We start from the raw sequence: 55,665 nt of genomic DNA, 5'->3' as shown, positions 1-55,665 counted from the left end.
GCGCCGCCATGGGCTACCTGGCCCACATGGTGGCGATGGAAGAAATCTCGCGCGCCAGCGCCTCGGTGGCCCTGTCCTACGGCGCGCACAGCAACCTGTGCGTGAACCAGATCAACCGCAACGGCAACGATGCGCAAAAAGCCAAATACCTGCCCAAGCTCATCAGCGGCGAGCACGTGGGCGCACTGGCGATGAGCGAGCCCGGTGCGGGTTCCGACGTGATCAGCATGAGGCTCAAGGCCGAGGACAAGGGCGGCTACTACCTGCTCAACGGCAGCAAGATGTGGATCACCAACGGCCCTGATGCAGACACGCTGGTGGTCTATGCCAAGAGCGAGCCAGAACTCGGCGCGCGCGGGGTCACGGCCTTCCTGATCGAAAAGGGCATGAAGGGCTTTTCCATCGCGCAGAAGCTCGACAAGCTGGGCATGCGCGGCAGCCACACGGGCGAGCTGGTGTTCCAGAACGTCGAAGTGCCCCTGGAGAACGTGCTCGGCCAGGTCAACGGCGGCGCCAAGGTGCTGATGAGCGGCCTGGACTACGAACGCGCCGTGCTCACGGGCGGCCCGCTGGGCATCATGCAGTCCGTCATGGACAACGTGATCCCCTACATCCACGACCGCAAGCAGTTCGGCCAGAGCATTGGCGAGTTCCAGCTCATCCAGGGCAAGGTGGCCGACATGTACACCGTGCTGCAGGCGGGCCGCTCGTTCGCCTACACGGTGGCCAAGAACCTCGACATGCTCGGCACCGAGCACGTGCGCCAGGTGCGCAAGGACTGCGCCAGCGTCATCCTGTGGTGCGCCGAAAAGGCCACCTGGATGGCGGGCGAGGGCGTGCAGATCTTTGGCGGCAACGGCTACATCAACGAATACCCGCTGGGCCGCCTGTGGCGCGATGCCAAACTCTACGAGATCGGCGCGGGTACCAGCGAAATCCGCCGCATGCTGATCGGGCGCGAGCTGTTCGCCGAGACCTGCTGATACCTGGACCATTCCCATGACCCAAGCCACGATCGAAGACCTGTTCAAGCACAACCGCGCCTGGGCGGCCCAGATGGAGCGCGAGCGCCCGGGCTTCTTCACCGCCCTCATGGCGCAGCAGAAGCCGCAGTTCATGTGGATCGGCTGCTCCGACAGCCGCGTGCCCGCCAACCAGATCACCGGGCTGGAGCCGGGCGAGGTGTTCGTCCACCGCAACATCGCCAACGTGGTCGTGCCCACCGACCTGAACTGCCTGTCCACCATCCAGTTCGCGGTGGACCAACTGCACGTCTCGCACATCATGGTCGTGGGCCACTACGGCTGCGGCGGCGTACACGCGGCGCTGAACGACGTGCGCGTGGGCCTGGCCGACAACTGGATCCACCACGTGAAGGACGTGCGCGACAAGCACCGCGATCTGATCGCCGCAGCGCCGCACGAAACGCGCCTGGACATGCTGTGCGAGCTGAACGTCATCGAGCAGGTCGTCAACATCGCGCAGACCACCGTCATGCTCGACGCCTGGGGCCGGGGCCAGCAGGTCACCCTGCATGGCTGGTGCTACGGACTGAAAGACGGCCTCATCAACGACCTGCACATGACCATCGCCGGCACCGACGGGCTGGACGCGCTCTACAAGGCCGCCGTCGCCGGAGTCGCGGCGGCTGCCCGGCAATAGCAGGGCCGCGCGCCCAACGTTTCAACCCACAAGGAGACCCCCGCATGAATACCCCGCAAGACCCCATCGTCATCGTCGGCGCCGCACGCACGCCCATGGGCGCGTTCCAGGGCGACTTTGCCGACCTCGCCGCGCACGACCTGGGCGGCGCCGCCATCCGCGCCGCCGTGCAGCGCGCGGGCATCGCCCCCGAGAAGGTGGACGAAGTGCTGTTCGGCAACTGCCTCATGGCGGGCCAGGGCCAGGCGCCCGCGCGCCAGGCGGGCTTCAAGGGCGGGCTGCCGCGCAGCACCGGCGCGGTGACGCTGTCCAAGATGTGCGGCGCGGGCATGGAAGCCACCATCCTCGCGCACGACCAGCTCGTCGCGGGCAGCCGCGACGTGATGGTCTCCGGTGGCATGGAGAGCATGACCAACGCCCCCTACCTGCTCAAGAAGGGCCGCGCGGGCTACCGCATGGGCCACGACAAGGTGTTCGACCACATGATGCTCGACGGCCTGGAGGACGCCTACGAGGCGGGCCGCAGCATGGGCACCTTCGGCGAGGACTGCGCCGCCAAGTACCAGTTCACCCGCGAGGCGCAAGACAACTTCGCCATGGCCAGCGTGCAGCGTGCGCAGGACGCTATCAAATCAGGAGCATTCCAGGCCGAGATCACCCCCGTCACCTTCACCACGCGCAAGGGCGAGGTCACCGTGGCGCAGGACGAAGGCCCGCCCAGGATCCGCGTGGACAAAGTCCCCACGCTCAAGCCCGCGTTCAAGAAGGACGGCACCATCACCGCCGCCGCCAGCTCCAGCATCAACGACGGCGCCGCCGCGCTGGTGCTGATGCGCGCGTCCACCGCCAAGGCCCTGGGCTGCAAGCCGCTGGCAAGGATCGTCGCCCACGCCACGCACGCGCAGGAGCCCGAGTGGTTCACCACCGCCCCCGTCGGCGCGACCGAGAAGGCGCTCAAGAAAGCAGGCTGGAAGGTGGACGACGTGGACCTGTGGGAGATCAACGAAGCCTTCGCCGTCGTCCCCATGGCGCTGATGCACGAGCTGAAGGTGCCGCACGACAAGGTCAACGTCAACGGCGGCGCCTGCGCCCTGGGCCACCCCATCGGCGCCAGCGGCGCGCGCATCCTCGTCACGCTGCTCTACGCCCTGCAGGCGCGCGGCCTGCGGCGCGGCCTGGCAACGCTGTGCATTGGCGGCGGCGAGGCCACGGCGATGGCGGTCGAGTTGGTTTGAATGCTATCAAAAAAAATAGCTGCTTGTGCTTGCTGGATAAGCGCTAGAGGCCAATTTTGCTCATAAATCATGATCTCGCAAGAGGCAAGAAAATGCTGCTCACACCCGACCAGGAAATGATCCGCGACGCCGTGCGCGACTTCGCGCAGACCGAGCTGTGGCCCCACGCCGCGCGCTGGGACAAGGAGCACCACTTCCCCCGGGACGCCCACCAGGGCCTGGCGCAGCTGGGCGCCTACGGCATCTGCGTACCCGAAGACCTGGGCGGCGCGGGCCTGGACTACCTCAGCCTCGCCCTGGTGCTCGAAGAAATCGCGGCGGGCGACGGCGGCACCAGCACGGCCATCAGCGTCACCAACTGCCCCGTCAACGCCATCCTCATGCGCTACGGCAATGCGCGGCAAAAGCAGCAGTGGCTGACCAAGCTGGCGCGCGGCGAGATGCTGGGCGCGTTCTGCCTGACCGAGCCGCACGTGGGCTCCGACGCATCGGCGCTGCGCACTACGGCGGTGAAGGACGGCGACGGGTACGTCATCAACGGCGTCAAGCAGTTCATCACCAGCGGCCAGAACGGCCACGTCGCCATCGTCATCGCCGTCACCGACAAGGGCGCGGGCAAGAAGGGCATGAGCGCCTTCCTCGTGCCGACGAACGCGCCCGGCTACGTGGTGGCGCGGCTCGAAGACAAGCTGGGCCAGCACAGCAGCGACACGGCGCAGATCAACTTCGACGACTGCCGCATCCCCGCCGAGAACCTGATCGGCGCGGAAGGCGAGGGCTACAAGATCGCCCTGGGCGCGCTCGAAGGCGGGCGCATCGGCATCGCGGCGCAGAGCGTGGGCATGGCACGCAGCGCGTTTGAATTCGCCCTGCAGTACGCCAAGGAGCGCGAGAGCTTCGGCACCCCCATCTTCAACCACCAGGCCGTGGGCTTTCGCCTGGCCGACTGCGCCACGCAGATCGAAGCCGCGCGCCAGCTCATCTGGCACGCGGCAGCGTTGCGCGACGCGGGCCGCCCGTGCCTGAAGGAAGCCGCCATGGCCAAGCTGTTCGCCAGCGAAATGGCCGAGCGCGTGTGCAGCGCCGCCATCCAGACCCTGGGCGGCTACGGCGTGGTCAACGACTTTCCGGTGGAGCGCATCTACCGCGACGTGCGCGTGTGCCAGATCTACGAAGGCACGAGCGACGTGCAGAAGATCATCATCCAGCGCGCGCTGGCTTGATTGCTATATAAAGAATAGCTGCTGGTGCATGCTGGATAGACGCTAGAGGCCATTTTGGCTTGATTGCACGCAACCCTACCAAAGCAGGGTGCTGGCCGTGCCGGTGGATGCGAACATCGGCGCATGAAACCCGCCCCCGTTCTCTCCTGGTTGGCGCTGTCGCCCAACGCGCGGCTGGACAACGCTCCAGCCACGGGCTTGCGCAGTGGGGCTGCCGCAGCAGGCGGGCCGTCAGCCGCCCCCGTCGCGCCGCTTGAGCACCACCGTGATCTGCCCGTTGGTCTCGATGGTGGCGCGCTCCACCTCGTGTACGTGCAGGCAGCCGCTGGCGCGCAGCGCCGCTTCCAGGTCGTCGGTGGAGAGCAGTTCCTTGCGCATCAGCGAGCTGTCCACCTGCCCGTTGCGCACCAGCACCTGCGGCGCGCCGTCCACCAGGCGGCCCAGGCGCGCCCAGCGGAAGGTCAGGTACGACAGCGCCATGTGGCAGGCGATGAGCGTGGCGGCGCTGACGAGGCCGCCGATGAGCGAGTTGTCGCCTGCGTTCATCGAGTTCTGCACCGCGTTCGACAGGATCAGCAGCAGCACCAGGTCGAACGGCGCGTACTGGCCGGTCTGGCGCCGGCCCGTCAGGCGCAGGAAGACCAGCAGGAACACATACACCACCACGCCGCGCACGGCGAACTCCCACCACGGCACGCTCATTGCCCACATCGCTGTCTCCCGCTGAAATGTTGCAGGGCACAGTATCTGCAAAAATGGCCTTTCCATTCTTTGGGAAGGACTCACACCATGCCGCGTCGCGGTTTTCATTCAGCGGGCCTGGGCGGCGCCGGTGCGCTGCTGCGGGCCGCGTTCCTGCGATGACGGACAGTGTGCCGTGCCCCTGCGGCCGCGCCGCGCCGCTGTCGGCGTGCTGCGGTCGCGCCATCGACCAGGGCCAGCCCGCGCCCGACGCGGAAAGCCTGATGCGCTCGCGCTACACCGCCTTCGTGCTGCAGCGCGCCGACTACCTGCTGGCCACCTGGCACGCCAGCACGCGCCCAGCGGCGCTGGACTTCGACGCGGGTGCGAAGTGGCTGGGGCTGGAGGTGCGCAGGCACCGCGCCACCGGCGAAGACCGGGCCGAGGTGGAGTTTGTCGCCCGCTACCGCGTGCAGGGCCGCGCCGTGCGCCTGCACGAGCGCAGCCGCTTCGTGCGCGAGGGCGGGCGCTGGTTCTACGTGGATGGCGACGATTTGAATGGGCGGTTTCAACAACGAAGTGCACATTGCAAAAAGGTAGGCCCAGACAAGTAAGCGAAGATTCCTTGTGTGTGACCTGCCAGTCAACCCAAGTGCATCATGAGCTACACCCATCTGAGCCAAAGCGAACGTTACCAAATCCAATGCCTGCATGACATGGGCCTACCCCTGACGCGGATAGCCCACCAATTGGGCCGTCACCGTGGCACCATTGCCCGCGAGATCAAGCGCAGCGGCTGCACCGGCGCCTACCGGGCTGAAGTGGCCCAGCAACAAGCCAACGCGCGCCAGCAAAACAGCAAGCGCAACGCCCAGCGCTTCTTTGAGCAGCACTGGACGCTGGTGCGCTCGTACCTTCAGCTGGAGCTATCGCCCCAACAGGTGTCGGCCCGCTTGGCGCTGGAAAAGCGCTTGCACATCAGCCATGCCTGCATCTACAACCACATCCGCTGCATGGGCGGGGCAATGCCGCCCCTGCGATGCGGCCAACGCCGTCGGCGCAAAGCGCATTCAGGCGCGGGGCAACTGACTGACCGCCTGGGCATTGCGCAGCGCCCGGCCATCGTCGAGCGCCGCTCACGCCTGGGCGATTGGGAGGGTGACACCATCGCATCGGGTTCGGGCGGCCTGGCTGGCCTGGTGACTTTGACCGAGCGGCGCTCGCGCTACACCTTGGCACAGCATGTGCAGCGCCGCCAGGCTCAACCCGTGGCAGAGGCCATCATCGAGATGCTGCGCCCTCATGAGCGCTGTCGTCACACCCTCACGCTGGACAACGGCAAGGAGTTTGCGCAACACGCCTGGGTGTGCAAACGTCTGAACACAAAGGTGTACTTCGCCGACCCGCACAGCCCTTGGCAGCGTGGACTCAACGAGAACCACAACGGCTTGTTGCGCCACTACTTCCCCAAGGGCTCTGACCTGGGCCAAGTCACTGAGCAGCAGGTTCTTGATGCCGTATACCAACTCAACCATAGACCCCGCAAATGCCTGGGGTGGAAAACCCCGCATGAGGTCTTCCATGGCTATCGGATTGCTCCGCTTACATTACCCGGTTGGCGCACTTCGTAGTTGAAACCGCCATGAAATCGGCCTCCAGCGCTTATCTGGCAAGCACAAGCAGCTATGAAATTTGAAGCAATCCTGTTCGACTGCGATGGCGTGCTGGTGGACAGTGAGCCCATCACCAACGGCGTGCTGCGCGACATGCTCGAAGAAGCGGGCTGGGCGTTGACCAGCGACGAGTGCATGCGCCTGTTCATCGGCAAGACGGTGCGCAGCGAGGCCGCGCGCATAGAGGCCCACACGGGTCGCCCGCTCACCGATGCGTGGATGGCCGCCTTCTACGCCCGGCGCAACGCCGAGCTGCAGGCGCGCCTGTTGGCCGTGGAACACGCCGTCGCCACCGTCGAGCGCGTGCATGCGCACCACGGCGGGCGCATCGCCTGCGCCTCGGGGGCCGACCGGCAGAAGGTGGAGATGCAGCTTGCCAAGGTGGGCCTGGCGCCGTATTTCGCGGGCCGCATCTTCAGCGGCCACGAGATGCCCGCCAGCAAGCCCGCGCCCGACGTGTACCTGGCGGCTGCCGCGGCATTGCAGGCCGCGCCCGCGCGCTGCGCGGTGGTGGAGGACACGGTGACGGGCGTCATGGCGGGCGTGGCGGCGGGCGCCACGGTGTTCGCCTATGCGCCGCTGGGCGACGGCGCCCCGCTGCGCGCCGCCGGGGCCGCGCACGTGTTTGGCAGCATGGCGGAGCTGCCCGCGCTGCTGGGCTGCTGAATCAAGGCCGGGTGTCCGGCGCGGGCGTGGTGGGCACGCCCTGCGCCAGCGCCGCCGCGTGCTGCGCCGCCATGGCGCGCTGGTAGGCCGGGCGCTGCTGCAGCCGCTGCCAGTAGGCGGCGGTGGCGGGGCCGAACTGCGGCTCCAGCCCCAGGTGCCGCGCCAGCAGCAGGGCGTAGCCCACGGCCGCGTCGGCGGCGGTGAAGCGGCCCGCGCACAGGTACTCGGCCTGCGCGGCCTGGGCCTCGACGGCGCGCAGGCGGGCCAGGAACCAGCGGCGGTAGTCCTCCACCACCTGGGGCTGCTGGCGCTCGGCGGGCTCGAAGTGGGTGTAGCGCAGCACCAGGGTTTGCGGAAAGGTCAGCGTGGCGTCGCTCATGTGCAGCCAGTTCAGGTAGGCGCCAAAGGCGGCCTCGCCCGGCGGCACGTCCAGGCCCGCCTCGGGGTGCAGCGCCGCGAGGTACTGGCACATGGCGGCGGATTCGGTCATGCGAACGCCGCCATGCACCAGCAGCGGCACGGTGCCCAGCGGGTTCTGCTGCAGGAACTCGCGCGCCAGCGCGCGGGGCGGGAAGGGCAGCATGTGGAGCTGGTAGGGCAGCCCGGTTTCTTCGAGCATCCACAGGGGGCGCAAGGAGCGGGCGCTGACGCAGTGGTACAGGTGGATCATGTCCGCCAGTGTAGGAATCGGCGCGCGCAAAGGGTGCCAGCGGGGTTGCGGATCACGCCATGCGCGCCTGCCGCCGGAACTCGGCGGGCGATTGCCCCGTCCAGCCCCGGAAGGCGCGGATGAAGCTCTTTTCGTTCACGAAGCCCGCCGCCTCGGCCACCTGCTTGATGGGGCGTTCGGTGCGGTGCAGCAGCTCCACGGCGCGGGCATGGCGCACCTCGTCCTTCAGGCCCTGCAGCGTGGCGCCTTCTTCCTTGAGCTGGCGGTGCAGCGTGCGCGGCGACAGGTGCAGCAGCGCGGCCAGCGACTCGGCGCCGTGCTGCGGCAGCGGGCCGGCGCCGGGAGCGCCCCGCAGCAGCTGGCGCACGCGCTGCACCAGCAGGCGGTCGCGGCGGTACTGCAGCACCGTGAGCGGCAGGGCGTGTTGCAGCATCTGGCGCAGCGCGGCCTCGTCGCGCCGCAGGGGCAGGGCGAGGTAGCGCGCATCGAAGTGCAGCGCCGTGCGCGCCGCGCCGAAGGTGACGGGGCCACGGAACAGCACCGCGTAGGCATCGGCGTGCGGCGGCGCGGCGAAGGCGAACTCCGCCGCCGCGAGCGGGATGCGCGAGTCCACCAGCCAGCAGGCCAGCCCGTGCGCGTTGCGCAGCACCGAGACCAGGCAGAACTCGCGCAGCTGGCCCAGGTCGCGCGCCTCGGTGATGGCCAGGGTGGCGGTGCCGCCTTCGGTGGACAGGGCGAGCGCGATGTCGTCCGCCAGCAGCCCGTGGTGCCTGCACCAGCGCGCCAGCGCCACGCCCAGGTGCGGCGAGCTGATGGACGCGCGCGCCAGCATGCCGTAGCTGCCCCAGGGCAGGCGGCGGCTGAACCAGCCCAGGGCCTCGTCGTCCAGCTCCTGCATGGCGCTGCCAGAGACGCGCTCCATCTGCCAGGCGGTGATGCGGGCGCGGTCGTCGTGCAGCAGCTGCGGCGCAATCTGTGCCTGGGCCAGCGCGTGCAGGGGGCTCAGGCCCCGACGCTCGTAGGCCAGCGCAATGGCGCGCACGAAGGCTATGGGGGTGACGGCGGGCGGGCTGGGGTTTCTCACGGTGCGTAGTGTGGCCTGCGCATGGCACGATTTGCAACCATTGTGGCAAGCGCTAACGGGGCGGCGATCCTATGCTTGCCGTTCAACACAGGGGCATTCAGGGGCTATTTGCATGACCATTCTCGACACCCAGCTCAACGCCCGCTCGGCGGACTTTCTGGCCAACGCCACGGCCATGCGCGCGCTGGTGGATGACCTGCGCGCCCAGCTCGACAAGATCGCCCAGGGCGGCGGCGAGGCCGCCCGCGCCAAGCACACCGCGCGCGGCAAGCTGCTGCCGCGCGAGCGCGTGCAGATGCTGCTGGACCCGGGCACGCCGTTCCTGGAGCTGGCGCCGCTGGCCGCGCTCAACATGTACAACAACGACGCGCCCGGCGCGGGCGTCATCGCCGGTATTGGCCGGGTGAGCGGCGTAGACTGCATGATCGTGTGCAACGACGCCACGGTGAAGGGCGGCACCTACTACCCCGTGTCCGTCAAGAAGCACCTGCGCGCGCAGGAGGTGGCGCAGCAGAACCACCTGCCCTGCATCTACCTGGTGGACTCGGGCGGCGCCAACCTGCCCAACCAGGACGAGGTCTTCCCGGACCGCGACCACTTCGGCCGCATCTTCTACAACCAGGCCCACATGAGCGCCATGGGCATCGCGCAGATCGCCGTGGTCATGGGCAGTTGCACGGCGGGCGGCGCCTACGTGCCCGCGATGAGCGACGAGTCCATCATCGTCAAGAACCAGGGCACCATTTTCCTGGGCGGCCCGCCGCTGGTGAAGGCCGCCACGGGCGAGGTCGTCACGGCGGAGGACCTGGGTGGCGGCGACATACACACGCGCCTGTCCGGCGTGGCCGACCACCTGGCGCAGAACGACCTGCACGCGCTGCAGCTGGCGCGCACGGCGGTGGCGAATTTGAATAAAAAAAGGGCTCCAGCGCTTACTGACAAAGCGCCAGTAGCTCCTAATTTTGCAGCACAAGAGCTGTACGGCGTGATCCCCGTGGACACGCGCAAGCCCTTCGACGTGCGCGAGATCATCGCCCGCATCGTGGACGGCAGCGAGTTCGACGAGTTCAAGGCCCGCTACGGCACCACCCTGGTCACGGGCTTTGCGCGCATCGAGGGCATGCAGGTCGGCATCATCGCCAACAACGGCATCCTGTTTTCCGAATCCGCCCTGAAGGGCGCGCACTTCATCGAGCTGTGCTGCCAGCGCAAGGTGCCGCTGGTGTTCCTGCAGAACATCACCGGCTTCATGGTGGGCCGCAAGTACGAGAACGAGGGCATCGCGCGCAACGGCGCCAAGATGGTCACGGCGGTGGCGACAGCCAGCGTGCCCAAGTTCACCATCATCATCGGCGGCAGCTTTGGCGCGGGCAACTACGGCATGTGCGGTCGGGCGTACTCGCCGCGCTTCCTGTGGATGTGGCCCAACGCGCGCATCAGCGTCATGGGCGGCGAGCAGGCCGCCAGCGTGCTCGCCACCGTCAAGCGCGACGGCATCGAGGCCAAGGGAGGCCAATGGAGCGCCGAGGAAGAAGAAGCCTTCAAGGCCCCCATCCGCCGCCAGTACGAGGACCAAGGCCACCCCTACTACGCCACGGCGCGCCTGTGGGACGACGGCGTGATCGACCCCGCCGACACCCGCCGCGTGCTGGCGCTGGGGCTGGCGGCCACGCGCAATGCGCCGATCGAGGAAACGAAATTCGGCGTGTTTCGGATGTAGTTTGGGGAGGCATGGCATGGACGCAGTGGCCCACTTCACCTCGCTCGCGCGCTACAACGCGTGGGCCACGGCACGCCTGCTCAACGCGGTGCATGCCGTGGATGAAGCAGACTACCGCCGCGACGCGGGCCTGTTCTTCCATAGCATCCACGGCACGCTCAACCACCTGCTGGTGGGCGAGCACCACCTTTGGTATGTGCGCTTTGCCGAAGGCACCTCGCCGCGCGTGGCGCTGGATGCCGAGATGGAGGTTGACCGCGAGCGGCTGGCGGCCCGCCTGCGCGAGGGCGCGGCGCGTTGGGAGCCCTTGATCGCCACCATCCCTGCGGAGCGCTGGGCCGGAGCGCTCGACTACACCACCATGCGCGGCACGGCGGCCTCGCTGCCCTTTGCCGCCACGCTGGCCCACGTGTTCAACCACGGCACGCACCATCGCGGCCAGATCACGGCGGCGTTGACCGCGCTGGGCCAGCCCTGCCCGGTGCTGGATTTCGTCTATTACCTGCAAGACCCATCGCAGCCATGACAGCACAAAACCTCTCCATCACCCAGTCCGGCGCGGTGGCGCGCATCACGCTCACCCAGCCCGAGGTGCGCAACGCCTTCAGCGATGAGGTCATCGCCGAAATCACTGCCGCCTTCCAGGACGTGGGCGCGCGCCCTGACGTGCGCGCCGTGGTGCTGGCCGCCGAAGGCCCGGCCTTCTGCGCGGGCGCCAACCTGAACTGGATGCGCCGCATGGCCGACTACACGCGAGACGAGAACGTCGCGGACGCAGGCAAGCTGGCCGAGATGCTGCGCGTGATCTACGAATGCGAGAAGCCCACGATCGCCCGCGTGCAGGGCGACGTGTACGCGGGCGGCATGGGCCTGGTGGCCGCGTGCGACATGGCGGTGGCGGTGGACACGGCGGGCTTCTGCCTGAGCGAAGTGAAGCTGGGCCTGATCCCCGCCACCATCAGCCCCTACGTGATCCGCGCCATGGGCGCGCGTGCGGCGCACCGCTACTTTCTCACCGCAGAGCGCTTTGGCGCGGCAGAGGCGCTGCGCATCGGCTTCGTGCATGACGTGGTGCCGTCCGAGCAACTGGACGCCAAGGTGGACGAATGGCTCAAGGCCCTGACCAGTGCCAGCCCCAATGCCGTGCGCGCCTGCAAGAAGCTGGTGATCGACGTGGCCGAGCGTGAGATCAACGACGCGCTGATTGCCGCCACGGTGCAAGGCATTGCCGACATCCGCGCCAGCGACGAGGGCAAGGAAGGCGTGCAGTCGTTCCTCCACAAGCGCAAGCCCGCGTGGCTGCCCCACTGACCATGGACGCGCTCTGGCTCCAGATCGTGCAGTGGCTCCACACCCTGGGGCTGCACGTTGACGCCGACACCGCCCGCACCGTGGCCCAGGGCGCGGCCCGGGCCACGGCGCAGCTCGACATGCCCGGCCTGCTGGCCCTGGCCGCCGCGCTGGGCTGGGCCAGCGGCTTTCGGCTGTATGCGGTGGTGTTCCTCGTCGGGATGATGGGTGTGGCGGGCTGGATCGCGCTGCCGCCCGGCCTGGCGGTGCTGCAAAACCCTGCCGTGCTCGTCGCCAGCGGCTGCATGCTGCTGGTCGAATTCTTTGCCGACAAGGTGCCGTGGCTGGACAGCGCCTGGGACGCGGTGCATGCCTTCATCCGCGTACCTGCCGGTGCCGTGCTGGCTGCTGGCGTGTTCGGCGCCGACAACGCTGCCATGGCCGTGGTGGCGGGGCTGCTGGGCGGCTCGCTCTCGGCCACCGCGCTGGCCACCAAGATGACCACGCGCGCGGCGGCCAACACATCGCCCGAGCCGTTCTCCAACTGGGGGCTGTCGTTCTTTGAGGACGGCCTCGTCGTGGCCGTGGTCTGGCTGGCCACGCAGCACCCCGTGGCCTTTGGCATCGCCCTGGTGGTCATGCTCATCGTGTCGGCGCTGTTGCTGGTGGTGCTGTTCAAGTTTCTGCGCGCCGTGCTGCGGCGCATTTCCTCTCTCGTTTCCGGCTCTGCCAAGGTGGCTTGAAAAATGTTCAACAAAATCCTCATCGCCAACCGTGGCGAGATCGCTTGCCGCGTTGCCGCCACCGCCCGCCGCCTGGGCGTGAAGACCGTCGCCGTCTATTCCGACGCCGATGCGCAGGCCAGGCACGTGGCCGTCTGCGACGAGGCCGTCCACATCGGCGGCAGCGCGCCCAAGGACAGCTATCTGCGCTGGGAGCGCATCCTCGACGCCGCCAAACAGACGGGCGCAGAGGCTATCCACCCCGGCTACGGCTTCCTGTCCGAGAACGAAGACTTCGCCCAGGCGTGCGCCGATGCGGGCCTGGTCTTCATTGGCCCGCCGCCATCGGCCATCAAGGACATGGGGCTCAAGGCCGAGGCCAAGCAGCTCATGGAAAAGGCGGGCGTGCCCCTGGTGCCCGGCTACCACGGCAGCGACCAGGCCCCGGCCCTGCTGCAACGCGAGGCCGACCGCATCGGCTACCCCGTGCTCATCAAGGCCAGCGCGGGCGGCGGCGGCAAGGGCATGCGCGCGGTGGAGCGCAGCGAGGACTTCGCGGCGGCGCTGGAGTCGTGCAAGCGCGAGGCCATCAACAGCTTTGGCGACGACGCGGTGCTGGTCGAGAAATACGTGCAGCGCCCGCGCCACATCGAAATCCAGGTGTTCGGCGACACGCACGGCAACTGCGTCTATCTGTTCGAGCGCGACTGCTCCGTGCAGCGCCGCCACCAGAAGGTGCTGGAAGAAGCCCCGGCCCCCGGCATGACGCCCGCGCTGCGCCAGCAAATGGGCGAGGCCGCCGTGGCCGCCGCCAAGGCCGTGAACTACGTGGGCGCGGGCACGGTGGAGTTCATCGTGGAGCAGCCGGGCGGCTACGAGCGGCCCGACCAGATGAAGTTCTACTTCATGGAAATGAACACCCGCCTGCAGGTGGAGCACCCCGTGACCGAGGCCATCACCGGCCTGGACCTGGTGGAATGGCAACTGCGCGTGGCCTCGGGCGATCCGCTGCCGCTCAGGCAGGAAGACCTGCGCATTGCGGGCCACGCCATCGAGGCGCGCATCTGCGCCGAGAACCCCGACAACAACTTCCTGCCCGCCACGGGCACGCTGGGCGTGTATGCGCTGCCCGACTGCGTGGCGTTTGAACGTGGCCCCGTGCGTGTGGATTCCGGCGTGCGCCAGGGCGATGCCATCAGCCCCTTCTACGACTCCATGGTCGCCAAGCTCATCGTGCATGGCGACACGCGCGAGCAGGCGCTGGCGCGGCTGGATGATGCCTTGGCGCAGACCCACATCGTGGGCTTGGCCACCAACGTGCAGTTCCTGCGCCTGGTGGCGCGCACGGGCGCTTTCGCGCAAGCGCAACTCGACACCGCCTTGATCCAGCGCGAGCAGGCCGCGCTGTTCCACCAGGAGCGCGTGGGCCTGCCTTTGGCTGCTGCCGCCGCCGTCGCCCGCACGCTGCTGCAGGAGCGCGCCAGCGAGGGCGCAGACCCGTTCAGCCGCCGCGACGGCTTCCACTCGCACGGCGTGGTGCAGCGCCGCTTCGAGTTCGAGTTCGGCGGCGAGCACGCCAAGGCCGTGCTGACCTACGAGCGCGGCGGCAGCCTGCATCTGGCCGTTGGCGACGTGGCGGGCCCGCTGACTTTTGCGCCCGCAGGCCAGGGCATCGAGCTGCAGTTCGCAGGCCAGCGCACCCGCGCCGCCGTGTACACGCAAGGCGAGGTGGACCACGTCTTCACCCCCCAGGGCGCAACGCAGATCACGGCGCTGGACTTGCTCGCCCACGCAGGCGAAACGGCAGCCGAAGGCGGGCGCCTGACCGCGCCCATGCCCGGCAAGGTCGTCTCGTTTGCCGTGAAGGCGGGCGACAAGGTCGCCAAGGGCCAGCCGCTGGCCGTGATGGAAGCCATGAAGATGGAGCACACCATCGCTGCGCCAGCAGACGGCGTGGTGGCCGAGCTGCTCTACGCGCCCGGCGACCAGGTGACCGAAGGGGCCGAACTGCTCAGGCTTTCCGCCGCGTGACAGCGGCCCGGCGCAAGGCGCGGTACGCTCGGGCGTCATGAAAGTCACCTTTTGCTGCACCGGCGTCAAGGCCGATCCTTGGCTGCAAGGGCTGTCCGCCGTCTTGCCCGGCGCTGACGTTGCGCAGTGGCAGCCCGGCGCGCCGCAGGCCGACTACGCCGTGGTCTGGGCGCCGCCCCAGCAGTTCATCGACGAGCAGGCGGGCTTGAAAGCCTTGTTCAACATCGGCGCGGGCGTGGATGGCCTGCTGCGGCTGCGCCTGCCGTCCACGGTCACCGTGGTGCGGCTCGACGATGCGGGCATGGCCGTGCAGATGGCCGAGTACGTGTGCCATGCGGTGATCCGCCACTTCCGCGAGTTCGATGGCTACGAGGCCGACGTGCAGGCCGGGCGCTGGGGCTACCGCAAGCCGCGCCTGCGAAGCGACTACCCCGTGGGCGTCATGGGCCTGGGCGTGCTGGGCCAGCGCGTGGCGCGGGCGCTGGCGCAGTTCGAGTTTCCGGTGAACGGCTGGAGCCGCACGCCCCGCGCGCTGGACGGCGTGCGCGGCTTCAGCGGCAGCGAGGGCTTTCACGATTTTCTGGCCGCGAGCCGCGTGCTGGTCAACCTGCTGCCGCTCACGACGGAGACGCACAACATCATGAACCGCGACACGCTGGCGCGCCTGATGCCCGGCGCTTACGTCATCAACGTGGCGCGGGGCGCGCACCTGGTGGACGAAGACCTGCTCGCACTGATCGCCAGCGGCCACGTGGCGGGCGCCACGCTCGACGTGTTCCGCACCGAGCCGCTGCCCGCGGGCCATCCGTTCTGGAGCCACCCCCAGGTCACCATCACGCCCCACACCTCGGCCCGCACGCTGCGCGAGGAAAGCATTGCGCAGATCGCGGGCAAGATCGCCCGGCTGCATGCGGGCGAGCCGATTGCGAACATTCCCGGCCTGGTCGATCCAGTGCGCGGGTACTAGAAATGGAGACCCCATGAGCCTTCCCACCCAAGTCAAGCTCGTCGATGTAGGCCCGCGCGACGGGCTGCAGAACGAAAAATCCCCCGTACCCGCCGAGGTCAAGATCGGCCTCGTCCACCGCCTGCAGGACGCGGGCCTGAAGGAGATCGAGGTCACCAGCTACGTCAGCCCCAAGTGGGTGCCGCAGATGGCCGACAACCACGAGGTGATGCAGGGCCTGAGCCGCCAAAGCGGCGTGCGCTACTCGGTGCTCACGCCCAACATGAAGGGCTACGAGGCGGCGGTGTTGGACAAGCCCGACGAGATCGTGGTCTTCGGCTCCGCCAGCGAGGCGTTCAGCCAGAAGAACATCAACTGCTCCATCGCGGAGAGCATCGAGCGCTTCGCGCCCGTGGTCGAGGCCGCGCGCGCGGCGGGCATCTATGTGCGCGGGGCCATGAGCTGCACGGTGGGCTGCCCCTACGAGGGCGAGGTCGCACCCGAGCGCGTGGCTTACCTCGCGGGGCTGATGAAGCAGATTGGCGTGCAGCACATCGGCGTGGCCGACACCATCGGCGTGGGCACGCCGCGCAAGGTGCAGTGTGCCGTGGAGGCGACGTTGCAGCACTTCGATTTGAACGACGTTTCGGGCCACTTCCACGACACCTACGGCCAGGCGCTGGCCAATACGCTGGCGTCGCTGGAGCTGGGCGTGTGGCAGTTCGACACCTCGGTGGCGGGCCTGGGCGGCTGCCCTTATGCCAAGGGCGCCACGGGCAACGTGGCGACGGAGGACGTGGTCTATATGCTGCACGGCATGGGCATCGAGACCGGCATCGACCTGGACAAGCTCATCGACGCGGGCCAGTACATCAGCGACTTTCTGGGGCGCAAGCCCAATTCCCGCGCCGCCACGGCGTTGCTGAACAAACGGGCGGGCTGAACCATGTGTGGCGCGGAACTGAAGAACCTGCCCGAGGGCGTGCAGCGCGTGGCCGCCGCCCTGCAGGCCAAGGGCCATCCGCATGCACCCGTGATGCTCGACGACGCGGCGCGCACGGCTAGCCAAGCGGCGGACGTACTGGGCGTGGCCGTGGGGCAGATCGCCAAGAGCATCATCTTCCGCCGCAAGAGCGACGACGCGGCGGTGCTCGTCATCACCTCGGGCGACCGGCGCGTGGATGAGAAGAAGGTCGATGCCATCGTGGGCAAGACGGGCCGGGCCGACGCGGACTTCGTCAAGGCCAGGACGGGCTTCACCATCGGCGGCGTCTCGCCCATCGCGCATGCCACGCCGCCCGTCACGCTGATCGACCGCGAGCTGTTCCGCTTCGACACCATCTGGGCTGCGGCGGGCCACCCGCACGGCGTGTTCCAGCTGCGCCCGCAGGACCTGGAAGCGCTCACACACGCGCCTGTGGCCGACGTGGCACAGGCCCCCACCGCATGAATGCTTCTGAATTGATAGCTGCTCGTGCTTGTCAGATAAGCGCTAGAGGCCATTTTGACCATAAAAACCTGGAGCCCGTGCCCTCGCCCTGCATCTCGGTGTGCCGCATGTCGCCCGACCGCAGCCACTGCGAGGGGTGCTTTCGCACGCTGGACGAAATCCGCCTCTGGTCCCGTGCCGACAGTGCGCTGCGCCGCGCCATCTGGTCGGCGCTGCTGCAGCGCGCGGGTATCGATACACCCCCCTGAGCCGCTTCGCGGCGGCCCTCGCCTGGGCCGCGCCAGTTTTATCCGCGGTGGATAGCCGCGCACTGCCATGGAGAGCTGAAATGAAGCAGATCACCTTCTACCTGGACTTCGTCTCGCCCTACGCCTGGCTGGCCTTCGAGCGCCTGCCCGAGGCGCTGGCGGGCCTGAGCTACCACGTGGCCTACAAGCCCGTGCTGCTGGGCGCGTTGCTGCAGCAGCAGAACAACCCGGGGCCCGCAGGCATTCCGCCAAAGCGGGAATGGACCTACCGCCACGTCACCTGGCTGGGCCATGCCCAGGGCACGCCGCTGCAGATGCCCGCGCGCCACCCCTTCAACCCGCTGCCGCTGCTGCGCCTGGCGCTGGCCTGCAGCGACGATGGCTGCATCAACCGCTTCACGGCAGGCGCCGTGCTGCGCCACGTGTGGGTGGGCGGGCACGACGCGCTGGACGCGGCGCGGCTGGCCGAGCTGTCCGCGCAACTGGCCGAGCAACTGCGCCCGGGGCAGGACGCGAACGCCGAGCACCCCAAGGCCCTGCTGCGCGCCAACACCGAGGCCGCGCAGTCGGCGGGCGTGTTCGGCGTGCCCATGTTCGCGGTGGACGGCAAGCTGTTCTGGGGCCTGGACGGCCTGCCCATGCTGCGCGCCTATCTGGAGGGCGACGCATGGTTCGACGGCGCCGATTGGGACGCCGCGCGTCAGCTTCCGTCGGGCCTGCCGCCCAGACTCTGAGCGTTTTCCGGATATTGAAACCCCCGCTGCGGGTTTCACCCTAAGTTGTCAGGGGCCGGTCAGTTTGGTGCAAGCCTGTGTTGGTTTCGTGTCAGAACGTGGTCAGTGCCATCTCCAAGAATGCGTGCAGCCCGCCATAGCGCGGTGTGCATAAACCCAACAGGAGACATACACCATGGCCACCCATCCCGCACCGCGGCCGATGACCGCCGAAGAAAAGAAGGTCATCTTCGCTTCGTCGCTCGGCACCGTTTTCGAGTGGTACGACTTTTACCTGTACGGCTCGCTCGCAGCCGTTATCGCCAAGCAGTTCTTCAGCGGCCTGGATGCGGGCGCGGCCTTCATCTTCGCGCTGCTGGCCTTTGCGGCGGGCTTCCTGGTGCGGCCCTTCGGCGCCATCGTGTTCGGCCGCCTGGGCGACATGATCGGGCGCAAGTACACCTTCCTGGTCACCATCCTGATCATGGGCCTGTCCACCTTCATCGTGGGCCTGCTGCCCAGCTACGCCACCATCGGCGTGGCGGCGCCCATCATCCTGATCGCGCTGCGCATGCTGCAGGGCCTGGCCCTGGGCGGCGAGTACGGCGGTGCCGCCACCTACGTGGCCGAGCATGCGCCGCACGGCAAGCGCGGCGCCTACACCTCGTGGATCCAGACCACGGCCACGCTGGGCCTGTTCCTGTCGCTGCTGGTGATCCTGGGCGTGCGCGTGGGCTTTGGCGAGGAGGCTTTCGCGGCCTGGGCCTGGCGCATTCCGTTCCTGGTGTCCATCCTGCTGCTGGCCGTCTCGGTGTGGATCCGCCTGTCGCTGTCCGAATCGCCCGCCTTCCAGAAGATGAAGGCCGAGGGCAAGACTTCCAAGGCCCCGCTGTCCGAGTCCTTCGGCGAGTGGAAGAACCTGAAGATCGTCATCCTGGCGCTGCTGGGCCTGACGGCCGGCCAGGCCGTGGTCTGGTACTCGGGCCAGTTCTACGCGCTGTTCTTCCTGACCGCGCAGCTCAAGGTGGACGCCACCACGGCCAACCTGCTGATCGCCGCTGCGCTGCTGATCGGCACGCCCTTCTTCGTGGTGTTCGGCACGCTGTCGGACAAGATCGGCCGCAAGCCCATCATCATGGCGGGCTGCCTGCTGGCCGTGGTGACCTACTTCCCGGTCTTCAAGGCGCTGACCGAAGCCGCCAACCCCGACCTGGCCAAGGCCCAGGCCACCGCCGCCGTCACCGTGACGGCCGACCCGGCCACCTGCTCCTTCCAGGGCAACCCCGTGGCGCGCGAGATCGACTTCAAGAGCTCGTGCGACATCGCCAAGCGCTACCTGGTGCAGAACTCGGTGAGCTATGAGAACGTGGCAGGCCCTGCTGGCAGCCCCGCCATGGTGAAGATCGGCGACAAGAGCGTCTCCGCGCCCACCGGCAACGTGGTCAACCACAAGTTCGACGAGGACTCCGCCAAGGCCATCGCCGCCTTCAAGAAGGAAGTGGCCGAAGACCTGAAGGCCGCGGGCTACCCCGCCAAGGCCGACCCCGCGAAGATGAACAAGGTCATGATGGTCGTCCTGCTGACCTACCTGGTGATCCTGGTGACCATGGTCTATGGCCCCATCGCCGCCATGCTGGTGGAGCTGTTCCCCACGCGCATCCGCTACACCTCCATGTCCCTGCCGTACCACATCGGCAACGGCTGGTTCGGCGGCCTGCTGCCCACCACGGCGTTCGCCATCGTGGCCTCCACCGGCAACATGTACAACGGCCTGTGGTACCCCATCATCATCGCGGGCATGACGCTGGTGATCGGCACGCTGTTCATCCGCGAAACCAAGGACGTGGACATCTACGCCAACGACTGACGGCAACGCCGCCGCGGCCAGTGCCCCTGTTGTTTGCGGGCACTGTGCTCAATCAAGGGGCCTCGCAGCGCGAGGCCCTTTTGTTGAACAAAACGCCATCCTCACTCCCGGGAGAGACAAGTCATGTGGAAAATCGTCGTTGGATTCGTGGTGTTCGCCGCCGTGGCGCTGTTCGTCGTCATGAAGGCGGGCGACAAGGTGGACATGGGCGGTGAGCAGCACAGCGGCGATGCGCTGCACGCGCCCGCCGCGCAAGGCCCAGCGTCCGCCACCAGCGCGCCCTGACCCGGCGCACCCCGGGGCCAGCACGGGGTCGATGTGCGGGCGCAGGCGCGGCTGCGGGGCAGTCCCTAGAATGCTTCGCCTCACATTTGAAAAGACCGCCCCATGCCTCAGGGACTGATCCGTATCCGCGGCGCACGCCAGCACAACCTCAAGAACCTGGATCTGGACATCCGCACCGGCGAATTGACGGTGGTCACCGGCCCCAGCGGCTCGGGCAAGTCCAGCCTGGTGTTCGACACGCTGTACGCCGAGGGCCAGCGCCGCTACGTGGAGACCTTCAGCGCCTACGCGCGCCAGTTCCTCGACCGCATGGACAAGCCCGCCGTGGACCGCGTGGAGGGCGTGCCCCCGGCGATTGCCATCGACCAGACCAACCCCGTGCGCTCCAGCCGCTCCACGGTGGGGACGATGACGGAGCTGAACGACCACCTGAAGCTGCTGTTTGCACGGGCGGGGCGGTTGTTCGACAAGCACACGGCGCAGGCCGTGCGGCATGACTCGCCGGAGACCATCTATGCCGAACTGCAACGCCGGTGCGCAGAAGACGATCCGCGCATCGTGCTGACCTTCCCGGTCGAACTGCCCGCCAACACTTCGCCGGAGCAGGTGGAGCAATGGCTGTCCGCCAGCGGCTTCACCAAGGTGCAGGCCCAGCGCGTGTACGAGGGCAAGAAGCTGCTGGATGTGGTGGCAGACCGTTTCCGCTTGGGGCACGCTGAGAGAGCCCGCGTGATCGAGGCCATCGAAGTGGCCTTGAAACGCGGCAGCGGCAGGCTGAACGTCTATCGCCTGCGCGACGAGGGCGAGCCGGAGTTGTGGAGGTTTTCCACCGGACTGCACTGCCCCGACAGCGATCTGCGCTATGCCGAGCCCATCCCCTCGATGTTCTCGTTCAACTCCGCCGTGGGCGCCTGCGAGACCTGCAGGGGCTTTGGCCGCGTGATCGGCGTGGACTGGGGCCTGGTCATCCCGAACGACAGGCTCACGCTGCGCGCAGGCGCCATCAAGACCATCCAGACCCCTGCCTGGAAAGAGGCGCAGGACGACCTCATGCGGCACGCCGAGACGGCGGGCATCCCGCGCGACACGCCCTGGTACAAGCTCACCGACGACCAGAAGAAGTGGGTCATCGACGGCACGCCCGGCTTCAAGTCCGGCAACTGGAACAAGCAGTGGTACGGCATGCGCCGCTTCTTCGAGTACCTGGAGAGCAAGGCGTACAAGATGCACATCCGCGTGCTGCTGTCCAAGTACCGCAGCTACACGCCGTGTCCCGCGTGCGCGGGCGCAAGGCTCAAGACCGAGAGCCTGCTGTGGCGCATTGGCGGCAAGGACGATGCGGACGCGGTGCTGGAGCCCGGCAAGCGCTTCATGCCCCAGGGTGTGCGCTGGAGCCGCGAGCAGTTGGAGGCGCTGCCCGGCCTGACGCTGCACGATCTGATGCTGCTGCCCATCGCCCGGCTGCGCCAGTTCTTCGACCGGCTCTTGCCCTCACCCCAACCCTCTCCCGCCAGCGGGAGAGGGGGCCATTCACTCCCTCTCCCGCCTGCGGGAGAGGGCGGGGGTGAGGGTGTGGCACTGAAGCTGCTGCACGAGGAAGTCACCACGCGCCTGAAATACCTGTGCGACGTGGGCATCGGCTACCTCACGCTCGACCGGCAAAGCCGCACCCTATCCGGCGGCGAGGTGCAGCGCATCAACCTCACCACCGCCCTGGGCACCAGCCTCGTCAACACCTTGTTCGTGCTGGATGAACCCAGCATCGGCCTGCACCCCCGCGACATGCACCGCATCACCGAGGCCATGCTGCGCCTGCGCGACGCGGGCAATACCCTGGTGGTGGTGGAGCACGACCCGGCGGTCATGCTGGCCGCAGACCGCGTGCTGGACTTCGGCCCCGGCCCCGGCAGCCTGGGTGGGCAGATCGTGTTCGACGGCACGACAGGCGAATTGCGCAAGGCCGACACCCTGACCGGCGCGTATCTCGGCGGGCGCAAGCACGTGGGCTTCGGCTTCAAGCGCATGGTGACGGACGCCACGCCGCGCCTCATCCTCGAAGGCGCGCGCGCGCACAACCTAAGGGACGTGTCGGTCGAGTTCCCCTTGCAGCGCCTCGTCACCGTCACGGGCGTCAGCGGCTCGGGCAAATCGACCTTGATCCAGGACGTGCTCGCCCCCGCGCTCATGCGCCACTTCGGCAAGGCGACCGAATCCCCCGGCGTACACGAACGCCTGCTGGGCGCGGACCATTTGAGCGACGTGGTGTTCGTGGACCAATCCCCCATCGGCAAGACCGCCCGCTCCAACCCCGTGAGCTACGTGGGCGCATGGGACAGCATCCGCGAGCTGTTCGCCGTCGCCCCGCTGGCCAGGCAGCGCAGCTACACCGCCGCCAAGTTCAGCTTCAACAGCGGCGACGGGCGCTGCCCCACCTGCGGCGGCTCGGGCTTCGAGCACGTGGAGATGCAGTTTCTGTCCGATGTCTATCTGCGCTGCCCCGACTGCGACGGCAAGCGCTACCGGCCCGAGATTCTGGAAATCACCATCGAGCGCGGCGGCAAGACGCTGAACGTGGCCGACGTGCTGGCCCTCACCGTCGCCGAGGCCGCAGCCCTGTTCGCCAACGACCGCGACGTGATCCGCGCCCTGCAGCCCATCGTGGACGTGGGCCTGGAATACGTGGCGCTGGGCCAGCCCGTGCCCACGCTGAGCGGCGGCGAGGCGCAGCGCCTGAAATTGGCAGGCTTTCTTGCGGAAGCGGCTCGCGTGCAAAGCAAGTCGCGCCAGCCGGTCGCGCGCAAGGGCACGCTGTTCCTGTTCGACGAACCCACCACCGGCCTGCACTTCGACGACATCGCCAAGCTCATGCGTGCGCTGCGCAAGCTCATCGACGCGGGGCATTCGCTCATCGTCATCGAGCACAACCTGGACGTGATCCGCGCCAGCGACTGGCTCATCGACCTGGGGCCGGAGGGCGGCGATGCAGGCGGCCTCATCGTCGCCGAGGGCACGCCCGAGGACGTGCGCCAGCACGCCACGTCGCACACCGGCCAGGCCCTGCGCGACTACGAACTGGCCCTGGGCGTGGGCGGCCACTCCGTCCACGAAAAGGCTGCGGTGCTACGAAAAGAGAAGCTACTCGCGCTGGATGGGAAAGCGCTGGAGGCCAAAAACGCCATAGAAATCGTTAACGCCAAGGAGCACAACCTCCAGCACCTGAGCGTGGACATTCCACGCGGCCAATTCAACGTGGTCACGGGCGTCAGCGGCTCGGGCAAGTCCACGCTGGCGTTCGACATCTTGTTCAACGAAGGCCAGCGCCGCTACCTCGAAAGCCTCAACGCCTACGCCCGCAGCATCGTGCAGCCCGCGGGGCGGCCCGAGGTGGATGCCGTCTATGGCATCCCGCCCACGGTCGCCATCGAGCAGCGCCTGTCGCGCGGCGGGCGCAAGTCCACCGTGGGCACCACCACCGAGGTGTGGCATTTTCTGCGCCTGCTGTACGTCAAGCTCGGCGTTCAGCACTGCGTGCATGACGGCGCGGCGGTGCAGCCGCAGACGCCCGACAGCATCGCCGCGCAGCTGCTCAAGAACTTTCGCGGCCAGCACATCGGGCTGCTCGCCCCCCTGGTGATGAACCGCAAGGGCGTCTATACCGAACTGGCCGATTGGGCGCGCCCGCGCGGCTACACGCACCTGCGGGTGGACGGCCACTTCTTGCCCACCACGGGCTTCCCGCGCATCGACCGCTTCAAGGAACACACCATCGAACTGCCCGTGCGCTCGCTGGACGTGCTGCCGTCGAACGAGGCCGACCTGCGCGCCGCGCTGGCCGAGGCGCTGACGCACGGCAAGGGCGTCGTCCACGTTTTGAGCGACATCGGGCTGCTCCGCACCGCCATGGAAACGGGCGCGCCCACGGCGGGCATCGGCACGCTGCAGGCGTTCTCCACCAAGCGCGCCTGCCCCGTCTGCGCCACCAGCTATGCCGAGCTGGACCCGCGCCTGTTCAGCTACAACAGCAAGCACGGCTGGTGCCCCGACTGCGTGGGCACGGGCGTGCGGCTCACTTCGGCCCAGCGCAAAGCCTTCGACGACTCCGTGCAGGCGGACGACAACCGGGGCCGCGAACAGACCTTCGCCGAGCCCGAGGTGGACGACGTGCAGGAGGCCGCCTGCCCCACCTGCCAGGGCACGCGCCTGAACCCCGTGGCGCGCGCCGTGCTGTTCGCTGATACGCCCATCACCGAGGTCGCACGTCTGAGCGTTGCCGAGGTGCGGCAGTGGATCCATGGCCTGCAACTGAGTGGGCGCGAGGCGGACATCGCCCGCGACCTGATCCCCGAGATCCAGAGCCGCCTCGAATTCCTGGAAGAAGTGGGCCTCTCGTACCTGACGTTAGACCGTGGCGCGCCCACCCTGAGCGGCGGCGAGGCCCAGCGCATCCGCCTTGCCGCGCAGTTGGGCAGCAACCTGCAGGGCGTGTGCTACGTGCTCGACGAGCCCACCATCGGCCTGCACGCGCGCGACAACCGCATCCTGCTCAACGCCCTGCACAAGCTCGGCGACAAGGGCAACACCCTGGTCGTGGTGGAGCACGACGAGGACACCATCCGCCGCGCCGACCACATCATCGACATAGGCCCCAGCGCGGGCAAGCGCGGCGGCAGGCTCGTCGCGCAGGGCAGCGTGGCTGACGTGACGCGCGCGGAGGACTCGCAAACGGGCCGCTACCTGCTGCACGCCATGAAGCACCCGCTGCAGCCGCGCCGCCCGGTCCTGCCCCCTCTCCCTGCGGGAGAGGGCGGGGGTGAGGGCCAGCGCTGGCTCACCGTGCTCGGCGCGCATCTGCACAACCTGCAGAACGTGACGGCCCGTGTGCCGCTGAACCGCCTGGTCGCCGTCACGGGCGTCAGCGGCTCCGGCAAGTCCACCCTGGCGCGCGACGTGCTGCTGGCCAACGTCCACGCCTGGGTGCAGCAGCGTTCCACCAAGGCCGGGCGCGACGCCATGGACGCGGGCAAGGCCCCGCCGCTAGCGGGCTGCACGGGCCTCGCTGGCTTCGAGACCATCGACCGCGTACTCGAAGTGGACCAGACCCCCATCGGCAAGACGCCGCGCAGTTGCCCCGCCACCTACATCGGCTTCTGGGACACCATCCGCAAGCTGTTTGCCGAAACGCTGGAGGCCAAGGCGCGCGGCTACGCGGCGGGCCGTTTCAGCTTCAACACCGGCGAAGGCCGCTGCCCCGGCTGCGAAGGCGCGGGCGTGCGCACCATCGAGATGAGCTTTCTGCCCGATGTGAAGGTACCGTGCGAAACCTGCCACGGCGCGCGCTTCAACCCCGAGACGCTGGCCGTCACCTGGCGCGGCAAGAGCATCGGCGACGTGCTGCAGATGGAGGTGGACGAAGCGGTGGACTTCTTCGCCAGCATGCCCAGCATCGCCCACCCGCTGCAATTGCTCAAGGACGTGGGCCTGGGCTACCTCACCCTCGGCCAGCCCAGCCCGACACTGAGTGGCGGCGAAGCCCAGCGCATCAAGCTCGTCACCGAACTGACCAAGGTGCGCGACGAGATCGGACGGCGCGGGCAGAAGGCGCCGCACACCCTGTACGTGCTGGACGAGCCCACCGTGGGCCTGCACATGGCCGACGTACACAAGCTCATTCGCGTGCTGCACCGCCTGGTGGACGGCGGCCACAGCGTGGTCGTCATCGAGCACGACCTGGACGTGATCGCCGAGGCCGACTGGATCATCGACCTGGGCCCCGAGGGCGGCAAGGACGGCGGCCGCATCGTGGCGGCGGCCCCGCCCGAGGACGTGGTGCGGCAGGGTACGCACACGGGCGCGGCGCTGGCGGCGGTGCTGGCGCGGGGGGCGCGCGACATGCGCTGCGCGTGAATCAGCGCCCGCGCAGTATGTGCGCGGCCAGCTCGGCAAACCCCGCGCCGCGCTCGCCCTGCGTCACGTAGCGCGGCAGGTGCGCGAGCTGCGGCACGAAGCGCGCGATGTTTGCCACGCCCACGCTGTGCGGGAAGTGCTCGAACATGCGCTGGTCATTGGTCGAATCGCCCACGTACACCCAGCGGTCAATTTCCGCATCCAGATCGCGCCCGAACAGCTCGCGCACGATCCAGCGCGCCCCCTCCAGCTTGTCGTGCGCGCCATACCAGCCGTTGATGTGGATGCTGCTCACCGTCGCATTCATGCCCGCCGCGCGCATGATCGCCACGCATTGGTCGATGGCTGCTTGCGGCAGGTGCGTGAACTCGCTGTGGTCGATGGCGATGTCGCATTCGCGGCCCGGCGAGTCGGTGGCGCGCCGCGCGCCGTGTACGGTGGCTTCGATCTCGGCCAACACCTGCTGCATGCGCGCGAAGTTGGCGGTACGGGTGGGTGCATCCTGTTGATACAGTTTTGATAGCTGCTCGCGCTTGCCTGGCAAGCGCTGGAGGGCTACGGCACCATTTTCCGCGACGATGGCGTCCACGGGCCATGTGGCCGCGAACGGCTCGCTCCAGCCCACGGGGCGGCCGGTGATCGGGATGACGTGCAGGCCCGCCGCCTTCAGGTCGGCCAGTGCCTGCAGCGCATCGGGCGTGATGGCGCCCTCGGTGGTCAGCGTGTCGTCGATGTCGGTCAGCACGCCCGCCAGGGGCGGCGGCTGCCAGTGGGCGAGGGGCTGCATCAGCCCGTGCTCAAGGCCAGCCCCGCGTGCTCGCGCAGCGGGTGGAAGTGGATCTTGGGGAAGCGCTCCTGCGCCAGCCGCACGTCGTAAGGGCTGGTACACAGGTAGGCCAGCGTGTCCGCCGCATCGCGCGCCATGCGCAGCGGGTAGGCGTTCTCGAACTCGCGCAGCTCGGCGGGTGTGTCGGCGGTGATCCAGCGCGCGCCGGTGTACTGGCAGCCCTCCAGGCGCACGTCGCAGTCGTACTCGTTGTTCAGCCGGTGCTGCACCACTTCGAACTGCAGCTGGCCCACGGCGCCCAGCAGCATGTTGCCGCCCGCTTCGGGCTTGAAGACCTGGATGGCGCCTTCCTCGCCGAGCTGCATCAGCCCCTGCTGCAGTTGCTTGGTGCGCAGCGGGTTCTTCAGCACCACGGTCATGAACATCTCGGGCGCGAAGAAGGGCAGGCCGGTGAACTGCAGGTTGGCGCCGTCGGTGATGGTGTCGCCGAGCTGCACGCCGCCGTGCGTGGTGAAGCCGATGATGTCGCCCGCGTAGGCTTCTTCCACCGCCTCGCGGCGCTGGCTCATGAAGGTGACGACGCTGGTGGGGCGCAGCTCCTTGGCCGTGCGCTGCACCTTCATCTTCATGCCCGGCGTGTACTTGCCCGAGGCGACGCGCACGAAGGCGATGCGGTCGCGGTGGTTGGCGTCCATGTTGGCCTGCACCTTGAAGACCACGCCAGAGAAGCCCTCGTCCTCGGGTTGGATGATCTTTTCGACGGGCTGCTTGTTGACGGCGAGCGTGCTCTTGCGTGGGCCGGGCGGGGGCGACATGTCCACCACCGCGTCCAGCACCTCCATCACGCCGAAGTTGTTCACGCCCGAGCCGAAGAACACCGGCGTGAGCTTGCCCGCCAGAAACTGCGCGTGGTTCCATTCGGCGGATGCACCTTGCGCCAGCTCCATGCCCTCCAGCGCAGCGTCGAACGCCTGGCCGAAGCGCGCGCGCAGCGTGTCGGCGTCAGACAGGGGGATCGTCTCGAAGTCCTGCGGGCGCTTTTCGCTGCCGGGCGCGAACACGGTCATGCTCTGCGTGCGCAGGTTGATGATGCCGCCGAAGGTCTTGCCCTGGCCCACCGGCCAGGTGACGGGGCAGCAGGGCATGCCCAGCTCGCGCTCCACCTCGTCCAGGATGTCCAGCGGGTCGCGCACCTCGCGGTCCATCTTGTTGACGAAGGTGATGATGGGCGTGTCGCGCTGGCGGCAGACCTCGATCAGGCGGCGGGTCTGCGATTCCACGCCGTTGGCCGCGTCGATCACCATCAGCGCCGAGTCCACGGCGGTGAGCACGCGGTAGGTGTCTTCCGAGAAGTCCTTGTGGCCGGGCGTGTCGAGAAGGTTCACCACGTGGTCGCGGTAGCTCATCTGCATCACGCTGGATGCGACCGAGATGCCGCGCTGCTTCTCGATCTCCATCCAGTCCGACGTGGCATGGCGGCTGGCCTTGCGGCCCTTGACGGCCCCGGCGATCTGGATCGCGCCCGAGAACAGCAGCAGCTTTTCCGTCAGCGTGGTCTTGCCCGCGTCGGGGTGGGAGATGATGGCGAAGGTGCGGCGGCGGCGGGTTTCGGGGGCGTAGGACACGGGTCGGGCAGGCTGGGGCAAAGGGCGTGATTTTACCGGCGGCTCTATAATCAGCAGCTTTTCCGAGGAGCGTTGCAGCGCCCCCAGCACGGCGGGGCGCGAGGCTCGGAACCCAAGGCAACGCTGGACACGCGGGGATTTGTTCAGCGTTGCCTCATGCAACGACGCTCACCCACGCTTGGCCTGTGCGGTGAGTCCCATCCCCCCAAAGCGTGGTTTTTCATTTGTTGGAGAAACCCATGAACGCTGCTGTTACCCAAGACACCGTCATTGCCGATATTTCCCTCGCCCCCTGGGGCCGCAAGGAGATCCGCATTGCCGAAACCGAAATGCCCGGCCTGATGGCCATCCGCGAGGAGTTCGCGGCCAGGCAGCCCCTGAAGGGCGCGCGCATCACCGGCTCGCTGCACATGACGATCCAGACCGCCGTGCTGATCGAGACGCTCAAAGCCCTTGGCGCTGACGTGCGCTGGGCCTCGTGCAACATCTTTTCCACGCAGGATCACGCTGCCGCCGCGATTGCCGCCACGGGCACGCCCGTCTTCGCGGTGAAGGGCGAAACGCTGGCCGAATACTGGGACTACACGCACCGCATCTTCGACTTCGGCCCCAAGGATTCCGCAGGCGAAGGCCCCAACATGATCCTGGACGACGGCGGCGACGCCACGCTGCTCATGCACCTGGGCAAGCAGGCCGAGAAGAACCCCGCAGTGCTCGCCAACCCCGGCAGCGAGGAAGAGCGCATCCTGTTCGCCGCCATCAAGGCCAAGCTGGCCGAAGACGCCACCTGGTACACCCGCAAGAGCGCCCAGATCATCGGCGTGACCGAAGAAACCACCACGGGCGTACACCGCCTGAAGGAAATGTCCGCCAAGGGCACGCTGATGTTCCGCGCCATCAACGTGAACGACTCGGTGACCAAATCCAAGTTCGACAACCTCTACGGCTGCCGCGAATCGCTGGTGGACGGCATCAAGCGCGCCACCGACGTGATGATCGCGGGCAAGGTGGCCTGCGTGGCGGGCTACGGCGACGTGGGCAAGGGCAGCGCCCAGGCCCTGCGTGCCCTCAGCGCCCAGGTGTGGGTGACCGAGATCGACCCCATCAATGCGCTGCAGGCGGCCATGGAAGGCTTCAAGGTCGTCACCATGGAATACGCGGCCGACAAGGCCGACATCTTCGTGACCACCACCGGCAACCGCGACGTGATCACCTTCGAGCACATGGCGGCGATGAAGGACCAGTCCATCGTTTGCAACATCGGCCACTTCGACAACGAGATCCAGGTCGCCAAGCTCGAAGAACGCTGCCAGTGGGAGGAGATCAAGCCCCAGGTGGATCACGTGATCTTTCCGGACGGCAAGCGCATCATCCTGCTCGCCAAGGGCCGCCTGGTGAACCTGGGCTGCGGCACGGGCCACCCGAGCTTCGTCATGTCCAACTCGTTCGCCAACCAGACGATTGCGCAGATCGAGCTGTTCACCCACAGCGATGACTACGAAGTGGGCAAGGTCTATGTGCTGCCCAAGCATCTCGATGAAAAAGTGGCGCGCCTGCACCTGAAGAAAGTGGGCGCCATGCTGACCGAGCTGACCGACGAGCAGGCCGCCTACATCGGCGTGCCCAAGCAGGGCCCGTACAAGCCAGATACGTACCGCTATTGAGCGCTCGACGGGTGAGTTGCTCCTTTAATAATAGCTACCTGTGCTTGCTGCATAAGCGCTAGAAGCCAATTTGATGCATAAAGGATGAGCGCCATGCGCGCGGATGTTTTTTTGGTGGAGCGCGGCCATGCGGCCACGCGGTCGCAGGCCCAGCGGCTCATCGCTGCGGGCGTGCAATGGCGCCTGGCGCCCGGCATGCCCTGGCAGCAGGTCGCCAAGAACGGCGACGACATTCCGGACATCGCCGAGGTGCAACTGCTCGACGGCGCCGAGGCCAAGTACCTCTCGCGCGGCGGGCTCAAGCTCGAAGGCGCGCTCGCCGCCACCGGGCTCGCCGTGGCGGGCTGGCGCTGCCTGGACGTGGGCCAGAGCACCGGCGGCTTCACCGACTGCCTGCTGCAGCACGGCGCCGCGCAGGTGGTCGGCGTGGACGTGGGCCACGGCCAGTTGCACGAGCGCCTCTGCGCCGACCCGCGCGTGATCGGCGTGGAAGGGCTCAACGCCCGCGCCATGACGGCGGAATCCCTGCGCGAAGCCTGCGAGGAGGCGCTGTCCGAACGCGTCGAGACCGATGCCGAGGACAACGACACCCAGCCCGTCGCCCCCTACGCCTGGATGCGCAACGGCGGCGAGGTGGGCGACGACTACGACGACAGCGACGACGCCCGCGAGCAGGACGTGGAAGCCTTCAAGGCCGAGCGCGCCGCCCGGGACCGCGCCCGCACCGAAGGCACGCTGCCCACTGAACGCCGCCGCCGCGCGGGGCGCGAGGACGTGGACATCCCGCCTGCGTTCGACCTCGTCACCGGCGACCTGTCCTTCATCTCGCTCACCCTGGTGCTGCCCGCGCTGGTGCCGCTGCTCAAGAGCGGCGGCGCGCTGCTCATGCTGGTCAAGCCGCAGTTCGAGCTGCAGCCCGGCCAGGTGGGCAAGGGCGGCATCGTGCGCGACGCATCGCTGTACGCTGTGGTGGAGCAGCGCATCCGCGCCTGCTGCGCCGACAACGGATTGGCCGTGGCCGCCTGGCTACCCAGCGCCATCGAGGGCGGCGACGGCAACCGCGAATTCTTCATCCATGCAAGGAGGGCTGCGCAATGAACGCCGCCAGCACGCACGAGGGCACCGGCTTTCCGGTCAGCCTCGAATTCTTTCCGCCCAAGACGCCCGAGGGCGCCGACAAGCTGCGCGCCGCGCGCCAGCAGCTCTATGCGCTCAAGCCCGATTTTTGTTCCGTGACCTACGGCGCGGGCGGCTCCACGCAAGAGGGCACCTTCGGCACCGTGCGCGAGATCCTGTCCGAAGGCGTGGGCGCCGCGTCGCACTTCTCGTGCATCGGCGCCACGCGCCAGTCGGTGCGCGAGCAGCTCGCCCAGCTCAAGGCCATGGGCGTCAAGCGCCTGGTGGCGCTGCGCGGCGACCTGCCCAGCGGCTACGGCGCGGGCGGCGAGTTCCAGTACGCCAGCGACCTGGTGGCCTTCATCCGCGCCGAAACGGGCCGCGACTTCCGCATCGAGGTGGCCGCCTACCCCGAGGTTCACCCCCAGGCCCGCTCGCCCGAGTCTGACCTGAAAGCCTACGTGGCCAAGGTGCGGGCCGGGGCGGACTCCGCCATCACCCAGTACTTCTACAACGCCGATGCGTACTTGCGCTTCGTGGAAGACAGTCAGCGCCTGGGCGCCGACGTGCCGGTGGTGCCGGGCATCATGCCCATTGCCAGCTCCACGCAGCTCATGCGCTTCTCGGACGCCTGCGGCGCGGAGATTCCGCGCTGGATCCGCCTGCGCCTGCAGTCCTTCGGTGACGACACGGCCAGCATCAAGTCCTTCGGCCTGGATGTGGTGACCGACCTGTGCGACCGGCTGCGCAGCGCCGGCGTGCCCGCGCTGCACTTCTACACCATGAACCAGAGCGCGGCGACGCTGGAGATCTGCCGCCGCCTGGGCATCTGACCGATGCGCAGCGGGGCGACTGTGGCGCTGCTGGCCTTGGCGCTGTGCAGTGCGGCGTGCGCGCAGCGGGGCCTGGTGGCCGAGCCCGATGCCCTGGCGCCTGATCTGTTGAGCCCGCGCGGCGAAGCCATGCTGATCGACCCGCCGCCCGCCGACGAGGCGCCCGCCACCCGCCTGGCGCCCGAGGCGGACGAGGTCGGCATCGCGTCGTGGTACGGCGCGCGCTTCCACAAGCGGCGCACGGCCAGCGGCGAGCTGTTCGACATGATGGCGCTGACTGCCGCGCACCCCACGCTGCCCTTCGGCTCGCGCGTGTGCGTGCGCAGCCGGGCCACGGGGCGCACGGTGGTGGTGCGCATCAACGACCGCGGGCCGCACGTGCGCAACCGCGTCATCGACCTGAGCCGGGGCGCAGCCGAAGCGCTGGGCATGGCGGGGCTGGGCCTGAAGCCCGTGGAGCTGTTCACGCTGGACGAGGGCGAGCGCGACTGCCCCGCGCCCTGAGCGGCATCACCCGCCCGATTCGAGCGTGTGCGCCGCGTTCCGGTCCTGCGCCAGCAGCTCCGCCATCTGCGGCAGGGCGGTTTTCAGGGCCTCTTTCAGTGTGAACGGCGGGTTGATCAGGAACATGCCGCTGGCGGGCAGGCCCGGGCGCTTGGCGTCGGGGGTGACCTTGCTGGACTTCACCGTCAGCGTGGCGTGCAGCCAGCCCTTGCCCGCCTTGGTCGCCAGCGTCTTCAGGCGGCGGGGCAGGTCGTGTGCCTCGGGGCGCGGGATGATCGGGTACCAGAACGCATAGGTGCCCGTGGCAAAGCGCTTGAGCGAATCCGTCGCCAGGTCCAGCACCTTGGCATAGTCGCTCTTGATTTCATAGCTGGGGTCGCACAGCACAAGGGCGCGGCGGGCCGGTGGGGGCAAAAATTTCTTGATGCCCTCGAAGCCGTCCTCGTGCAGCACGGCCACCTGGCGGCCCGCTTCCAGTTGCGCCACGTTGCCCGCCAGCGAGCGCAGGTCCGTGGGGTGCAGCTCGAACAGCTTCAGCTTGTCGTGCCCGCGCAGCAGCCGCTGGGCGATGAAGGGCGAGCCCGGGTACACCCGCAGCGCGCTGCCCTGGTTGAAGGCGCGCACCATGTCCACATAGGCTTGCAGGGCGGGGGCCAGGGGCGGAACGCCCGGGGCGAAAAGGCGCGCGATGCCGTCCGCCGCCTCGCCGCTGGTGCTGGCGTAGTCGCCGTCCAGCCGGTACAGGCCCGCGCCCGCGTGGGTGTCCAGCACGGTCAGGGCCGCATCTTTCTCGGTCAGGTGCTGCAGGGCGGCAATGAGCACGGTGTGCTTGAGCACGTCGGCATGGTTGCCTGCATGGAAGGCGTGGCGGTAGCTGAACATAGTGGCCCAATGGTAACGACTGCGCCTGTGTGCGCCCGGGCCGCAGATGCAGGCACAATGCGGCTGTCCGCGCGCGGGGTCGTGATGTTTTTGGCAGGCAGAGAGTCTTTTGCTGCCGCTGCAGGGTCTGCCATGCCCCATGATTGCTCTCTCCCGGCGCAGGACCCCGTTGACGCCATCGCAATCCCGCACGCCCAGCGTTTTTTTGCACCATGACCGCCAGCCCCAGTCCAGCTTCTTCCCCAGGCATCAGCCACATGGATGCGCTGCCTGTGGGCGCCCGCCTCGCCGAGTTCGAGATCCTGGCGCTGCTCGGCGTGGGCGGCTTCGGCATGGTCTATAAGGCTTTCGACCATTCCCTGCACCGGCCCGTGGCCATCAAGGAATACATGCCCTCGGCGCTGGCGGGCCGCGCGCAGGGGCAGTCGCTGTGGGTGCGCTCCTCGTCGGACCAGCAGACCTTCCAGGCCGGGCTGGACTCCTTCGTGGGCGAGGCGCGCCTGCTGGCGCAGTTCGACCATCCCTCGCTGGTCAAGGTCTTCCGCTTCTGGGAGGCCAACGGCACCGCCTACATGGTCATGCCGCTGTACACCGGCATGACCTTCAAGCAGGCCCGCGCCCAGATGCGCACGCCCCCGCCCGAGGCCTGGCTGCGCAAGCTGCTGTGGTCCGTGCTGGGCGCCCTGCGCGTGCTGCACGACGGCAAGACGCTGCACCGCGACATCTCGCCCGACAACATCTTTCTGCAGGACAACGGCCCGCCCGTGCTGCTGGACCTGGGCGCTGCGCGGCACGCCATCAACGACCAGGACCGCAAGCACACGGCGGTGCTGAAGGTGAACTACGCGCCCATCGAGCAGTATTCCGACGGCGACGAGGAACTGCGCCAGGGCCCGTGGAGCGACCTGTACTCGCTGGCCGCCGTGGTGCATGGCTGCCTGTGCAACGATACGCCGCTGCCCGCCACGCTGCGCTCCATCCGCGACCGCATGGTGCCGTTCTCGCGCGTGGCGCGCACGGTCAAGCGCCAGTTCGGCGTCGAGTATTCGGCGTCCTTCGTCACGGCCATTTCGCAGTCGCTGTCGCTCAGGCCCGAGGACCGGCCGCAGAACATCGACGCCTTCCTGCAGCTCATGGACATGACCACGCCGCCGGAAGGGGTCGAGCACTTCGACTTCCGGGCGGACCTGGGGAGCATCTGGGTCGAGCCGGACGGCGGGCAGGGCCAGGGCTTCGTCACGCCGCTGGTCGATTTGACCTCGGTGCCGCTGTCAGCGGCGATGCAGGACGGCACTGCGCCGGATGCCCCCGAACCCGTGGACCTTGGCGGCGACACGGTGATGATGGCCGGTCCGGACACCGTGGCGGAGGATGCGGGCGACACCGTGGCATTCGATGACTCCGAGCACCACCAGGAGCCGGAGCTGGAGAGCCGCCGCGTGCAGGCGCGAAGCACCGCCAACGGCACGGTGGGGAGCGGGAGTCGCCGCAGCCCGCCCGCCAAGTCCGCCAAGTCGGGCAAGAAACGCGTGCCGATGGCAGCCTGGTTCGCCGTGGCGGCCTTCGCGGTGGTGGCTGCGGGCGCAGGGCTGCGCTGGGCGCAGGGCGGCAAGGCGGCACAGGACGACGACATCATCACGGAACTGGCCGAGCCGCAGGCCCCGGCCTCCGCAGCGCAAGCAGCAGTGCCGCCGGAGCCTGCCGCCAGCGCGCCCGCGCCCGTGGCGGTTGTTGCCGACGCGCCGACCAGCGCGGCATCCGCGCCGCCCGATCCAGCGTATGCCACGGCGTCGGTGCCGCGCCCCGCGCCCCGGGTACCGCCCGCCAAGCGCGTGGTGACCGAATCCCCGCCCGCGCCCGCAGCGGTCCACGAGGAGCCGCCGCCGCCCCCGCCGCCGCCCGTGGTGGCCGAGCCCAAGGCCCGCCCTGTGGCTCCCCGCTTGCCGTCCCCGCAGGAGGTCTGCGCGGACGCCAGTTTCCTTGTGCGGCCCATGTGCATCCACCAGGAATGCCAAAAGCCCGCACAGGCCAGCCAACCCATCTGTGTGGAAAACCGCCGCAAGTACGAGGCCGAGGAGCAGCGCCGCCGCCAGGGCCTCAACTGACCGGGCTTGCCGCCTGGGTCGGTAACTTCGTATAATCGTCGGCTTCGCAGCGTTTTGGTCCCGCGGCGAAGCACTCAACGCCACCTAAGAGGCTTTCACCAGAAAAGCACCGACCGTGGAAAAGGACCGCCAAACCCCTCTTGAAGAAAAGAGAAACTCATGTCCACTTTCAGCGCAAAGCCCGCTGAGGTCGTCCACGAGTGGTTTGTGATTGACGCGACCGACAAGGTCCTCGGACGAGTAGCCAGCGAAGTTGCTCTCCGTCTGCGCGGCAAACACAAGGCCATTTACACGCCTCACGTCGATACCGGCGATTTCATCGTCATCATCAACGCAGCCAAGCTCAAGGTCACCGGCACCAAGTCCCTGGACAAGGTGTACTACCGCCATTCGGGCTACCCCGGCGGCATCACGGCGACGAACTTCCGCGATCTGCAAGCCAAGCACCCCGGCCGCGCGCTGGAGAAGGCCGTCAAGGGCATGCTGCCCAAGGGCCCCCTCGGCTACGCGATGATCAAGAAACTCAAGGTGTACGGCGGTGCAGAGCATCCCCACACCGCGCAGCAGCCCAAGCTGCTTGCAATCTAAGGAGCCTTGAGATGATTGGTGAATGGAACAATGGCACCGGCCGTCGCAAATCCAGCGTCGCCCGCGTGTTTCTGAAAAAAGGCTCCGGCAAGATCACGGTGAACGGCAAGGACATCCAGTCCTACTTCGGTCGCGAAACCTCGATCATGATTGCCAAGCAGCCCCTGGTGCTGACCAACCATGTCGAAACCTTCGACATCCAGATCAACGTCCACGGCGGCGGTGAATCCGGCCAGGCAGGCGCAGCCCGCCACGGCATCACCCGTGCCCTGATCGACTACGACGCAACGCTGAAGTCCGTGTTGAGCCAGGCTGGCTTCGTGACGCGCGATGCGCGTGAAGTCGAGCGCAAGAAGGTCGGTCTGCACTCCGCACGCCGTGCCAAGCAGTTCTCCAAGCGTTAAGCTTGTTCAATTGCGTTACAGACAAAAACCGCCTCCGGGCGGTTTTTTCGTTATGGTGCGCTCTTTTTCCGTGATCCACACAGTATGTTCTTTCGCCCTTTGAAGCCATGCGCCTTCGCCTGCTGCGCCGCCGCCTGACCATCAGCGCGCCGCGCGTGGCGGTGCGCAGCGCCTTGCCCTGGCCGGTGCGCTGGCTGGTGCTGGCGGTGGTGCTGGGTTTTTGCGCGGCCGTCGCGCTGTGGGCCTTCGAGTTCGGCAAGTCGATCGCCGGCCTGGACTCCGTCTCGCGCGACGAACTGCTGCGGCTGCGCGCGGAACTGGCGCGGCTCAAGGACGAGGGCCGGGGGCAGCAGAACGTGGCCAGCTCCGCCGAGAGCCTGCTGGTGGCCGAGCGTGCCGCCAAGGAGCGATTGATGGCGCAGGTGCGGCAACTGGAGGCGGACAACCGCAGCCTGCGCGAAGACCTGGGCTTTTTCGAGAAACTGATCCCGGTCGCCAAGACGGACGGCCTGGCGATCCGTGGCCTGCAGGCCGAGGTGCTGGCGGGCATGCAGCTGCGCTGGCAGGTGCTGGTGATCCAGGCCCAGCGCAACGCCCCCGAGTTCAGCGGACGGCTGGAACTGGTGCTCACGGGTACCCAGGACGGCCGCCCCTGGACGCAGACCCAGCCGCCGCAGGGCCAGCCGCTGCAGTTCAAGCAGTACCGGCGGATGGAGGGCGTGCTCGATCTACCGCCCGGTGCCGTGGTCAAGACCGTGACCGCCCGCGTGCTCGAAGGCACGGCGGTGCGTGCATCGCAGGCCATGGCCATCGAATGAACAGATAAATATCCAGAGGAGTCAGCCCTATGTTTTCCCGCAAGAAGCAGCCCCCCATCAAGAGCCTGGTCGCGCAGGGCACCCGGATCGAGGGGCAGGTGCATTTCGCCGAAGGCATGCGCATCGACGGCGAAGTGGTGGGCGACATCCGCGCCGCCGCAGACCAGCCCAGCATTCTCGTGATCTCCGAGAGCGCCCGGGTCGAGGGTGCCGTGCATGCCGATCACGTCATCGTCAGCGGCGAGGTGGTCGGCCCCGTGCATGCCGCCGAGGTGCTGGAGCTGCAGCCCAAGGCCAGGATCACCGGCAACGTCCACTACAAGGCGCTGGAGATGCACCAGGGCGCCGTGATCGCGGGCCAGATGTGCCCGACCGCCGTGCTGGTGGACCCAAAGCCCCCACTGAAACTGGCGTCAAACGGCCAGTGACTGAATTCGCGGGGCGTCTGCAGTACCATTCCCCGCAAACCCTGAACCCGAAGGATTCCCCCATGAGCGCAGTCGCCGAAAACGTCACCACCACCGAAGAAATGCCCGCCCCCATTCTGTTCACCGACAGCGCGGCTGCCAAGGTGGCGGACCTGATCGCCGAAGAGGGCAACCCCGACCTGAAGCTGCGCGTGTTCGTGCAGGGCGGCGGCTGCTCGGGCTTCCAGTACGGCTTTACCTTCGACGAGATCACCAACGAGGACGACACGACCATGACCAAGAACGGCGTGTCGCTGCTCATCGACGCCATGAGCTACCAGTACCTCGTGGGTGCCGAGATCGACTACAAGGAAGACCTGCAGGGCGCGCAGTTCGTCATCAAGAACCCCAACGCCACCACCACCTGCGGCTGCGGCTCCAGCTTTTCGGCTTGAGCCTGCAACGGCATCCTGCAAGCCGCCTTCGGGCGGTTTTCTTTTTGATTCATCCCGCTGGCGTTGGGTTGGGCGGATAGACCGCGCCCAGCACCCGGGGGCCTGCGGCGCCCGTGACGCTGGGCAGGTTGCCCGGCAGTCCGCACAGCGTTTGCCGCGCCAGCCAGGCGAACGCTGCGGCCTCGACCTGCAGCGCAGGCAGGCCCAAGGCGTCGGTGGCCGTCACCCGCAGCGCGGGGCAGGCCGCCTGCAGCCGTGCCATGAGGTAAGTGTTGAGCGCACCGCCGCCGCACACGGCCAACGTCATACTATTCTTTTGATAGCTGCTCGCACTTGCTGCACAAGCGCTAGAGGTCAATTCGACCAATGTAGCCTGCACGTCTTCAGGCCGGGCCGGTTCGCAGCGCTGAAGATGGCTGGAAAGCCAGCCGGGGTTGAACAGGTCGCGCCCCGTGCTCTTGGGCGGCGGCTTGTGCAGAAAGGGCTCGGCCAGCATCGCGGCCAGCAGGCCCGGCAGCACCTGGCCGGTGGCGGCCCAGGCGCCGCCCGCGTCGTAGGGCTGGCCCGTGTGCTGCTGGCACCAGTGGTCCATGAGGGCGTTGCCGGGGCCGCAGTCGAAGCCCAGCACGCAGCCATCGGCACCCAGCACGCTGAGGTTGGAGATGCCGCCGATGTTGAGCACCAGCACGGTTTCGCCCGCTCTGCCGAACACGCCCTGGTGAAAGGCGGGCACCAGCGGCGCACCCTGGCCGCCCGCAGCCACGTCGCGGCTGCGAAAGTCCGCCACCGTGGTGATGCCCGTCAACTCCGCCAGCAGCGCGGGGTTGCCCAGTTGCAGGGTGTAGCCTGTGCCGTCGAATTCCTGCGGGCGGTGGCGCACGGTCTGCCCGTGCGCGCCGATGGCGCGGATGGCGGCTGCTGGCTGGCCGCTGCGCGCCAGCAGGGCACGTACTACCTCGGCGTAGGCCCGCGACAGCGCGTTGCCTGCCAGGGCGGCGCGGTGCAGTTCGTTGCCGTCCGGGGTGTTGAGCGCCAGCAGTTCGGCGCGCAGTTCTGGCGCGAAGGGCGCGCTGGCATGGTGCGTGACCCGCATGCGGGGGCCGGAGAAATCGGCCAGCACCCCGTCGATGCCGTCGAGCGAGGTGCCCGACATCAGGCCGATGTACAGCTCTGACACGGGCCGGGCTTCTTTTCTTTACTCCGCGCTGGCCTGCTCAATGGATGCGGCGGCGGAGAGCTGCACGCGCATGTTCGCGGCCAGGCGCTCGAACGCCGGGCGGGCGGCGGCCGAGATGGGCGCACCGGCTTCGCTGGACGCCACGATGCCCATCGGGTCCTGGTGTACGCCGTTCACGCGGAACTCGAAGTGCAGGTGCGGCCCCGTGGCCCAGCCGGTGGAGCCCACGGCGCCCAACGTCTGGCCTTGCTCGACCGACTGGCCCTGGCGCACGTCGATGCGGCTCAGGTGGGCATAGACGGTGACGTGCTGGTTGCGGTGCTTGACGAAGACCACGTTGCCGTAGCCGTTCTGCACGCCGGCGAACTCCACCACGCCGTCACCCACGGTGCGCACTGCCGTGCCCGTGGGCGCGGCGAAGTCGGTGCCCAGGTGGGCGCGCCAGGTTTGCAAAATGGGGTGCATGCGCATCTTGAAGCCGCTGGTCACGCGCGAGAACTCGACCGGCGAGGCGAGGTAGGCGCGGCGCATGCTTTCGCCGTCGAGGGTGTAGTACGCGCCCTTGCTGGCGGCGGACTCCTGGAACCACAGGGCCTGGTGTGTCTTGCCGCCGTTGACGAACTCGGCGCTCAGCACGCGGCCCGTGGACAGCGGCTCGCCGTCGGCCTCGCGCGTCTCATAGACCACCGAGAAGCGGTCGCCCTTGCGCAGCGAGCGGCGAAAGTCGATGCTGCCCGAGAACAGCTCGGCCATCTGCACGGCCACGGCGTCGGGGATGTTGGATGCGTCCGTCGCCGCGAACAGCGAGCTTTGGATGACGCCGCCCGCCAGGCGCGCGCCGGTGGTCAACCGGGCGGTTTCCAGGCGCGAGGCGAACTGGGCGTCGCCTTGGCGCTCCACGACCAGGCGGCGGAAGTTGCCGCTGTCGTCGGCCACCCAGCGCGCGGTCAGGCGGATCAGTTGGTGGCCGTCGGTGGTCTCGACCGTCACGCTGCGGCTGCTGCGGCCCAGCACGTGCTGGCGCACCAGGGCGTCGCTGCGCAGGAAGGCGGCGGCGGCGGGGTCGGCCACACCCAGGCGCTGGAACAGGGATTCGGGGGTGTCGCTGCTGCGCAGTTGCTCCGAGCGGTACAGCGAGAAGCCGGGGGTGTCGAACTGGCCCGGCAGCAGGTTGGTGGCCAGCGATTCGACCGGGTAGCTCACCGTGCGCACGGGCATGTCGGCGGCGTCGGGCGCGAGCGAGGCCACGGCGAAGGCGCCGCCGCCGCCCGTCAGCAGCACGGCGGCCACGGCGGCGGCGATGCGGCGAGGGTGTTTCTGGATCGTCTGGGACAGCCGGTCAAGCAGAGCGGCACTGGCGGTGGTCAAGCCGTGAATCAATGGTCTATCCCCAATGTGTGTGCGGCCCCCAGGGCGCTCCCCCGCTGCGCGCGCTGGCGGGGCAAGGCTGTGGAGACGCGGGCGGTCGGTGTCTGTGGCGGCGGGCCGGTGGGGTGGCCCACTAGAATCCGCCTAGGCAAGTGTGGGCTGGAGTATAGCGGCGCACGCTGTATGGACATCCCCCAAAACCCTTATGAATCAATCTGCTGTTACAACAATCTCGATGTCGGATGATGTAGGACGGGCGCTCGAAGTGTCGCTGCGCGGTGCCGACGAGCTGCTGCCCCGCGACGAGTGGGTGAAGAAGCTCCAGCGCGCCGAGGCCACGGGCCAGCCGCTGCGCATCAAGCTCGGTTTGGACCCCACGGCGCCGGACATCCACATCGGCCACACGGTCGTGCTCAACAAGATGCGCCAGCTGCAGGACCTGGGGCACCAGGTGATCTTTTTGATCGGCGACTTCACCAGCCTGATCGGCGACCCGTCGGGGCGCAACAGCACGCGCCCGCCGCTCACGCCCGAGCAGATCAAGGCCAATGCCGAGACGTACTACCGACAGGCCAGCCTGGTGCTGGACCCGGCGCGCACCGAGATTCGCTACAACAGCGAGTGGAGCGAGCCGCTGGGCGCGGCGGGCATGATCCAGCTCGCCGCCAAGTACACCGTGGCGCGCATGATGGAGCGCGACGACTTCCACAAGCGCTTTTCCACCGGCCAGTCGATCAGCGTGCATGAGTTCCTGTACCCGCTGATGCAGGGCTACGACTCCGTGGCGCTGAAAAGCGACCTGGAGTTGGGCGGCACCGACCAGAAGTTCAACCTGCTCATGGGCCGCCACCTGCAGCAGGAATACGGCCAGGAGCCGCAGTGCATCCTGACCATGCCGCTGCTGGTGGGGCTGGACGGCGTGGACAAGATGTCCAAGTCCAAGAACAACTACATCGGCATCACCGAGGACGCGAACACCATGTTCGCCAAGGTGCTGTCGATCAGCGACACGCTGATGTGGGACTGGTTCACCCTGCTGTCGTTCAAGAGCCTGGCCGAGATCGCAGCGCTCAAGGCCGAGGTGGCGGGCGGGCGCAACCCCAAGGACGCCAAGGTGATGCTGGCCAAGGAGATCACCACGCGCTTTCACAGCGCGGCTGCTGCCGAGGCGGCGGAGCAGGACTTCATCCACCGCAGCAAGGGCGGCGTGCCGGATGAAATCCCTGAAGTGCAGATCGGCGGCGCGCCGCTGGGCATTGCCGCTGTTCTGAAGCAGGCCAACCTCGCGCCCTCGACCAGCGAGGCGGGCCGCCTGATCGACGGCGGCGGCGTGCGCGTGGATGGCGGCGCGGTCAGCGACAAAGGGCTGAAGCTGGCCGCAGGCACCTACGTGGTGCAGGTGGGCAAGCGCAAGTTCGCGCGCATCACCCTCGCGGAATAGTGGTCAAATGGGCCTCCAGCGCTTATCCTGCAAGCGCAGGTAGCTATTAAAACAGAAGCATCCAATCACGCCGGGCCATCGCCGATGGCCGCGCGCGTGGCCTGGGCCTGCGCCTGCAGCCAGGCGCAGAACGCCTGCACCTCGGGCCGCTGGCCGCTGCGCGGCCCCACCAGCAGCCAGTACGACAGGGGCGAATCCATGCGGTGGCCCGGCAGCACCTCCACCAGGTCGCCCCGGGCCAGCGCGTCCGCCACCAGCGGCATGCGGGCCAGCGCCAGGCCCTGGCCGGCCAGGGCCGCCTGCGCGATCTGGTGCGCGTAGTTGAAGTACAGCCAGCGCGCGGGCTGCAGCTTGGTGAGGCCGTGCGTGTCGAACCAGCGGCGCCAGCTCAGGTGTTCCAGGTAGTGCGTGCGGTGCGCGTCGCCCGCCTCGATCAGCGTGAACTGGGCCACGTCCTCGGGCGTGCGCAGGGGCGTGCTGTTGCTCTTGAGCAGCCAGGGGCTGGCGACCACGGCCAGTTGCTCGCCGAACAGCCGCATGCCGCCGCCCGTGGCGCCGTTGGGCAGGGCGTAGCGCAGCGCCAGGTCCACGTCCGACGTGTCCAGGTCCACCTGCACGTCGCTGGCGTCGATACGGATGTCGATGCCCGGGTTGTCGCGCTGGAACTCCTCCATGCGCGGGATCAGCCACATCGACGCAAAGCTCGCCCAGGTGGTGATGGCCACGCTGCGCCGCCCCGCCGTCTGGCGCACCAGGCGCACGGCGGCGTCCATGCGTTCCAGCGCGGGCGCCACGGCGCGCTGCAACTGCGCGCCCGCGCCGGTCAGCTCCACGGCGCGCGTGTGGCGCAGGAACAGCGGCACGCCCACTTCGTCTTCCAGCGCCTGGATCTGGCGGCTGACGGCGGATTGGGTCAGCGCCAGCTCGTCGGCTGCGGCGCGGAAGTTCAAATGCCGCGCCACGGCCAGGAAGGCGCGCCAGTGGCCCGCAGCGACGGGGCGGGTGCGGAGGATGGGGCTGGACATGGGGGTTGGATTGATGCGGTGGCGGAATGAATAGCGTAACCCGTTTTCATTGGACTGCGCGGGGCGCCGGGGCCACCATTGCGCTTCATTCACGCACCAACCACCGTCCCCGAGGAGCCCGCCATGACCATCCGCAGCGTTCTGCAATCGCAACAATCCGCCCCCGCCGGGTGCTGGCGGGTCGCGCCCGGCAGCGCGCTGTCGCTGCGCCCGCGCGAGGACGGCGTGCTGCACGTGGCCAGCGGCCGCGTGTGGGTCACGCTCGGCACTGCCGACCACGTGCTGCACGCGGGCGAGCGACTTGCCATCGCGCCCGGCCAGCACGCCGTGGTGGAAGCCTGGGATGCCGCAGGCGCCCAGGCCGCCATCCGCTGGCACCGCGCGGCGCCCGCCCCAACCGCGCGGCTGGCGGCGGGCATCGCCCGGTTCGCGCGGGTGCTGCCGGTGCCTAGAACTCCAGATCCCTGCACACGGCGCTGAATGCATCCAGCGCCGCGCGACCGTCCAGCGCCTCCAGCCGCGCGAGCGCGTCCACGTCTTCCAGCGTGCTGAACGCCAGGCTGAACTGCCGGAAGCGGCGGTCCTGCAGCGGGCCGTGGTGTACCACCTCCATGGCCACGTGGCGTGCGTCGTTGCGGATGCGCTCGACGAGCTTGAGCACCGCCTTCCGCGGGCCTTCGAGCTGCTGGCAAAAGCGCTGGCCGTCGAAGATCAGCACCCCGGTGATGTCGAGCGCGGCATTGGCGATGCGCGTGGGTCCCGCGATCTCGGCCACCACGCCGGGCTGCATGCCGGGCGCGAGCTGGCTGACGTAGAGGACTTCATAGAGCGCGGTAGAGAGTGATGCCATGAGCGGCGCCAATGTAGGCGGGCGGCGGGCGCTCCGCAATGTCAAAAGACATAGGGAATGCGCGTGCTGCATGGCCGCAACAGGGCCCGCGCCGGGCGTGGGCGCGTCCCTAGAATCGCCCACCATGAGTGCCCCCGTTCCCCCCGCCGTCCCCGCCTTCTGTCCCCCCGCCTGCAGGGCCTGCGGGCTGCGCAGAACGCGGGCGTTCACGCCGCTGGAGCGCGCGCAGCTGGACTTCATCGAGGGCGCCCGCGCCGACGCCGTGGCCGTGCCCGCAGGCTTCGCGCTGGTGCGCGAGGGGCAGGCCAGCACGCGGCTGCTGACGCTCTACACGGGCTGGGCCTTCCGCTACAAGACCTTGAGCGACGGGCGCCGCCAGATCCTGAACTTCCTGCTGCCCGGCGACCTCATCGGGCTGCAGCAGGAGTTCGGCGGCGACTCCGCCCACGGCGTCGAGGCGCTGACCGACTGCTCGCTGTGCGTCTTCCACCACGACAGCCTGTGGGCCGTGTTCCGCGCGCACCCGCGCCTGGGCTACGACGTGACCTGGCTGGCCGCGCACCAGGAGCGCCACGTGGACGACAACCTGCTGACTGCGGGCCGCCGCAACGCCACCGAGCGCGTGGCCATGCTGCTTTTGCACCTGTACCGGCGCCTGGACCGCCTGGGCCTGGCCGACCAGGGCAGCGTGGCGTTCCCGCTCACGCAGCAGCACATCGCCGACGCGCTGGGCCTGTCGCTGGTACACACCAACAAGACGCTGCGCCGCCTGTCGCTGCTGGGGCTGCACGAACTCAAGGACGGGCGGCTGCGCCTGCTCAACCCGCGTGCGCTCGAACGCATCGCCGAGTACTACGAACTGGAGCCGCCGCTGATGCCGCTGCTGTAGGCGCGATGACGGATGGGGCGACAATCCACCGTCTCCCCCAGGAACCCTCCATGACCGCACTCGACATCCTCATCATGGCCGCAGGCAAGGGCACGCGCATGAAAAGCCGCGTGCCCAAGGTGCTGCAGCGCCTGGCCGGGCGGCCCCTGCTGCACCACGTGCTGGACCAGGCCGCGCACCTGAACGCGCGCAGCGCCATCGTCATCACGGGCCATGGTGCTACAGAAGTAGAAGCTGCTACTCCAATACCAGCAAGCGCTGGAGCCGGTTTTGACCTGAAATTCGTGCGGCAGGAGCCGCAGCTCGGCACCGGCCACGCCGTGCAGCAGGCCGTGCCGCACCTGCGCGACGACGGCACGGTGGTGGTGCTGTCGGGCGACGTGCCGCTGACCCGGCCCGACACGCTGCGCGCCCTGGTGGACGCCAGCGGCGGCGGGCGGCTGGCGCTGCTCACCGTCACGCTGCCCGACCCCACGGGCTATGGCCGCATCCTGCGCGGCGCGGACGGCGCGGTGCAGGGCATCGTGGAACACAAGGACGCCACCGAGGCCCAGCGCGCCATCGCCGAGGTCTACAGCGGCATCATGGCCGTGCCCGCGCGCCTGCTGCGCGGCTGGCTGGCGCGGCTGACCAACGACAACGCCCAGGGCGAGTACTACCTGACCGACATCGTCGCCATGGCCGTGGCGGACGGCGTGCCGGTCGCCGCCCACTGCATCCAGGACGCGGTGCAGGTCGCGGGCGTGAACAGCCCCGCGCAACTGGCCGAGCTGGAGCGCGCCTGCCAACTGCGCCAGGCCCAGGCGCTGATGGAGCAGGGCGTGCGCCTGGCCGACCCGGCGCGGTTCGACCTGCGCGGTGAACTGGTCTGCGCGCAGGACGTGGAGATCGACGTGGGCTGCATCTTCACGGGCCGCGTGGCGCTGGGCGAGGGCGTGCGCATTGGCGCGTACTGCTGCATCAGCAACGCCACCATCGCGGCGGGCGCGGTCATCCACCCCTTCACGCACATCGACGGCGAGAAGCTGGGCGCCAGCGTGGGCGAGGGCGCGCTCATCGGCCCCTTCGCCCGCCTGCGCCCCGGCGCGCAACTGGGGCGCGAGGTCCACATCGGCAACTTCGTGGAAGTGAAAAACAGCACCCTGGCCGACGGCGCCAAGGCCAACCACCTGGCCTACCTGGGCGACGCCACCGTGGGCGAGCGCGTGAACTACGGTGCGGGCAGCATCACCGCCAACTACGACGGCGCGAACAAGCACCGCACCGTGATCGAGGCCGACGTACACGTGGGCAGCAACTGCGTGCTGGTCGCGCCCGTCACCATCGGCGCGGGCGCCACGGTGGGCGGCGGCAGCACCATCACCAAGAACGTGGAGCCGGGCGCTTTAGGCGTGGCGCGGGGGCGGCAGGTGAGCATCGGCAACTGGAAGCGCCCCAGCAAGACATGACCGAACTGGAGCGCCTGCGCACCGCCCACGATGACCTGCTGCGCGCCGTGGCGCACGACCTGCGCGCGCCGCTGCGGCACGTCACGTCCTACGGCGCGCTGGTCCAAGAGGCTTTGCAGGACGCGCCGCCCACGCCCGCGCTGCAAGAGGCGCTGGGCTTTCTGGCCACCATGGACCAGTCCGCCCGCCGCATGGGCCGCATGATCGACGGCCTGCAGGCCATCAGCCGCGCCCGCCGCGCCGTGCTGCGCTGGCAGCCGGTGCCGCTGGCCGATGTGCTGCCGCCTGGCGTGGTGGCGCACATCGCCCCCGATCTGCCCACGCTGCACGCCGACCCGGACCTGCTGCGCGAGCTGCTGGCGCAATTGCTGGACAACGCGGCCAAGTTCACCCGGCACACCGCGCAGCCCAGCATCCGCGTGCAGGCCGACGCCGCGCCGCCCGGGCGCGTGGCGTTCACCGTGGCGGACAACGGCGCGGGCTTTGACATGGCGCGCGCGGGTGCGCTGTTCGGCATCTTCCAGCGCCTGCACCGCGCGTCGGACTTTGACGGCGTGGGCGCGGGCCTGGCGCTGTGCCGCACCATCGCCGAGCGCCACGGGGGCACGATCAGCGCGGACGCCGCCGTCGGCCAGGGCTGCACCGTGCGGGTGGAGTGGCCTGCAGTTACTCCGCCGCCCGTAGATCAGCCAGCGTGACCATCAGCGTCATCGGGTCGAGCGGCGATGGTTCAAAGCCAAGCCGCTCGCAAAACGCCTGCGCATTGGGCGACAGGGCATGCACGATCATTCCGCGAATCCCGATGGCATCGGCCGCTTGAAGCACGCGCTGACCCGCATCGCGCACCAGCGCCCGGCCCACGCCTGCGCCCTGCACGGGTTGATGTACCGCCAGCCGCGCCAGCACCACCACCGGGATCGGTTCGGGCATGTTGCGGCGAAAGCGCCCTGGCGCGGCATCCAGGGTGACGGCGCTGGACGCCAGGGCGTAGTACGCCATCACGCGCCCCTGCGCATCGCAGGCCACGAAGGTGCGCGATGCGCCCGTAGCCTGGTTTTTCAAAGCGCGGCGTTGCAGCCACTGGTCGAGACTGTCCGTGCCCGATGCGAACGCCGCCACGTCGTGCTGCGGGGCCAGCGGCACGGGGGCCGAGAGGGTCATGCAGCATCCCATGGCGCGGGGGTGTGCATCGTTTTGCGCAGGCGCTCATTCGGCTGGGGCGGGGTGTCCAGCCGCGCCACAAAGGCGGCATAGGCTTGCGGGCTGACCGCCACCAGCGCGCGGTCGAGCAAAGCCTCCTCGGCGGCCTGGCGTGCGGCATCCAGCACAAAATCGGTGCGGTTCTTGCCGCGTGCCTTGGCTGCGCGGTCGATCAGGTTGCGGTCTTCGGGGCGGATGCGGATGTTCAGCGCTTGGCGCGTCAGTGCTGTCATGGGTGATGCCTCCGTGCCGAGGGTTGCGGCACTTCATGTAAAGCCATTGTCATTACGGTATCACATCCAGCAGACTGCCGAGAAGAAAGTGGCAATTTGCTATATTTTTCATAGCTGCCTGCGCTTGTCAGTCAAGCGCTAGAGGCAGTTTTGTATCAAATTTCGCCCGCCGCGTCGCAAAGAACGCCTTGACGTTGCGCACGTTGGCATCGCCCGTGAACAGCCGCTGCGACAGCGCCAGATAGCCCGGCATGTCGCGCGTGTGCAGCACCAGCACGAAGTCCGGCCCCGGCGAGACGCGCCAGCACTGCTGCACGGCGGGCTCGGCCACGGCGCGGGCCTCGAAGGCGTCGAGCTGTTCGGCGCCCTGGCGGTCCAGCGACACCTCGACGATGCAGGCCAGGCCATGGCCTTGCAGCGCGGCCAGCCGGTCGGGCTGCAGGATGGCGACCTGCCGCTCGATCAGCCCCGCGTCGTGCAGCCGCTTCACGCGGCGCAGGCAGGTGGGCGGTGACACGTTCGCCTGCGCGGCCAGGGCCTGGTTGCTCTGCGATGCGTCGGTTTGCAGCAGGTTGAGCAGGTGCAGGTCGGTGTGGTCCAGGGTGATTGGTTCCATATAAGTCAGTATTTTGAACTTTTATTTCTTCATTGACGATTGATGAAATTTAAGTTCAAAAAAATGGGGATTTCAAGCACAAATTATTTTGCGACCTGCCTACCATCGCGCCACTTCCTTCTCCTCAGACAAAGGCAACACCCATGTGCGGCATCGTCGGCGCAGTCTCCACGCGCAACATCGTTCCCATCCTCGTGCAGGGCCTGCAGCGGCTCGAATACCGGGGCTACGACTCCTGCGGCGTCGCGGTCCACGGCCCGGCGGGCCTGCAGCGCGCCCGCAGCACGGCCCGCGTGGCCGAGTTGCTGGAGCAGGTGCAGACCGAGCGCGTGGAGGGCGCCACCGGCATCGCCCACACGCGCTGGGCCACGCACGGCGCGCCGGCGGTACACAACGCGCACCCGCATTTCAGCCACGGCACGGGCGACGCGGCGGGTACGCCCGGGCGCGTCGCGCTGGTACACAACGGCATCATCGAGAACCACGAAGAACTGCGCGCCAGGCTGCAGGCCCGGGGCTATGTCTTTCTGAGCCAGACCGACACCGAGGTCATCGCCCACCTGGTGGACAGCCACTACGGCGGCGACCTGTTCGAGGCCGTGCAGGCCGCCGTGGCCGAACTGCACGGCGCCTACGCCATCGCCGTCATGCACAAGGACGAACCGCACCGCGTGGTGGGCGCGCGCGCGGGCTCGCCGCTGATCCTGGGCGTGGGGCAGGGCGAGCACTTCCTGGCGAGCGACGCCATGGCCCTGGCGGGCGTGACCGATCAGATCGTCTATCTGGAAGAAGGCGATTTGGTGGACTTGCAACTGGGCCGCTACTGGATCGTCGGCCCGGGCGGCCAATCGCTGGCCCCGGCCGAACGCCCCGTGCGCACCGTGCAGGCCCACAGCGGCGCGGCGGAACTGGGCCCGTACCGCCACTACATGCAAAAGGAAATCTTCGAGCAGCCCCGCGCCATTGCCGACACGCTGGAAGGCGTGGAAGGCATCGTGCCCGAGCTGTTCGACGGTGCGAACGGCACGGCAGCCTGGCGCGTGTTCAAGGAAATCGACGCGGTGCTCATCCTCGCCTGCGGCACCAGCTACTACAGCGGCTGCACGGCCAAGTACTGGCTGGAAGACATCGCGGGCATCCCCACCCAGGTCGAGGTGGCCAGCGAATACCGCTACCGCACCAGCGTGCCCAACCCGCGCACGCTGGTCGTCACCATCAGCCAGTCGGGCGAGACGGCCGACACCCTGGCCGCGCTGCGCCACGCGCAGGGCCTGGGCATGCGGCACACGCTGACCATTTGCAACGTCGCCACCAGCGCCATGGTGCGCGAATGCGCGCTGGCCTACATCACCCGCGCCGGGGTGGAGATCGGCGTGGCCAGCACCAAGGCGTTCACCACGCAGCTCGCGGGCCTGTTCCTGCTGACGCTGGCGCTGGCGCAAGCCAAGGGCCGCCTGACCGAGGAGCAGGAAGCCGCGCACCTGAAAGCCATGCGCCACCTGCCCGTCGCCCTGCAGGCCGTGCTGGCGCTGGAGCCGCAGCTCATCAGCTGGGCCGAGGACTTCGCGCGCATGGAAAACGCGCTGTTCCTGGGCCGGGGCCTGCACTACCCCATTGCGCTCGAAGGCGCGCTCAAGCTCAAGGAGATCAGCTACATCCACGCCGAGGCGTACCCGGCGGGCGAACTCAAGCACGGCCCGCTGGCGCTGGTGACCAGCAGCATGCCCGTGGTGACGGTCGCGCCCAACGATGCGCTGCTGGAAAAGCTCAAGAGCAACATGCAGGAAGTGCGCGCCCGCGCCGGCGTGCTCTACGTGCTGGCCGATGCCGACACGCGCATCGAGAGCAGCGAAGGCATCCACGTGATCCGCATGCCCGAGCACTACGGCGCCCTGAGCCCGCTGCTGCACGTGGTGCCGCTGCAACTGCTGGCATACCACACGGCCTGCGCGCGGGGGACGGACGTGGACAAGCCCAGAAACCTCGCCAAGAGCGTGACGGTCGAGTGACCGCTACGCATCGTTCAGCCGGAAGAAGCAGACCGGCAGCCCCGGCGCCTGCACGCGCGTGCTGAACAGCCCGCCCTCAGGCTCGGGCCGCCCCGCGCGCGCCGAGGTGATGTACAGCGTGCGCAGGTCGTCGCCGCCCAGGCATACCATGGTGGGGCACTGCACGGGCGTGGCGATGCGCTGCAGCACCTCGCCCCCGGGCGAGAGCCGCAGCACGCAGCCGCCCTCGTACATCGCCACCCAGTAGCAGCCGTCCACGTCCACCGCCGCGCCGTCGGGGCGGCCGCCGTAGGGCTGGCCTTGCGCCTTGGGGCTGAACCGCGCCCAGGGCTGGCGGTTGCGGATGGCGCCGCTGGCCGCGTCGAAGTCGAAGCGGTCGATGCGGTGCTCCGGCGTGTTCGCCCAGTACATGAAGCGCTCGTCCGGGCTGAACGCGAGGCCGTTGGCCGTGTAGTTGTCGCCCGCCATGCGCTGCACGGTGTAGCCGTTTCCGCTGGCCGCCAGCCGCCACAGCGCTGCGTCGGGCGCGGTGCGCGGCGTGATCACGGAGCCCGCCCAGAAGCGGCCCGCCGTGTCGCAGCGCCCGTCGTTCAGGCGCAGGGTGCGCGCATCGTGCGGGGCGGGCAGCAGCGCCAGGCAGGCGAGGGCGCCGGTGGCGGTGTCCAGCAGGTAGAAGCCGTCACGTAACCCGATTACGATTTTTGCGCCGGGCGCGGGGGCGCAGCAGCCGGGCTCGCTGGGCATGGGCCATTGGCGGTGCTGGCCGTCCGCCGGTGTCCAGGCGTGGATGGCACGGCCCAGGATGTCACACCAGTAAAGGGACTGTTCCAGCGGGTGCCAGAACGGCGACTCGCCCAGCTCGGACGGCGGCAGGGGCAGGCGGTGCAGGCGCATGGTTGAACCGGTGGTGTTATCAAGTTACATTCTAGAACCTGCCCAACGATGGAAGACACCCATGCATTCAGTCGTGGCGCGCGTGACGGCGCGCATCGCCCAGCGCAGTGCCGAGACGCGGGCCGCCTACCTGGCCGGTGTCGAGGCCATGGTCCAGCGCAAGCCCCCGCAGGACCGCATGGGCTGCGCCAACCTGGCCCATGCCTATGCGGCGCTGCCCGGCGCGGAAAAGTTCAAGGTGACGGTGGAGAGGGCGCCCCACATCGGCATCGTCACGGCCTACAACGACATGCTGTCGGCCCACCAGCCGTACCAGGGCTACCCGGCGCTGATCAAGGACGAGGCGGCGCGGCACGGCGCCACCGCGCAGGTGGCGGGCGGCGTGCCCGCCATGTGCGACGGCGTGACGCAGGGCACGCCGGGCATGGAACTGTCGCTGTTCTCGCGCGACACCATCGCCATGGCGACGGCGGTGGCGTTGTCGCACGACGTGTTCGACGGTGTGCTGCTGCTGGGCATCTGCGACAAGATCGTGCCGGGCCTGCTCATCGGCGCGCTGCATTACGGGCACCTGCCCTGCGTGTTCGTGCCCGCCGGGCCCATGGGCTCGGGCCTGCCCAACAAGGACAAGGCCCAGGTGCGCGAGCAGTACGCGCAGGGCCTGGTGGGGCGGGGCGAGCTGCTCGCGGCCGAGTCCGCCGCGTACCACAGCCCCGGCACCTGCACCTTCTACGGCACGGCCAACAGCAACCAGATGCTGCTCGAAGCCATGGGACTGCACGTACACGGCGCGGCCTTCGTGCCGCCGGGCTCGGCCGAGCGCGAGGCTTTCACGCGACAGGCCGTGCGCACGGTGCTCGGCATCGGCCAGCGCGGCCCGCGCTTCACGCCCATCGGGCGGCTGGTGGACGAGCGCTGCATCGTCAACGCCATGGCGGCCCTGCTGGCGACCGGCGGCTCCACCAACCACCTGATCCACTGGGTGGCGGTGGCGCGCAGCGCGGGCATCCTGATCGACTGGACGGACTTTGACGAGCTCTCGTGCGCCGTGCCGCTGCTGGCGCGCGTCTATCCGAATGGCGACGCGGACGTGAACCAGTTCCAGGCGGCGGGCGGCCCGCCGTGGGTGCTGCGCGAGCTGTTGAACAGCGGCCTGATGCACACCGATGCAGGCAGCGTGAACGAGGGCGGCATCGCCTCGGGCGCGCGCGGCGCGCCTACCGTGTCGGGCGACCTGTCGGTGCTGCGCCCAGCCAGCAGCCCGTTCTCGCCCACGGGCGGGCTGCGGCTGCTGCAGGGGCGGCTGGGGCGCGCCGTCATCAAGGTGTCCGCCGTGCCGGAGGATCGCCACGTGGTGCAGGCCCCGGCGCGGGTGTTCGATTCGCAAGAGGCGCTGCTCGCCGCCTTCGCCGCTGGCGAACTGCAGGGCGACATGGTGGCCGTGGTGCGCTTCCAGGGGCCGCAGGCCAACGGCATGCCCGAACTGCACAAGCTCACGCCCCCGCTGGCCGTGCTGCAGAACCAGGGCCTGCGGGTGGCGCTGGTGACCGATGGGCGCATGAGCGGCGCGTCGGGCAAGGTGCCCGCCGCCATCCACGTCACGCCCGAGGCGCTGGCGGGCGGGCCGCTGGCCAAGGTGCGCGACGGCGACGTGGTGCGCGTGGACGCCGTGGCGGGCACGCTGGACGTGCTGGTCGATGAGGCCGAATGGGCCGCGCGCGAACCTGCGCCTTATAGCCACCCCGCGCAGACTGGCTTTGGCCGCGAGCTTTTCCACAACTTTCGCCGCCATGCGGGCGGCGCCGAACAGGGAGCCTGCACATGGCTGTGAATCCCCTCGACATCGCCCGCCACGGCCCGGTGATCCCCGTCATCGTGATCGACCGCGTGGAAGACGCGCTGCCACTGGCCGAGGCCCTGCTGGCAGGCGGCGTGCGCGTGCTGGAAGTGACGCTGCGCACCGCCGCCGCGCTGCCCGCCATCGAAGCCATAGCGCGCCAGTTGCCCGAGGCCGTGGTGGGCGTGGGCACGGTGCTCCATGCCGACGACGCCCGCCGTGCCAGCGAGGCCGGGGCGCGCTTTGCCGTGAGCCCCGGCTACACGCCAGAGGTGGGTTCGGCCTGCAAGGCGCTGGGCCTGCCGCTGCTGCCCGGCGTGGCCACGTCCAGCGAGATCATGGCGGCGCTGGCGGACGGGTTCTCGTTCCTCAAGCTGTTCCCGGCCGAGGCCGTGGGCGGCGTTGCGCTGCTCAAGGCGTGGGCCAGCCCGTTCGGCGGGGTGGGCTTCTGCCCCACGGGCGGCATCACCAGCGCCACGGCGCCCGGCTACCTGGCGCTGCCCAACGTGTACTGCGTGGGCGGCTCGTGGCTCACGCCCGCCGACGCGGTGCGCGCGGGCGACTGGGCGCGCATCACCGCCTTGGCGAAGGCGGCACAGGGCTTGCGAAAAATATGAGTCAAATTGGCCTCCAGCGCTTATGCAGCAAGCGCAAGCAGCTATCAAAACAGAAGCAAAAGGGCCCGTCATGCGACGGGCCCTTTGTCTGTGGCGTATGCCGGTATCAGAACGAGATGGTGGTCGAGAGCCGGAACGTGCGCCCCGCGCCGGGCATCACGAAGCCGTCGGCGAAGGTGCCGATCCAGTAGTTCTTGTCGGCCACGTTTTCCACGCTGGCGTTGAAGCGCACGGGCGTGGCGCCGAACCGGGTGGCGTAGCTGGCGTTCAGGTCCAGGCGGTGCCAGGACGGCACGCGGAGGGTGTTGGCCGAGTTGGCCCACTGCGCACCGGTGTAGATCACGCGGCCGCCCACTTTCAGGCCCTGCACGGGCGTCTGCCAGTCCGCGCCGATGCGCACGCGCCATTCGGGCGTGCCGTAGGTGTCCTTGCCGGTGTTGCGCTGCTCGGACTTGATGTGGGTGATGCCGCCCAGCAGCGACACGGTCTGCGCCACCTGGCCGTACAGGCTCCACTCCAGGCCGCGCAGGCGCTGCTCGCCGTCGTCCACCAGGGAGTTGGCGCTGTTGGTGACGAAGGACGGGCGCTTGATCTCATAGGCGCTGAAGGTGTGCGTGAGCGCGCCGGTCTGCAGCTTCACGCCCAGCTCCATCTGCTGGGTCTGCCTGGGCGGCAGGGACTCGCCGGCGTTGGCGTAGCCCGCGCCCACGGTCTGGCCCGGCTCCAGCCCTTCGGTGTAGTTGCCGAACAGCGAGACGTTGTCGCCCCAGGGGCGCACCACGGCGGCGACCATGGGCGAGAAGCGGCTTTCGCTGTAGCTGGATGCCGCGCCGCTGACCACGGGGGTTGCCACGGTCTGGTGGCGCCCGCCCACGGTCAGCAGCACCTTCTCGCCCGCGAAGCCCATGGTGTCGGCGATGGCGAGCGAGCGGTACTCGTTCTGGGTGGTGTAGGTGCCGAAGGTGGGCGCAGCCGGGAAGGTGGGCGTCACCGGGTCGTACATGTTGGTGGTGTAGCAGTAGTTGCAGGCCGTGTTGTACGAGCCTTCCTTGTGCTTGAGCACGTTGGCCGACAGTTGCAGGCGGTGCTGCACGCTGCCGGTGTCGAACTTGCCGATCACGCCCGTCTCGGCCGTGCGGCGCTCGGATTGGGTGTGTACGTTGTAGATGGCGCCGCGCGTGGTGCCGTCCGCGCCGGTGACGATGGCGCGGGTGCCGAACAGCAGGCCCTGGCCCTCGGCCTCGGAGCCGCCCAGCGCCAGGTAGCCCTGCCAGTGGGGCGTGAAGTCGAACTCGGCGCGGGCCAGCGCGCCGCTGTTGGCGTACTTGCCGTGGGTGCCACGGAACATATTGGTGTCGCCGTCGGGCGGCGCCAGCAGGTAGCCCACGCCGGGGATCGCCGCGTTGCCCGTGAAGTTGAACATGCCGGGGCTGCCGTTCTCGATCTTGTTGACGCTGTTGTACAGGTCCAGCGAGAAGCGGGCGCGGTCGCCCAGGTAGTCCAGCGCCAGCGCGCCCACCTGGCGCTTTTGCTTCTCGTCCTTGGCGCCCATCTCGCCGTTGCCATACACGCCGTTGAAGCGGATGCCCAGGCGCTTCTCGTCGCCGAAGCGCTTGCCCACGTCGGCATGCGCCTGGAAGTAGGAATGCGTGCCGTAGGTCAGCGTCAGGTCGGCGACGGTCTGCGGCAGCGCGCGCTTGGTCACCATGTTGACGGTGCCCGCCACGCTGGAGGCCGGCGGCATGCCCGACAGCAGCACGTTCGGGCCGCGCAGCACCTCGATGCGCTCGAACATCTCCACCG

The 55,665-nt window shown here is 68.6% G+C and carries 53 protein-coding genes and 1 riboswitch; of the genes, 38 read left to right on the top strand and 15 right to left on the bottom strand.

The window, feature by feature from the left end:
- From QM569_RS08760 to QM569_RS08745, 4 genes are all read left to right on the top strand, one after another.
- Positions 1-983 (top strand): acyl-CoA dehydrogenase family protein (locus QM569_RS08760; protein ID WP_414986850.1); only part of this gene is annotated, 983 nt, incomplete at its 5' end.
- Between the two features lie 16 nt (positions 984-999).
- Positions 1,000-1,662: a carbonate dehydratase gene (can, locus tag QM569_RS08755; protein ID WP_414986849.1), complete on the top strand. Its 663-nt coding sequence runs from the start codon at positions 1,000-1,002 to the stop codon at positions 1,660-1,662.
- Positions 1,663-1,706: 44 nt separating this feature from the next.
- Complete coding sequence (locus QM569_RS08750) at positions 1,707-2,897, top strand: acetyl-CoA C-acyltransferase (protein ID WP_414986848.1); 1,191 nt, start codon at positions 1,707-1,709, stop codon at positions 2,895-2,897.
- A gap of 92 nt (positions 2,898-2,989) precedes the next feature.
- Complete coding sequence (locus QM569_RS08745) at positions 2,990-4,120, top strand: acyl-CoA dehydrogenase family protein (RefSeq protein ID WP_414986847.1); 1,131 nt, start codon at positions 2,990-2,992, stop codon at positions 4,118-4,120.
- Positions 4,121-4,351: 231 nt separating this feature from the next.
- Here the strand turns inward: QM569_RS08745 and QM569_RS08740 are convergent, their stop codons facing one another.
- Positions 4,352-4,831 carry a DUF421 domain-containing protein gene (locus QM569_RS08740; RefSeq protein WP_414986846.1) on the bottom strand — a complete coding sequence of 160 codons (480 nt, stop codon included), beginning with the start codon at positions 4,829-4,831 and terminating at the stop codon, positions 4,352-4,354.
- A gap of 149 nt (positions 4,832-4,980) precedes the next feature.
- Here QM569_RS08740 and QM569_RS08735 point away from each other — a divergent pair, with 149 nt between their 5' ends.
- The 3 genes from QM569_RS08735 to QM569_RS08725 are packed head-to-tail and all read left to right on the top strand — an operon-like array spanning position 4,981 to position 7,140.
- Positions 4,981-5,415 (top strand): YchJ family protein, encoded by a 435-nt coding sequence (locus tag QM569_RS08735; protein WP_414986845.1) that lies wholly within the window; start codon positions 4,981-4,983, stop codon positions 5,413-5,415.
- 45 nt (positions 5,416-5,460) lie between these two features.
- Positions 5,461-6,432, top strand: coding sequence for an IS30 family transposase (locus QM569_RS08730; RefSeq protein WP_414986844.1), 972 nt, complete (start codon positions 5,461-5,463; stop codon positions 6,430-6,432).
- A 54-nt stretch (positions 6,433-6,486) separates the two neighbouring features.
- On the top strand, positions 6,487-7,140 hold the full coding sequence (locus tag QM569_RS08725) for an HAD family hydrolase (protein ID WP_414986843.1): 654 nt from the start codon (positions 6,487-6,489) through the stop codon (positions 7,138-7,140).
- A gap of 1 nt (position 7,141) precedes the next feature.
- On the opposite strand, the gene QM569_RS08720 is transcribed toward QM569_RS08725, so the two are convergent.
- The gene (locus QM569_RS08720) at positions 7,142-7,810 is read right to left on the bottom strand and encodes a glutathione S-transferase family protein (protein ID WP_414986842.1); all 669 of its coding nucleotides are present in this window, start codon (positions 7,808-7,810) and stop codon (positions 7,142-7,144) included.
- Between the two features lie 52 nt (positions 7,811-7,862).
- On the bottom strand, positions 7,863-8,894 hold the full coding sequence (locus QM569_RS08715; protein ID WP_414986841.1) for an AraC family transcriptional regulator: 1,032 nt from the start codon (positions 8,892-8,894) through the stop codon (positions 7,863-7,865).
- Positions 8,895-9,006: 112 nt separating this feature from the next.
- Between QM569_RS08715 and QM569_RS08710 the strand changes: the two genes are divergently transcribed.
- The 13 genes from QM569_RS08710 (at position 9,007) to uvrA (ending at position 26,070) form a co-directional block, all read left to right on the top strand.
- Positions 9,007-10,614: a carboxyl transferase domain-containing protein gene (locus QM569_RS08710; RefSeq protein ID WP_414986840.1), complete on the top strand. Its 1,608-nt coding sequence runs from the start codon at positions 9,007-9,009 to the stop codon at positions 10,612-10,614.
- A gap of 16 nt (positions 10,615-10,630) precedes the next feature.
- Entirely contained in the window at positions 10,631-11,140 is a 510-nt protein-coding gene (locus QM569_RS08705) for a DinB family protein (RefSeq protein ID WP_414986839.1), read from the top strand.
- Entirely contained in the window at positions 11,137-11,925 is a 789-nt protein-coding gene (locus tag QM569_RS08700) for an enoyl-CoA hydratase/isomerase family protein (protein ID WP_414986838.1), read from the top strand. Before QM569_RS08705 ends, QM569_RS08700 begins: the two co-directional genes overlap by 4 nt.
- A 2-nt stretch (positions 11,926-11,927) precedes the next feature.
- A complete protein-coding gene (locus QM569_RS08695; RefSeq protein WP_414986851.1) occupies positions 11,928-12,647 on the top strand; it encodes a DUF4126 domain-containing protein in 720 nt (239 codons plus the stop codon).
- Between the two features lie 3 nt (positions 12,648-12,650).
- Entirely contained in the window at positions 12,651-14,657 is a 2,007-nt protein-coding gene (locus tag QM569_RS08690; protein ID WP_414986837.1) for an acetyl/propionyl/methylcrotonyl-CoA carboxylase subunit alpha, read from the top strand.
- Between the two features lie 37 nt (positions 14,658-14,694).
- Positions 14,695-15,624, top strand: coding sequence for a 2-hydroxyacid dehydrogenase (locus QM569_RS08685; protein ID WP_414986836.1), 930 nt, complete (start codon positions 14,695-14,697; stop codon positions 15,622-15,624).
- Positions 15,625-15,637: 13 nt separating this feature from the next.
- Complete coding sequence (locus QM569_RS08680) at positions 15,638-16,546, top strand: hydroxymethylglutaryl-CoA lyase (protein ID WP_414986835.1); 909 nt, start codon at positions 15,638-15,640, stop codon at positions 16,544-16,546.
- 3 nt (positions 16,547-16,549) lie between these two features.
- A complete protein-coding gene (locus tag QM569_RS08675) occupies positions 16,550-17,053 on the top strand; it encodes a YbaK/EbsC family protein (protein WP_414986834.1) in 504 nt (167 codons plus the stop codon).
- Positions 17,050-17,301 (top strand): DUF1289 domain-containing protein, encoded by a 252-nt coding sequence (locus tag QM569_RS08670; protein ID WP_414986833.1) that lies wholly within the window; start codon positions 17,050-17,052, stop codon positions 17,299-17,301. Before QM569_RS08675 ends, QM569_RS08670 begins: the two co-directional genes overlap by 4 nt.
- An 80-nt stretch (positions 17,302-17,381) precedes the next feature.
- Positions 17,382-18,035, top strand: coding sequence for a 2-hydroxychromene-2-carboxylate isomerase (locus QM569_RS08665; RefSeq protein WP_414986832.1), 654 nt, complete (start codon positions 17,382-17,384; stop codon positions 18,033-18,035).
- A gap of 175 nt (positions 18,036-18,210) precedes the next feature.
- Positions 18,211-19,881 carry an MFS transporter gene (locus QM569_RS08660; RefSeq protein ID WP_414986831.1) on the top strand — a complete coding sequence of 557 codons (1,671 nt, stop codon included), beginning with the start codon at positions 18,211-18,213 and terminating at the stop codon, positions 19,879-19,881.
- Between the two features lie 123 nt (positions 19,882-20,004).
- Positions 20,005-20,166, top strand: a complete 162-nt coding sequence (locus QM569_RS08655) for a hypothetical protein (RefSeq protein ID WP_414986830.1) — start codon at positions 20,005-20,007, stop codon at positions 20,164-20,166.
- A 102-nt stretch (positions 20,167-20,268) separates the two neighbouring features.
- Positions 20,269-26,070: an excinuclease ABC subunit UvrA gene (uvrA, locus tag QM569_RS08650; protein WP_414986829.1), complete on the top strand. Its 5,802-nt coding sequence runs from the start codon at positions 20,269-20,271 to the stop codon at positions 26,068-26,070.
- Between the two features lies 1 nt (position 26,071).
- Here the strand turns inward: uvrA and QM569_RS08645 are convergent, their stop codons facing one another.
- Together QM569_RS08645 and QM569_RS08640 are read right to left on the bottom strand one after the other, a co-directional pair.
- Positions 26,072-26,857 carry an HAD-IIB family hydrolase gene (locus tag QM569_RS08645; protein WP_414986828.1) on the bottom strand — a complete coding sequence of 262 codons (786 nt, stop codon included), beginning with the start codon at positions 26,855-26,857 and terminating at the stop codon, positions 26,072-26,074.
- Positions 26,857-28,482, bottom strand: a complete 1,626-nt coding sequence (locus tag QM569_RS08640) for a peptide chain release factor 3 (protein ID WP_414986827.1) — start codon at positions 28,480-28,482, stop codon at positions 26,857-26,859. Before QM569_RS08640 ends, QM569_RS08645 begins: the two co-directional genes overlap by 1 nt.
- A 58-nt stretch (positions 28,483-28,540) precedes the next feature.
- Positions 28,541-28,659: riboswitch (S-adenosyl-L-homocysteine riboswitch) on the top strand.
- Between the two features lie 62 nt (positions 28,660-28,721).
- Between QM569_RS08640 and ahcY the strand changes: the two genes are divergently transcribed.
- From ahcY to QM569_RS08620, 4 genes are all read left to right on the top strand, one after another.
- A complete protein-coding gene (gene ahcY, locus QM569_RS08635; RefSeq protein ID WP_414986826.1) occupies positions 28,722-30,146 on the top strand; it encodes an adenosylhomocysteinase in 1,425 nt (474 codons plus the stop codon).
- 93 nt (positions 30,147-30,239) lie between these two features.
- Positions 30,240-31,244 (top strand): TlyA family RNA methyltransferase, encoded by a 1,005-nt coding sequence (locus tag QM569_RS08630; protein ID WP_414986825.1) that lies wholly within the window; start codon positions 30,240-30,242, stop codon positions 31,242-31,244.
- Positions 31,241-32,095: a methylenetetrahydrofolate reductase [NAD(P)H] gene (gene metF, locus QM569_RS08625; protein ID WP_414986824.1), complete on the top strand. Its 855-nt coding sequence runs from the start codon at positions 31,241-31,243 to the stop codon at positions 32,093-32,095. Before QM569_RS08630 ends, metF begins: the two co-directional genes overlap by 4 nt.
- 3 nt (positions 32,096-32,098) lie before the next feature.
- On the top strand, positions 32,099-32,599 hold the full coding sequence (locus QM569_RS08620) for a septal ring lytic transglycosylase RlpA family protein (RefSeq protein ID WP_414986823.1): 501 nt from the start codon (positions 32,099-32,101) through the stop codon (positions 32,597-32,599).
- A gap of 6 nt (positions 32,600-32,605) precedes the next feature.
- Here the strand turns inward: QM569_RS08620 and QM569_RS08615 are convergent, their stop codons facing one another.
- Complete coding sequence (locus tag QM569_RS08615) at positions 32,606-33,481, bottom strand: 23S rRNA (adenine(2030)-N(6))-methyltransferase RlmJ (RefSeq protein WP_414986822.1); 876 nt, start codon at positions 33,479-33,481, stop codon at positions 32,606-32,608.
- 212 nt (positions 33,482-33,693) lie between these two features.
- Here QM569_RS08615 and QM569_RS08610 point away from each other — a divergent pair, with 212 nt between their 5' ends.
- From QM569_RS08610 to erpA, 6 genes are all read left to right on the top strand, one after another.
- A complete protein-coding gene (locus tag QM569_RS08610) occupies positions 33,694-35,586 on the top strand; it encodes a serine/threonine protein kinase (RefSeq protein WP_414986821.1) in 1,893 nt (630 codons plus the stop codon).
- 159 nt (positions 35,587-35,745) lie between these two features.
- The gene (rplM, locus tag QM569_RS08605; RefSeq protein WP_414986820.1) at positions 35,746-36,174 is read left to right on the top strand and encodes a 50S ribosomal protein L13; all 429 of its coding nucleotides are present in this window, start codon (positions 35,746-35,748) and stop codon (positions 36,172-36,174) included.
- Between the two features lie 11 nt (positions 36,175-36,185).
- Positions 36,186-36,578 (top strand): 30S ribosomal protein S9, encoded by a 393-nt coding sequence (gene rpsI / locus QM569_RS08600; RefSeq protein WP_414986819.1) that lies wholly within the window; start codon positions 36,186-36,188, stop codon positions 36,576-36,578.
- Between the two features lie 107 nt (positions 36,579-36,685).
- A complete protein-coding gene (locus tag QM569_RS08595; RefSeq protein WP_414986818.1) occupies positions 36,686-37,396 on the top strand; it encodes a DUF6776 family protein in 711 nt (236 codons plus the stop codon).
- A 29-nt stretch (positions 37,397-37,425) separates the two neighbouring features.
- Positions 37,426-37,824: a bactofilin family protein gene (locus tag QM569_RS08590; protein ID WP_414986817.1), complete on the top strand. Its 399-nt coding sequence runs from the start codon at positions 37,426-37,428 to the stop codon at positions 37,822-37,824.
- Positions 37,825-37,886: 62 nt separating this feature from the next.
- Positions 37,887-38,258 (top strand): iron-sulfur cluster insertion protein ErpA, encoded by a 372-nt coding sequence (erpA, locus tag QM569_RS08585; RefSeq protein ID WP_414986816.1) that lies wholly within the window; start codon positions 37,887-37,889, stop codon positions 38,256-38,258.
- A gap of 49 nt (positions 38,259-38,307) precedes the next feature.
- Here erpA and QM569_RS08580 read toward each other — a convergent pair whose 3' ends face one another.
- Positions 38,308-39,435, bottom strand: coding sequence for an anhydro-N-acetylmuramic acid kinase (locus tag QM569_RS08580; protein WP_414986815.1), 1,128 nt, complete (start codon positions 39,433-39,435; stop codon positions 38,308-38,310).
- A gap of 18 nt (positions 39,436-39,453) precedes the next feature.
- Entirely contained in the window at positions 39,454-40,815 is a 1,362-nt protein-coding gene (locus tag QM569_RS08575; protein ID WP_414986814.1) for a peptidoglycan DD-metalloendopeptidase family protein, read from the bottom strand.
- A gap of 193 nt (positions 40,816-41,008) precedes the next feature.
- Between QM569_RS08575 and tyrS the strand changes: the two genes are divergently transcribed.
- A complete protein-coding gene (gene tyrS / locus QM569_RS08570) occupies positions 41,009-42,244 on the top strand; it encodes a tyrosine--tRNA ligase (protein ID WP_414986813.1) in 1,236 nt (411 codons plus the stop codon).
- Between the two features lie 65 nt (positions 42,245-42,309).
- Here tyrS and QM569_RS08565 read toward each other — a convergent pair whose 3' ends face one another.
- Positions 42,310-43,269: a LysR substrate-binding domain-containing protein gene (locus QM569_RS08565; protein ID WP_414986812.1), complete on the bottom strand. Its 960-nt coding sequence runs from the start codon at positions 43,267-43,269 to the stop codon at positions 42,310-42,312.
- Between the two features lie 123 nt (positions 43,270-43,392).
- Between QM569_RS08565 and QM569_RS08560 the strand changes: the two genes are divergently transcribed.
- Positions 43,393-43,749, top strand: a complete 357-nt coding sequence (locus QM569_RS08560) for a DUF2917 domain-containing protein (protein ID WP_414986811.1) — start codon at positions 43,393-43,395, stop codon at positions 43,747-43,749.
- Here QM569_RS08560 and QM569_RS08555 read toward each other — a convergent pair.
- Complete coding sequence (locus QM569_RS08555; RefSeq protein ID WP_414986810.1) at positions 43,718-44,119, bottom strand: BLUF domain-containing protein; 402 nt, start codon at positions 44,117-44,119, stop codon at positions 43,718-43,720. The genes QM569_RS08560 and QM569_RS08555 overlap by 32 nt on opposite strands.
- Before the next feature lie 124 nt (positions 44,120-44,243).
- On the opposite strand from QM569_RS08555, the gene QM569_RS08550 reads away from it, so the two are divergent.
- Genes QM569_RS08550 through QM569_RS08540 form a run of 3 tightly spaced genes read left to right on the top strand, consistent with a single transcriptional unit; the run spans position 44,244 to position 47,154 of the window.
- Positions 44,244-45,008 (top strand): Crp/Fnr family transcriptional regulator, encoded by a 765-nt coding sequence (locus QM569_RS08550; protein ID WP_414986809.1) that lies wholly within the window; start codon positions 44,244-44,246, stop codon positions 45,006-45,008.
- 50 nt (positions 45,009-45,058) lie between these two features.
- Positions 45,059-46,456: a bifunctional UDP-N-acetylglucosamine diphosphorylase/glucosamine-1-phosphate N-acetyltransferase GlmU gene (glmU, locus tag QM569_RS08545; protein ID WP_414986808.1), complete on the top strand. Its 1,398-nt coding sequence runs from the start codon at positions 45,059-45,061 to the stop codon at positions 46,454-46,456.
- Positions 46,453-47,154 carry a sensor histidine kinase gene (locus tag QM569_RS08540; RefSeq protein ID WP_414986807.1) on the top strand — a complete coding sequence of 234 codons (702 nt, stop codon included), beginning with the start codon at positions 46,453-46,455 and terminating at the stop codon, positions 47,152-47,154. The genes glmU and QM569_RS08540 overlap by 4 nt, the downstream gene beginning before the upstream one ends.
- Here QM569_RS08540 and QM569_RS08535 read toward each other — a convergent pair.
- The 3 genes from QM569_RS08535 to QM569_RS08525 form a co-directional block, all read right to left on the bottom strand.
- Positions 47,123-47,617 carry a GNAT family N-acetyltransferase gene (locus QM569_RS08535; RefSeq protein WP_414986806.1) on the bottom strand — a complete coding sequence of 165 codons (495 nt, stop codon included), beginning with the start codon at positions 47,615-47,617 and terminating at the stop codon, positions 47,123-47,125. The two genes, QM569_RS08540 and QM569_RS08535, sit on opposite strands and share 32 nt — an antisense overlap.
- Positions 47,614-47,889: a DUF1778 domain-containing protein gene (locus QM569_RS08530; RefSeq protein WP_414986805.1), complete on the bottom strand. Its 276-nt coding sequence runs from the start codon at positions 47,887-47,889 to the stop codon at positions 47,614-47,616. The genes QM569_RS08535 and QM569_RS08530 overlap by 4 nt, the downstream gene beginning before the upstream one ends.
- 127 nt (positions 47,890-48,016) lie before the next feature.
- Positions 48,017-48,505: an Lrp/AsnC family transcriptional regulator gene (locus QM569_RS08525; RefSeq protein WP_414986804.1), complete on the bottom strand. Its 489-nt coding sequence runs from the start codon at positions 48,503-48,505 to the stop codon at positions 48,017-48,019.
- Between the two features lie 143 nt (positions 48,506-48,648).
- Between QM569_RS08525 and glmS the strand changes: the two genes are divergently transcribed.
- A complete protein-coding gene (gene glmS / locus QM569_RS08520; RefSeq protein WP_414986803.1) occupies positions 48,649-50,514 on the top strand; it encodes a glutamine--fructose-6-phosphate transaminase (isomerizing) in 1,866 nt (621 codons plus the stop codon).
- A 3-nt stretch (positions 50,515-50,517) separates the two neighbouring features.
- Here glmS and QM569_RS08515 read toward each other — a convergent pair whose 3' ends face one another.
- The gene (locus QM569_RS08515; protein ID WP_414986802.1) at positions 50,518-51,408 is read right to left on the bottom strand and encodes an SMP-30/gluconolactonase/LRE family protein; all 891 of its coding nucleotides are present in this window, start codon (positions 51,406-51,408) and stop codon (positions 50,518-50,520) included.
- 61 nt (positions 51,409-51,469) lie between these two features.
- Here QM569_RS08515 and edd point away from each other — a divergent pair, with 61 nt between their 5' ends.
- Both edd and eda read left to right on the top strand, forming a co-directional pair.
- Positions 51,470-53,239: a phosphogluconate dehydratase gene (gene edd / locus QM569_RS08510; RefSeq protein WP_414986801.1), complete on the top strand. Its 1,770-nt coding sequence runs from the start codon at positions 51,470-51,472 to the stop codon at positions 53,237-53,239.
- The gene (gene eda / locus QM569_RS08505; RefSeq protein WP_414986800.1) at positions 53,230-53,862 is read left to right on the top strand and encodes a bifunctional 4-hydroxy-2-oxoglutarate aldolase/2-dehydro-3-deoxy-phosphogluconate aldolase; all 633 of its coding nucleotides are present in this window, start codon (positions 53,230-53,232) and stop codon (positions 53,860-53,862) included. Before edd ends, eda begins: the two co-directional genes overlap by 10 nt.
- 106 nt (positions 53,863-53,968) lie before the next feature.
- On the opposite strand, the gene QM569_RS08500 is transcribed toward eda, so the two are convergent.
- The coding region (locus tag QM569_RS08500; protein WP_414986799.1) for a TonB-dependent receptor at positions 53,969-55,665 on the bottom strand (1,697 nt) is incomplete at its 5' end.

Source organism: Acidovorax sp. (assembly GCF_047607405.1).
In the GTDB taxonomy this organism is placed as follows: Bacteria; Pseudomonadota; Gammaproteobacteria; order Burkholderiales; family Burkholderiaceae_C; genus Acidovorax.
Note: the sequence above shows the minus strand (reverse complement) of the source record. Positions and strands in the feature narration are given on the sequence as shown.

Excerpts from the sequence above, each read along its gene's own strand:
- ahcY (WP_414986826.1), top strand. The coding sequence starts at position 28,722 with ATGAACGCTGCTGTTACCCAAGACACCGTCATTGCCGATATTTCCCTC.
- QM569_RS08565 (WP_414986812.1), bottom strand. The coding sequence starts at position 43,269 with ATGTCCAGCCCCATCCTCCGCACCCGCCCCGTCGCTGCGGGCCACTGG.
- QM569_RS08730 (WP_414986844.1), top strand. The coding sequence starts at position 5,461 with ATGAGCTACACCCATCTGAGCCAAAGCGAACGTTACCAAATCCAATGC.
- QM569_RS08695 (WP_414986851.1), top strand. The coding sequence starts at position 11,928 with ATGGACGCGCTCTGGCTCCAGATCGTGCAGTGGCTCCACACCCTGGGG.
- QM569_RS08700 (WP_414986838.1), top strand. The coding sequence starts at position 11,137 with ATGACAGCACAAAACCTCTCCATCACCCAGTCCGGCGCGGTGGCGCGC.
- QM569_RS08675 (WP_414986834.1), top strand. The coding sequence starts at position 16,550 with ATGTGTGGCGCGGAACTGAAGAACCTGCCCGAGGGCGTGCAGCGCGTG.
- QM569_RS08620 (WP_414986823.1), top strand. The coding sequence starts at position 32,099 with ATGCGCAGCGGGGCGACTGTGGCGCTGCTGGCCTTGGCGCTGTGCAGT.
- QM569_RS08685 (WP_414986836.1), top strand. The coding sequence starts at position 14,695 with ATGAAAGTCACCTTTTGCTGCACCGGCGTCAAGGCCGATCCTTGGCTG.
- QM569_RS08595 (WP_414986818.1), top strand. The coding sequence starts at position 36,686 with ATGCGCCTTCGCCTGCTGCGCCGCCGCCTGACCATCAGCGCGCCGCGC.
- QM569_RS08530 (WP_414986805.1), bottom strand. The coding sequence starts at position 47,889 with ATGACAGCACTGACGCGCCAAGCGCTGAACATCCGCATCCGCCCCGAA.
- QM569_RS08745 (WP_414986847.1), top strand. The coding sequence starts at position 2,990 with ATGCTGCTCACACCCGACCAGGAAATGATCCGCGACGCCGTGCGCGAC.
- QM569_RS08560 (WP_414986811.1), top strand. The coding sequence starts at position 43,393 with ATGACCATCCGCAGCGTTCTGCAATCGCAACAATCCGCCCCCGCCGGG.
- glmU (WP_414986808.1), top strand. The coding sequence starts at position 45,059 with ATGACCGCACTCGACATCCTCATCATGGCCGCAGGCAAGGGCACGCGC.
- QM569_RS08515 (WP_414986802.1), bottom strand. The coding sequence starts at position 51,408 with ATGCGCCTGCACCGCCTGCCCCTGCCGCCGTCCGAGCTGGGCGAGTCG.
- QM569_RS08615 (WP_414986822.1), bottom strand. The coding sequence starts at position 33,481 with ATGTTCAGCTACCGCCACGCCTTCCATGCAGGCAACCATGCCGACGTG.
- QM569_RS08535 (WP_414986806.1), bottom strand. The coding sequence starts at position 47,617 with ATGACCCTCTCGGCCCCCGTGCCGCTGGCCCCGCAGCACGACGTGGCG.
- QM569_RS08690 (WP_414986837.1), top strand. The coding sequence starts at position 12,651 with ATGTTCAACAAAATCCTCATCGCCAACCGTGGCGAGATCGCTTGCCGC.
- uvrA (WP_414986829.1), top strand. The coding sequence starts at position 20,269 with ATGCCTCAGGGACTGATCCGTATCCGCGGCGCACGCCAGCACAACCTC.
- erpA (WP_414986816.1), top strand. The coding sequence starts at position 37,887 with ATGAGCGCAGTCGCCGAAAACGTCACCACCACCGAAGAAATGCCCGCC.
- QM569_RS08645 (WP_414986828.1), bottom strand. The coding sequence starts at position 26,857 with ATGCAGCCCCTCGCCCACTGGCAGCCGCCGCCCCTGGCGGGCGTGCTG.
- QM569_RS08550 (WP_414986809.1), top strand. The coding sequence starts at position 44,244 with ATGAGTGCCCCCGTTCCCCCCGCCGTCCCCGCCTTCTGTCCCCCCGCC.
- rpsI (WP_414986819.1), top strand. The coding sequence starts at position 36,186 with ATGATTGGTGAATGGAACAATGGCACCGGCCGTCGCAAATCCAGCGTC.
- can (WP_414986849.1), top strand. The coding sequence starts at position 1,000 with ATGACCCAAGCCACGATCGAAGACCTGTTCAAGCACAACCGCGCCTGG.
- glmS (WP_414986803.1), top strand. The coding sequence starts at position 48,649 with ATGTGCGGCATCGTCGGCGCAGTCTCCACGCGCAACATCGTTCCCATC.
- QM569_RS08665 (WP_414986832.1), top strand. The coding sequence starts at position 17,382 with ATGAAGCAGATCACCTTCTACCTGGACTTCGTCTCGCCCTACGCCTGG.
- eda (WP_414986800.1), top strand. The coding sequence starts at position 53,230 with ATGGCTGTGAATCCCCTCGACATCGCCCGCCACGGCCCGGTGATCCCC.
- QM569_RS08670 (WP_414986833.1), top strand. The coding sequence starts at position 17,050 with ATGAATGCTTCTGAATTGATAGCTGCTCGTGCTTGTCAGATAAGCGCT.
- metF (WP_414986824.1), top strand. The coding sequence starts at position 31,241 with ATGAACGCCGCCAGCACGCACGAGGGCACCGGCTTTCCGGTCAGCCTC.
- QM569_RS08660 (WP_414986831.1), top strand. The coding sequence starts at position 18,211 with ATGGCCACCCATCCCGCACCGCGGCCGATGACCGCCGAAGAAAAGAAG.
- rplM (WP_414986820.1), top strand. The coding sequence starts at position 35,746 with ATGTCCACTTTCAGCGCAAAGCCCGCTGAGGTCGTCCACGAGTGGTTT.
- QM569_RS08555 (WP_414986810.1), bottom strand. The coding sequence starts at position 44,119 with ATGGCATCACTCTCTACCGCGCTCTATGAAGTCCTCTACGTCAGCCAG.
- QM569_RS08725 (WP_414986843.1), top strand. The coding sequence starts at position 6,487 with ATGAAATTTGAAGCAATCCTGTTCGACTGCGATGGCGTGCTGGTGGAC.
- QM569_RS08655 (WP_414986830.1), top strand. The coding sequence starts at position 20,005 with ATGTGGAAAATCGTCGTTGGATTCGTGGTGTTCGCCGCCGTGGCGCTG.
- tyrS (WP_414986813.1), top strand. The coding sequence starts at position 41,009 with ATGAATCAATCTGCTGTTACAACAATCTCGATGTCGGATGATGTAGGA.
- QM569_RS08710 (WP_414986840.1), top strand. The coding sequence starts at position 9,007 with ATGACCATTCTCGACACCCAGCTCAACGCCCGCTCGGCGGACTTTCTG.
- QM569_RS08610 (WP_414986821.1), top strand. The coding sequence starts at position 33,694 with ATGACCGCCAGCCCCAGTCCAGCTTCTTCCCCAGGCATCAGCCACATG.
- QM569_RS08630 (WP_414986825.1), top strand. The coding sequence starts at position 30,240 with ATGCGCGCGGATGTTTTTTTGGTGGAGCGCGGCCATGCGGCCACGCGG.
- QM569_RS08740 (WP_414986846.1), bottom strand. The coding sequence starts at position 4,831 with ATGTGGGCAATGAGCGTGCCGTGGTGGGAGTTCGCCGTGCGCGGCGTG.
- QM569_RS08525 (WP_414986804.1), bottom strand. The coding sequence starts at position 48,505 with ATGGAACCAATCACCCTGGACCACACCGACCTGCACCTGCTCAACCTG.
- QM569_RS08750 (WP_414986848.1), top strand. The coding sequence starts at position 1,707 with ATGAATACCCCGCAAGACCCCATCGTCATCGTCGGCGCCGCACGCACG.
- QM569_RS08680 (WP_414986835.1), top strand. The coding sequence starts at position 15,638 with ATGAGCCTTCCCACCCAAGTCAAGCTCGTCGATGTAGGCCCGCGCGAC.
- QM569_RS08540 (WP_414986807.1), top strand. The coding sequence starts at position 46,453 with ATGACCGAACTGGAGCGCCTGCGCACCGCCCACGATGACCTGCTGCGC.
- edd (WP_414986801.1), top strand. The coding sequence starts at position 51,470 with ATGCATTCAGTCGTGGCGCGCGTGACGGCGCGCATCGCCCAGCGCAGT.
- QM569_RS08735 (WP_414986845.1), top strand. The coding sequence starts at position 4,981 with ATGACGGACAGTGTGCCGTGCCCCTGCGGCCGCGCCGCGCCGCTGTCG.
- QM569_RS08705 (WP_414986839.1), top strand. The coding sequence starts at position 10,631 with ATGGACGCAGTGGCCCACTTCACCTCGCTCGCGCGCTACAACGCGTGG.
- QM569_RS08720 (WP_414986842.1), bottom strand. The coding sequence starts at position 7,810 with ATGATCCACCTGTACCACTGCGTCAGCGCCCGCTCCTTGCGCCCCCTG.
- QM569_RS08590 (WP_414986817.1), top strand. The coding sequence starts at position 37,426 with ATGTTTTCCCGCAAGAAGCAGCCCCCCATCAAGAGCCTGGTCGCGCAG.